This window comes from Chlorobaculum sp. 24CR (assembly GCF_004118635.1).
Classification (GTDB): domain Bacteria; phylum Bacteroidota; class Chlorobiia; order Chlorobiales; family Chlorobiaceae; genus Chlorobaculum.
Map to the genome: position 1 here is coordinate 1 of NZ_SDGU01000066.1, position 56,016 is coordinate 56,016.

A 56,016-nucleotide genomic window follows, 5' to 3' on the forward strand; every position below is an offset into this window, starting at 1 on the left:
AGTCAAGGTCGAGAAATTGAGTATAAAAAGTTGCATTCACAGCAGCTCCAACTCTTCTAAATACCTCGAAGCTCTGCTTCGAGGATCCTTTATTGTCAATTTTATCATTTGATAATTTTCTGTATAGTAGTGATATTGCGTTTCGATATTTATATAGACTTGTTGTTAGTTCTTCAAGTTTTGTTATTCTTAGTTTTTTCCATTCTCGTTGTGACCAGTCTAAATGTGCGATAGATGTTTTGATTTCTTCTTGTGCTTTGGTAGTCGCTTCAATTTGTTTGACGAGATTATTGAGATCGGCCTTGGTTGCAGTTTGTTCCCCTTTTTTTTGAAAAAGTCCGCTGAAAAAGCTAAAGGCTGCTGTCGCAGACAGAGATATAAGAAAAAATATTATATAAAAATTGATATTATATGATATTCTCCCTTGAATTATGTCATTGGCTATATTGTGAGTTAGAGAGTCTGGCATAATATGATTATTAAGCTATATTTGATGCAATATTGTGGCATCTGAGAAAAGCTATAAAGTTTCATGTGCCACATCCTTATCACAAAATGAATGCAGCACAAAATTTATGGCTCGCATTTTCACCCCCTAAACCTCATCCTCAGCGCTTCCCGATAAGCCTCAAGCCTTTCCACAATCTCAGCCATATGATCGCCGCCAAGCTTTTCCAGTAAGGCGTTGGCGATGACGGGGGCGACGACGGCTTCGGCGACCACTCCGGCGGCGGGGACGGCGCAGGCGTCGCTGCGTTCGAAGCGCGACTGGACGGCTTCGAGCGTGGCGAGGTCGAAGGAGCGGAGCGGGGAGACGAGCGATGAGATCGGTTTCATGGCGGCGCGGATGTGGATCGGCTGGCCGCTCGACATGCTGCCTTCAATGCCACCGGCGCGGTTGGTTTCGCGCCTCAACCCATTCTCTCCACCGGCGAAGAGTTCGTCGTGCACCTCTGAGCCGGGTTTGCGTGCATTGTCGAAGGCGGGGCCGATTTCGACGCCCTTGATCGCCTGGATCGACATGATGGCGGCGGCGAGCATCGAGTCGAGGCGACGGTCGTGCTGGACGTAGCTGCCGAGGCCCATCGGGACGCCGGTGATGTAAATCTCGACGATGCCGCCGAGGGTGTCGCCGTCGGCTTTGGCTTTGTCAATCGCAGCGATGGCGGCGGCTTCTGCTTCGGGGTCGAGCATCCGCACCTGCGATTTGTCGGCTTCGGCGGCGAGGCTTTCGGCTCCGGCGTCGAGCAACGCCTGCAACGAGGCGGGCGCAGAGGCTTCGGCGGCGGAGCCAATCGTTGAAATGTAGCTGCCGATCTGGATGCCGAGCTGGCGGAGGAATGCCCGCGCCAGCGAACCGGCGGCGACACGGGCGGTGGTTTCGCGGGCCGAGGAGCGGTCGATGACCGGGCGGATGTCGTCGAAGCCGTATTTGATGCAGCCGGTCAGGTCGGCGTGGCCGGGGCGGGGAATGGTGATTTTCTGCACCTCGGCGGCGTGATCCTCGAACTGCGCCATCGGCGTCGTCCAGTTCTCCCAGTCGCGGTTGCGGATGACGAGGGCAATTGGCGAGCCGATGGTTTTGCCGAACCGGACGCCGGAGAGCACTTCGGCGCGGTCGGTTTCGATCTTCATGCGACCGCCGCGTCCGTAGCCCTGCTGGCGTCGGGCAAGCTGGTCATTGATGTCGGCTTCGACGAGCGCGACGCCTGCGGGAAGTCCTTCAACAATGGCCGAAAGCGCCGGGCCGTGCGATTCGCCTGCGGTGAAATAGCGTATCATATCAGTGCGGGAAAAAGAGGTCGTAAAAGTTGAAATACAAGATATTGGGCTGAAGCCCGGCTTCTTTGTTTGATTCGTGAACCCCGGCTTGAAAGCCGGGGCCATTGATTTGAGTCCTTATTGCCCCGGGCGTCAGTCCGGGGTTATGAAGAAAAAAAACAGAGGGCTTGAGCCCAATAGCTATCAGAGGCAACGTTGGTGTTCAATTATCGCCTGAGAAACGATTGCCCGGCCAATGATAGTGGAACAAGATAACAAAAAAAGCCCGGCGATTTCGCGCCGGGCGTGGTGTCGTGACTACTCAGCCAGCGTTCAGCGGAGCCTTTTGGCGGCTTCCTTGGCGTAGTAGGTGAAGATGATGTCGGCGCCGGCGCGTTTCATGCAGAGGAGCGACTCCATCATGACGCGCTCTTCGTCGATCCAGCCATTGGCGGCGGCAGCCTTGACCATCGCGTATTCGCCCGATACGTGGTAGATCGCGACCGGCACGTCGAAGCGCTCCTTGGTGCGCCAGACGATGTCGAGGTAGGCCAGGCCGGGCTTGACCATGACGATGTCCGCGCCTTCGATGATGTCGAGTTCGACCTCTTTCATCGCCTCTTCGGTGTTGGCCGGGTTCATCTGGTAGGTGGTTTTGTCGCCGAACTGCGGCGCAGAGTGCAGGGCGTCGCGGAACGGGCCGTAGAAGCTCGAAGCGTATTTGGCGGCGTAGGAGAGAATGCCCACGTCGGAGTGATCGGATTCGTCGAGCGCCTCGCGGATTGCGCCGATTCGGCCATCCATCATGTCGCTCGGTGAGACGAAATCAGCGCCAGCCTCGGCGTGCGAAACGGCCATCTTTTGCAACACCTCGACGGTTTCGTCGTTGAGGATGATGCCGTCTCTGACCAGGCCGTCGTGGCCGAAGGGGGTGAAGGGGTCGAGCGCCACGTCGGTCATGATGCACAGCTCCGGCACGGCAGCTTTGATGGCGCGGATGGCCTGCTGCAGGATGCCGTTATCGTTGTAAGCTTCGCTGCCGTCCTCGGTTTTCTGCTCCGGAATGCCGAACAGATCGATGCCCTGGATGCCGAGATCGTACAGCTCTTTGCACTCTTCGACAGCGCGGTCGATGGTGAAGCGGAAGCTGCCAGGCATCGAGGAGACCTCTTCAACGTTGTTGGTGCCGGGCATGACAAAAAGCGGGAACACGAGGTCGTTGACCGTCAACGTGTTTTCCTGAACGAGGTTGCGGAGAGCGGCGGTTCTGCGAAGTCTTCTCGGGCGATGAACAATATTGAGGAGGTCGAGCTGGCTCATGGTTCTGGATGATTTTGTTGGAAAGAAAAACCAAGATAAGAAAATCCGTCAACATCGTGAAGGCGGCCTTGCGTTTTTCAGACCATATCGTCAGGTTCGGCCTCAGTTGATTATCTTACGTCATCGTTGGCAGCATCGACCATCTAACTCGACTTAATACGATATGACTCCTGATCTTCAGCTCGCGCTTGAACTGGCCGAAAAGGCCGGTAAACTGACGCTCGGCTACTTTGGGCGGAAATCACTACAGGTCTTTTCCAAGCGCGACGATTCGCCTGTTACCGAGGCGGATCGCAAGTCGGAGGAGCTGATACGTCAGGGAGTTACGTCGCGTTTTCCCGGCGATGGCGTGTTCGGCGAAGAGTTCGACGAACGCCCCTCCGGCAACGGTCGGCGCTGGATCATCGATCCCATCGACGGCACCCGTTCGTTCATCCACGGCGTACCGCTCTATGGCGTGATGATCGCGCTCGAAGTTGATGGCGCACTCAAGCTCGGCGTCATCAATTTTCCGGCGCTCGGCGAACTCTATCACGCCGAGATCGGCGCTGGAGCGTTCATGAACGGCTCGCCTGTGGAGGTCTCGGCCATTTCGGAGACGGCAGCGGCTACGGTGGTCTTTACCGAAAAGGAGTACCTGCTCGATCCGCCATCGACTCACCCGATCGATCAGCTTCGCATCGACGCAGGGCTGGTGCGTGGATGGGGCGACTGTTACGGTCACATGCTGGTTGCGTCGGGCCGGGCCGAGGTGGCGGTCGATAAGATCATGAGTCCGTGGGATTGCGCGGCGATCATTCCGATCATCACCGAGGCCGGTGGTTGCTGCTTTGATTACGAGGGGCGCACGATCATCGATGGCGTGGGCCTCGTCAGCGCGAACCGGGCGATGGGCGGCGAGCTCATCGAGGCTATCGGTAAAAGGGAGAACGCTGGATGACACTGGTGATTATACTTTTGACGCTCATTGTTCTGCTGCTCGCGACGATCATCGCCATGCTTGTGACCGGGTGGCCAGGCAAGCAGAAAGAGGAGATGGAACGGCTCGGCAACGGTTTGCGCCGGGAGATGGCCGAACAGCGAAGCGACAGTCTTCAGCTCATGAAGGTCATTCGCATCGAAATCGAGGAGGCCGTGCGCGAATCGGTCGAGCGGGAGATAGCGGCCGTTTTATCGAAAGGACGTTCACGGAAAGCCGCGCGCAAGAGGGCGCAAGAGGCCGACGCCGGTTCCGCTCTGGAGGCTGTTGCCGCAGACGGGGGGGCCGAAAACAGCAACTATGAAAAACCCTTGCATGCCGTGCAGATTCCGCTGTTTACGGAAAAGCATCATGCAAAAGCCTCACCGCCTGAGCCGTTGCAGGTTGCGCCCGATATTGCCGGTGAACATGAGCCGGAAGCCGAAACTATCGACATGGGTTACATCGACGACATTCCGGATGTTGAGTAGAAAAGAGTTATAGGTCATATAAGTCCTATAGTTCTATAAGACTTATATGACCTATTCTTTATTAGGCAGTAATTCAGAAAAAGCACCAACTGTTTCAGGCATCGCTTAACTCAGCGCTTCAGCTATCGCTTTGGCAAAGCTGGGGCCGTCGAAGTATTCGGGGATGATGTCCACCTTGATGCCGAGCTTTTCGAGCGCGCCGGAGGTGGTAGTGCCGATAGCCGCAATCCGAACGGATTCGGGCAGCTCTTTCAAGCCGATCGCGTCAAAAAAGTTGATGGCTGTCGAGGGGCTGGTGAAAGAGAGGCAGTCGAGCTTGCCTTCGGCGAGCATCGACTTGATTCGTTGCGTGTCTTCGAGCGATGGCTGCATGTTTTCGTAAACGGTCAGCTCCACGCAGATTCCGCCGCGTTCGGCGATCAGCTCCGGGATGGTGCCGAGCGACAGGCTGCCACGGACGAAGAGGAAGGTCTGGCCTTTGATCGCTTCGGGATCGATGTCGGCCATGAGATTGACCGCATCGGCGATTTTTGGTAGCGGTTCTGTGCTGACGCCATGCTTGCCGAGGTCGCTGGCAGTGGTCTTGCCGACGGCCCACACGCGGGCCTGTTGCAGGTTCGGCAGCTCGGCAGGAGACTCTTCGAGCAAGCGTTCAAGGAAAAACTGAACGCTGTTGGCACTGGTGAAGAAAATGCCGGCGAACCGGGTGAGGTCGGGTACGCTCCAGCCGGCAACCGGCCTGATCTCGATGGTCGGAAAGACCACCGTGCCCAGGCCGTACTGCTCAAGCTCCCTCACAAAAGGCTCGGCCTGATGTTTCGGGCGTGTTACGAGAACGGTTTTCATTAGCGGGTTTTGCGGATGTCTGCGAGGATTTTTTCCGCACCCATCGAAAGCAGGATTTCGGCCAGCTCGATACCGACTGCCTCGGCCTCTTCCGGAGTGTTGACCGGCTTGGTCAGCTCGTTGCGCAGGGCGGTTTTGCCATCGACCGAACCGACGTAGGCAAGCAGTTTCAGCGTCCCGTCGGCATACGATCCGTAGCAGCCGATCGGAATCTGGCAGCCACCCTGCAAGTGGCGCAGCAGCGAACGCTCGGCGCGGCAGCAGATTTCGGTGTTGCTGTCGTTCATGACGCGGACGATCTCTATGGTCTCAGCGTCATCGGTGCGGGTCTCGATGCCGAGCGCGCCCTGGCCGACCGCCGGAAGCATCACGTCGTGTGGCAGGATTTCGGAGATGCGGTCGCTGAACTCGAGGCGGAAAACACCGGCGTAAGCCAGCATCATGGCGTCGAACTCGCCGTCGTCGAACTTTTTGAAGCGGGTGTTGAGGTTGCCCCTGATGTCCATGATCTGCAAGTCGGGCCTCATGCTCAGCAACTGCGACATTCTGCGCAGGGAGCTGGTGGCCATTCGCGCGTTCGGCGGCAGATTCTTGATGCCCTTGCCGGACTTGGAGATGATGACGTCGCGGGTATCTTCACGCTCGGTGAAGGAGGTGATGACGAGGCCTTCGGGCGTACCGGTCGGCACGTCCTTCAGGCTGTGCACGGCCAGGTCGATCTCGCCAGCAATCAGGTGTTTTTCGATGTCCTTGGTGAACAGGCCCATATCTCCGATCTTGGAAAGAGGAGAGTCGAGCAGCACATCACCGGTCGTCTTGACCAGCTTGAGCGTGATGTTCATGTCGGGAAAGCGCCTGGAAAGTTCTGCCTTGGTGAATTCAGCCTGCCACAGGGCAAGGGGGCTGGATCGAGTGCCGATGATAAGCTCTTTTTTCAAAATTCGATGACTGATTGATTTTATTGGAGTGACTGGTTTGGTTCTTCAAGATCGAAGATATTTCTGACGAGGTTGACCTTGCTGGGGATATTGTCGGCGGTATCGACCGGAGCCTTGAGCATTTTGATCGGATGGTGCAGAATCTTTTTCAGAATTCTGTCGGTCAAATGCTCCATGCGTCGCAACTCCTCCTCGCTCACCTTGTAGCGATAGCGTTCGAGCTCCTTCTCCTTGATTTCGATGAACTTCGACTGCAAGTCAACGATGGTCGGACGTACCTTGAGGGTGTTGATCCACTGGCCGAAGCCGACCAGCTCCTCGTCGATAATCGCCTTGACCTTCGGCAGCTCCGCGCGGCGGCGTTCGAGGTTCTTGTCGATGATGTGCTTGAGGGCGTCGATGTCCTTGAGGAACATGTTCTGCAACTTGCCAACTTCCGGGTCGATGTTTCTCGGCAGTCCGAGGTCGAGCATGATGACCGGTTTCAGGCGACGGCGCTGCATGGCCTGCTGCATCTCGGCTTCGTTGAGAATGTACTCCTTGGTGCTGACAGCCGTGATAATAATATCGAATTCGTGCAGGTGTTCCTTGTAGGTCTCGTACGGAAGCACGCGGTTGGTGCCGAGCTCTTCGGCAAGGGCCTCCGCCTTGGACTGCGTCCTGTTGGTGATGACGATATTCCTGGCGTTCTTGGCGTAAATATGCTTGGCTGCAAGCTCTCCGGTTTCGCCGGCGCCGACGAGCAGCACCTTCTTCATGGAGAGGTTGGAGAAAATCTTCTGGGCAAGCTCGACCGCCGCGTAGCTGACCGACACCGCGCCCTCCATGAGCTTGGTCTTGGTTTTGACCTTTTTGGCGACGCTGAATGCGGTGTGACAGAGCCTGGTGAGCAAAATGCCTGCGGTTCCGACCTCGGCTGCGATGCGGTAGGCATCCTTGACCTGGCCGAGAATCTGCCCCTCGCCGAGCACGAGGCTGTCGATGGCGCTGGAGACCTCGAAGATGTGACGGGCGGTGCCGCAGTAGAAGCGGTTGAAGAAGTGTTCGGGACGGACATCCTTGCGGGCGTCTTTGTAGGAGATTATGTAGTCCTTGAGGTAATCACAGTTCACCTCCACCATCGCGGGCACAACGTACAGTTCAGTTCTGTTGCAGGTGGACACGACCATTGCTTCGCTGGCCAGTCCGCTCGATACCAGGTCCGTGACGAATTCCTTGTTCTGAACTTCCGAAAGTGCGATTCTTTCACGGATTTCAATGGGTGCAGTTTTGTGGTTGACACCAACTGAAATGATGTTCATAATAGGAGGGTTTTGATGAGCCGTTCGTAAACCGTTCAAAAGAGCTTGCTAAAGGAATCTCCAAAAGTGTGTTAATATACCGCAATGTGCCGAATTTTCAAATGGAGCTTCGGTTAAATACTCATTCCGTGAAAACTTGGCGTAACCAGGCTCATGATGAACAAGAGCGCCGTGACCAGCACGAACAGGGCGATCAGCAGGACGGCCATGTGCTTGATATCCCAGCCAAACAGCGGCTTGATGAAGAGGCTGATGCCGTAGAGCAGCCAGATGACAAACAAAGAGATGAGCCTCGGTTCGAACAGGTTGATGACCTCTTTCGATGCGTGCTGCTCGAGAACGCCAGCCACGATAGTGACCGAAAGGAAAAAGAAGCCGAATGCCACGGCATGCATGATAAGCATTTCAAGCGTTTCGAGGTTCGGGAGCCGCTGGAAAAGCAGCCCGAACCGGTTGAGCCGTATCTGGCGGAAGAGCACCAGGTACATTCCGCTGTAGAGTCCAGCGATGGCCACCGAGCTGAAGCCGAAAATGGCTGCGATCAGGTGGACGCCGATGCGCAGGCCGCTGAATGCCGGTCCCGAATCGACCGTCTGCGCGCTCAGAATCGACGAAAAGAGCGCCGATCCCGCGGCGAAGGCGATGACGAAAAAGCCGGTCTTGTCGCTTTTCGTGGTGAACTCGATGAACATGTAGGTGATGGCCAGCGTCAAAGCCACCATGCCCATGAGGTTGTAAGCCGAGTAGCTCAGCCGGTATCCCGCCGTCGAGGTAAGCAGGCCGAGATCGGCGACATGGGTGACCACGGTGATGATGAGCGCCGACTGCTTGAGGCTTCCGGCAAGCGGCGTTTCCCGGAAGAAGTGGATGCCGTACAGCGCGGTTGTGACGATGTAAAGCAGCGGCACGATTTGCGTGAGGGCGAACAGCAGGCTGTTTTCAAGAAAAATATTGGCCATACTCTTTTGGTAGAGATCGTTTTTGCGGCAGAGTGATTGTGAAAAATACTTCAGTTCGGTTGGCCTGGCCGGCGTTAGAGTGGTTCAATCTCACAAAACTGAAAAGAAAATATCTTCACTTCCGCCTGATGATAATTTCAATGGAAAAAGTGTATATTCGGCCCGAGTGAAGCCGAGCAATAAAATATACTTATTTATCGCAAAAGATGAGCAGGAAACAGAATATTCGCAATATCGCCATTATCGCGCACGTCGATCATGGCAAGACCACCCTCGTGGACTCCATTTTCAAGCAGACGGGCGCGTTCAGGGAGAACCAGCATGTGGATGTCAGGGTGATGGACTCAAATCCGCAGGAGCGGGAGCGAGGCATCACCATCTTCTCCAAGAACGCCGCTGCGCAGCATAAAGGCTGCAAAATCAACATCGTCGATACCCCCGGTCACGCCGATTTCGGCGGCGAGGTGGAGCGCATCCTGAAAATGGTCGATGGGGTGCTTCTGCTCGTCGATGCTTTCGAAGGGCCAATGCCGCAGACCAAGTTCGTGCTTCGCAAGGCGCTCGAGCTGCACCTGAAGCCGATCGTGGTCATCAACAAGATCGACCGTCCGCAGTCCGATCCGGTCAAGGTGCACGACCAGGTGCTCGACCTGTTCATTGCTCTCGGCGCGGAAGAGGAGCAGCTCGATTTCCCCTACATCTTCACTTCGGCCAAAAACGGCATCGCCAAATATGATATGGAGGACGAGGACGGCGACATGAGCCTGTTGCTCGATATGATCGTCAAGGAGATTCCCGCGCCGGAAGCCGACGACAACGCCGGGTTCCAGATGCTCATCACCAGCCTCGACTATAACGACTACATCGGCAAGATCGCCATTGGCCGCATCCAGCGCGGCAAGGTCGCTTCCGGCAGCCAGCTCACGCTGGTGACTCCGGATGGCGTGGTCGGCAAGGGCACGGTCACCAAGCTCTTCCTGTTCGACCGCACGCAGCGCGTCGAGGTCAAGGAGGCCGAAGCCGGTGATATTGTCGCGCTTGCGGGCATCGCCTCGGCCAACGTTGGCGAAACGCTCGCCTCGCCGGAAGAGCCGGAAGCGCTCGAATCGTTCGACATCAGCAAGCCGACCCTCTCGATGCTTTTTTCGGTGAACGACTCGCCGTTCGCCGGCCTGGAGGGCAAGGAGGTGACCAGCCGCAAAATCCGCGAGCGCCTGATGAAAGAGATCATGACCAACGTTGCGCTCAACGTCGAGGAGACCGACAGCGCCGACACCTTCAGGGTTTCGGGACGCGGCGAGCTTCACCTCTCCGTGCTGATCGAAACCATGCGACGCGAGGGTTACGAACTGGCCATTTCTCGTCCTGAGGTGATTCTCCGCGAGGAGAACGGCGTGACGATGGAGCCGGTCGAGCATGTCACCATCGACGTTCCGGAGGAATATACGGGCGTGGTGATCGAGAAGATGGGCCGCAGAAAAGCCGAGATGACCCACATGGGCACCCTGCGCGGCGGCATGAATCGCCTCGAATTCGAGATTCCGACGCGAGGCCTGATTGGTTATAACCTCGAATTTACCACCGACACCAAGGGCGAGGGGATGATGTCGCACGTGTTCCACAACTACCAGGCATTCAAGGGCAAGCTGCCGTCGCGAGAAACCGGCGCGCTGGTCTCCGCTGAAACCGGCGTGGCCGTGGCCTACGCCCTTTCGAGCCTCGAAGATCGCGGCACCTTTTTCATCGGTCCGAACACGAAGGTTTACGAAGGCATGGTGGTCGGCGAATCGACGCGCGACCTCGACATTACGATGAACATCTGCAAGACCAAGAAGCTCACCAACATGCGAGCATCCGGCTCTGACGACTCGATGCGCCTGACTCCGCCGAAGCGCCTCTCGCTCGAACAGGCGCTGGAGTTCATCAACGACGACGAGCTGCTCGAAGTGACGCCGGAGAACATCAGGATTCGCAAGAAGATTCTCAACGCCGACCTTCGCGCCAAAGCAACCAAGAAAGCCAAGGCGATGGTGTGAAGAGAATTATGAATTATGAATGTTGAATGATGAATTGAAGAAGGCTGCTCCGGGTGGGCGGCCTTTTTTGTTGTGGGGGAATCGCGAAGAATAGGTCTTATAAGTCCTATACGACCTATAAAACTTATAGGATGAATGTGGGAGAATCTAAGAAAGAGGGAGATTCTGCGGAGCTTTTTTTAAAGCCCAAAAAACAGCTTGCGCATCGCTTTGCGGGCGCTGGCGATGTGGGCGTTTACCTCCTCTTCGCCCAGGCCTTTGAGTTCGGCGATCTCTGCGGGTGACTTGCCTTCGACTTCGAGCAGGGTGAACATTTCGCGCTCCGGTTCCGGCAGTTGTTCGATGCACTCCAGGAGGCGCTGGCGTTCGGGGTCGCGGGCTTCGGTTGTGGCGGCGCTCACGGCGTTGCGCCTGAACAGCTCGTCGGCGCTGGCCGGAACCGGCGACTCGTCGCTGACTTCGCCGAAGAGCTTGACGAAATCGCCGAAATCGAGGCCGCTCGCTTCGCACGGGGTGATGGCGTCGGCGAGAATGTCGGTGGCGAGCTTGCGGAACGGTTCACCGACTTCGGGCAGCTTGATGGCGAAGTCGAAGCTGTCGTCCAGGTCACGCGCTTCGATGTTGTAGGGAACCTTCATCAGCACGTTGATGCCCGCCGCTTTCGCGTAGCTTTCGGCCATGCCGCTGCCGTCGTCGCGGTTGACGACCAGGCCGAGCAGGCGCGAGCGACCGCCGATGGTGCGGAAGTAGTTGTTGGCCTGGCAGATGTTGTTCGAGGTAAAGATCGACTGCCGGTCGTTGCTCGTCACCAGAATCACCTCCTCGCTGAGCGAGCGGGCCAGAGGCGTCGCGAAGCCTCCACACACCACGTCGCCGAGAAAGTCCATCAAAATAACGTCGATCCCCCATTCGAAGATGCCGAGCTTTTCGAGCACGTCGAAGCCGGAGATGATGCCGCGCCCTCCGCAGCCGCGCCCCACCTGCGGGCCGCCAAGTTCGATGCCGTAGATCGGCTGCGGAAAGCCGGGAATGTCGCGCCGGAAGACGATGTCGCTGATCTCGACCTGCTCGTTCCTGGCGTTCTTTTCGGCGAAAACTTCAGTCACCGTGGGCAGCGAAATGCCGCCGAACAGCGACGTCGTCGAGTCGTGCTTCGGGTCGCAACCGAGCTGCAGGACGCGCTTGTTCATCAAGGCAAACGTCGCGCTCAGGTTCGTGGTGGTGAAGCTCTTGCCGATGCCGCCCTTACCGTAAATGGCGATGGTTCTTGGCGCCATGACTGCTCAGTGCCCCGTTTTGCAGATTGGAAAGTTCTCGCCCGCCTCGTCGCCATGCTTCCAGTGGATAATCATCTTCAGGCAGTCGGCGTCGCTGAAGGCCTGCATGTAGGCATCCATGAGGTTGTAGTCAAGCGTGCACTGGTGGGTGAAAATCTTTTCGGCGTTGATTTTACCGGCGGCGATCAGCTCGCGCACGCGGCGCAAATCGCCCTTGGCCCACTGGCGGGCGGCGATGAACGACAGCTCCTTGTTGAAGGCCTGCGAGTAGTCGATGTTGATGCGCTGGTAGTAGCCGCCAAAGATCACCTTGCCATGGAACTTCACGAAGCGCAGTCCGGTTTCGATGGCGCTCATGATGCCGGTGCTGTCGATGAGCACGTCGAACTCGTGGCCCGCCAGCGCCGCCGAAACATCCTGCTTTTCGGGGTTGACCTTGATGTCCGCCGTCGAAATGTCGAGCCGGTTCTGGTGCGGTTCGGTGACCGCCACCAGGCTTGCGCCCATGTGCTTTGCCAGCTCGGCGGCGAGGATGCCCACCGCGCCCTGGCCCAGCACCAGCACCTTGCGGCTCTTGACCTCCGCCAGATCGACGATGTGCAGCGCCGTGGCGCCGAGCGGCAGGGCGATGCCGCACTGCGGATTGGCGATGCCGTCGAGCACCGTCAGGCTTTCGACCGGGCAGACGATGAACTGCGACGCGCCGCCGAAAGCCGCGTTCACATCCTCGTAGCCGAACGATCCGGCAACGTAGGCGAACTTGCCGATCAGCCCCTGATTGACATGGTCGCCCGCCTCGACGATTCGCCCCACGGTTTCGTAGCCGGGAATGAACGGAAAGATGAAGGGCGGCGACGGAATCAGGCCGTTCAGGGCCATCTTCTCGGTGCCGGTGCTGATCGACGACCACCAGGTTTCCACCAGTACATCGGTCGAACAGACCGGTTTGAGCGTCACATCCCTCAGCTCGATCTGCCGGACGCCGCTGAAGACGATCGCTTTGGATTTTTTCGCTTCCATGCTTTTTGTCGAAAGGTTAAGGCTCAGGCCACCGAACCGCTGGCCTTGAGTTTTTTCTCGTTATGCTTTTCAAGCAGCAGGCGGATGACGAACTGCGCCGCGTTGATGAGGTAGCTCAAGTAGGCAAGGTAGGCGGTGAGAATGAGAATGTGTTCGGACGGCTTGACCCAGAAGAAGAGGACGAAGTAGGCGAGGTGCACGATCATGGCGATGGCGCTGCCGAAATCCTCCCAGAAAAACTCGTGCGCGAAGGCGAATTTGCCGAACACCTCAAGCTCGAAAAAGCCGCCGGTCACGAAGATCAGCACCAGCATGAAGGTCTTGAGCGCCACGAAGAAGGTCACCCACCAGAAATCGGTGATCCAGATGCCTTGCGAATAGAGGTACGTGACCGTCAGACCGACGAGGAAGATGACGAACTGGATCGGCGCGAGAATGGCCTGCGAGGTCGTCCACTTGGACGCATTTCTTTTTTCAAGCTGTTCCGGAGTATAACGAGGCATGATTGGAGATCGGTTCGGTGATGGAAAGGGCACGCAAGCCGCGCGCCGAAACGACGTTGAATATAGTAAAAGCGGGGGAAATAGTTGAAGGGTGATGGTTGAATGTCTGGGAGTTGGGGAAAGGCGCGTGCGGGTTGTGCGGGAAGTGGCAAGAGGCTTGTCGTAGGGGCGCGGCGGTGTGCGCCCGGTGGCTGGACGGTGCGTCTGTGCTCTACATCGTCTCTTCCGGCAACGAGAAGATGCTCGGCACGGCGAAGAAGATGATCCTCGCCGCGATGATCGGGCTCGCGCTCGGTATCGCCGCCCCCTCCTTCCTCAAGGAGATCGCGACGATCCTCGACTGGGGCGGGACGGGCGAGGAGATCCCGACCGAGGTGCAAGAGGCGCAGACGCTCTCCCAGATCGCCGAGAGACTGCTCAATTTCCTCCTCTCCATGGTCGGTATCCTGAGTATCATGATGATCGTCGTGGGCGGTCTCATGTATTTCGCGGCCGCCGGTGACGAGAAGCGCGCCGATACGGCCAAGAAGATCATCATGTTCTCCGTAGTCGGCGTGGCGGTGGCGCTTGCGGCGCTCATCATTGTCCGGCAGATTGCGAATTTCATCGTGGCGGGATAAGATCGTTTTCCGGAATAAGGAAAAGATGGGAATCGATTTGCGATTCCTGTCTTTTTCATTGTCGGAGTCTTTACTGGGGAATAAGTTCCACCAGTGTTTTTTCTGGAAATTCGATTATTAATTGTTTGCTGGCAATCGCTTGTTGCCGCCAATCTTGAAGATTGAGTACTACTTTTCGCGATTTTTGACGATTCGCGGCGGTTACTTTGATTACGTTTGTTTGTAGGCCTGATTCGGCATCGATTACCATTCCGTATGGTCCGATACCAGTAAATGGAAGACCAGAAGAAGTTCGATCGTTGGAGAACGGAACCACGTGTTTTTGTCCAGATTCTTCTATGAGTGTGAGGGCTCCAGACACCCTTGCCAGATAGCGGCCGTTCGGTACGTTATCGGGGATGACGAAATCCGGCAGGCTGAGCGGGTCGTCGCCGGGAGAATACGTGACCGCTATGGTCGTTGCAGGTATGTCTTTTAGTGTCGGAACGGCCGACGGCGCGTCAGGAACGGCGCTCTTGGTAGTCATGTCGCCGAGCCGTTCTCCTGCTCGGTTCAGAATACCATGCTCATCCCGATTTTGAACTCCTTGGCGGTAGATTTGCTGTTCGCGTGGAGTCAATTCGGAGAGCAATGCGCCGTTTTTAATCTTATTGAGTACGATCCGCAGCGAGTCGGCCATTCGTTCATTTCTGTTTTCCTCATCAATCTTTTCGATCTTGGTGAGCAGCTCATCTTGCGGACGATTCTCAGCCTTTACGAATACCATCGCGTTCACCAGAATAACCACGATTGAAACGACTCGTGCTGCACGTTCGTAGCTGACAAGAGCCAAGCTTCCACCAGAAGTTGCCGCGAAAAAGATCATACTCAGGGCCAGCCATTTATTCAGCGACAATCCGGAGAAGAAATCCGGTGCACTGAACGCAAGCGCTGACATGAGGTTCAGATACAAAACGATGATGCCCAGAAAGATGGAGCGTCCTTTTCCGAATGTGGATCTGACAGTGTTCAGCAATGCACAGAAAAGGGTTGCTCCTATTGCAGCGACTCCAAAAATCAATCCAGCAATGGTTGACCAGCCGAATTGGATTGCAATGATGAGGAGTAAAAACGTTACTGCAATACCAAGGAGAAAAAAGTAAAAGAGAGAAGCGCCCGAGCTGGCTGCATGACTGATTTTTTCTTTCATGCGAGATTGAAGATCAAGGTTGTCCATGTCGTTTAAGCGGCTTGAGTTGGCGTTTTGCCTGCCATTTGAAGGCTCAGATAATTTCGGCTTTATTCGAACATTAATGCAATCGGCGTGATGCGCTGAAGAATGGATTCCTCTTTTTGCGTCGCATCGTAAAGGTCAGCGCGTAGCTGGAGGTTCATCCAGAAATCGGGGGTATTGCCGAAATATTTTGCCAGACGCAGTGCGGTCGAGGTCGTAATGCCGCGCTTGCCGTTGATGATTTCGTTGATTCGCTGGTAGGGCACCTGAATGGCGTCGGCCAGTTGGCGCTGCGTAATGTTCATAGGGGCGAGGAACTCTTCAAGCAGCATCTCTCCGGGATGCGTTGGCTCGCGATCTGTTGGTATGCGTATCATTTTCTGGTTGTTTTGTCAATGATAATCGATGATCTCTACGTCCGTTGGCCCTGATGAAGTCCAGAGAAAACAAATCCGGTATTGCCGGTTAATCCTGATGCTGTACTGACCTGCCCGATCACCGGAAAGCGCTTCGAGATGATTGCCCGGCGGAATTCGTAACTCTTCAAGCATCACGACAGAATCAAGCTGATCAAACTTCCGGTGCGCTGTTTTCCACAGATCAACGGGGCATATTTTCAGAGCGGCCTTTGTCTGTCTGCCGTTGAAAAGCGCTTCGGTCTCGCCGTTTTTGAATGATTGTATCACGATAACACGGCTATCATGTTATTCGTTGCAATATCTGAAAAGATTGTGTAATGAACAAGACTGTGATGGGGGTCTTGACTCTGAAGCGGAAAATGGTTCTGCCATCGGCTCTCCGTAGAGGGCAGCCGCGAGGGCTGCCCCTACACGTCAATCGTCACTTCTCACTCTTCCCCACCTTCCACTCATACATATTCCCAAGCGTCGCCAGCAAGCTTAACCTCACATTCCTGACTCGCTTGTTGAATCCCTCAAGCTCAGAATAATAATACAGGAAGGTTCGCGGTTGCTCTTCGACCAGAATCCGCTGGTACTCTTGCCAGAGCTTTTTCTGTTCGGCTTCTGGTAGCGGGCCGGTCAGTTGCGAGACCACTTTGTCCAGTTGTGCGTTTTGGAAGGCGCTGGAGTTGAAGGGTTTTTTCTCGAAGTCCGATCCCCAGATGACGAGCTGGAAGGGGAGCGTTTCGGCGGCCAGGCCGGAGAGGGCGGCGTCGTAGCGGTACTCGTTCTGGTTTTTGTTGAACATGAGCGCTTCGTCGAACTTCAGTTTGCAGTCGATACCGATTTCGCGGAGGTTCTGCTGAATGATCGTGGCCGCGTAGTTGCGCCTCGGATTGCCGGTTGGCGCGGCCAGCTCGAAGGAGAAACGCAGGCCGTTTTTCTGCAAAATGCCATCCGGCCCCGGCGTCCAGCCCGCCTCCCGGAGCAGCGAGAGCGCTTTGCCGGAGTCGTACGCCCAGGCGGGCAGCGACTGGTCGATGATCGAGGTGTAGGCTGGCGAGAGCGTGGTGTTGACAATCGTGGCGTACTCCGGCCCCATGAAGCCGTCGATGATCGCCTGCCGGTCGATGGCCCGTGTCATCGCCTGCCGCACCCGCGGGTCGCCGAAGAGGCGGTTCGGCTGCACGGCTTTCCGGTTTCGCCACGCCTCGCCGTCGATGTTCAGCCAGACGACGCTGTCGAAATAGCGGTCAGCCACCGGGATGATCGAAATCTCCGGGTTGCTCCGCGCCAGCTCCGAGGCGTCCTTCGGGTTGATGCCGCCCGCCGAGACGAGCGCGTCGATCTGGCCGGACTTGAGCATCGCCAGGCGCGTGGTGTATTCCGGCACGATCATGAAGGTGAGTTTCGGCGAGGCCGCCGGACGGGGCAGCACCGAGGTGGGGCTGGATTCAAGCGTCAGCTTCGACTGCCGCTGCCACTCCTTTACCTTGAACGGCCCCGCGCCCACGATGGGCAACGTGGCCGCACGCTGGCGAATCTCGGCGGGCGGGATGTCTCGGAAAAGGTGTTCGGCCACCGGCATCAGGTCGTTGAAGTGGTCGAGCGCGATGCTTTCGGACATCGGCTTGTTGAAGCGCAGTACCAGCGTTTTGCTGTCGGGCGTCTCCACCGCCCGGTCGAAATCGACCGAACCGTCGGCCTTGAGCAAGAGGTCGTACAGATAGTCCTGTCGGCTGCTGGCCACGTTCGGGTCGGCGTAGAGGCGGTACGAAAAGCTGAAATCCTTCGAGGTGAGCGGCTTGCCATCCTCCCAAAGCGCATCGCGTTTGAGGTGGAAGGTGACGCTCCGCCCGTCCGGCGAGAACTCCCAGCGCTCGGCGGCGTTCGCTTGGTACGAAATCGCGCCGCTCTTCTCGTCGAACGACGGCCTGACCAGCGAGGGATAGATCATCGTGCACACCTCGCGGGCGAGCGACATCTGGATGAGCAGCGGATTGAGGTGGTCGAAATCGGCGGAGACGGCCACGACGATGGTGTCGGGATGCCTGTTTTGCGACGATTTTGGCCCGCAGCCCGCGAACAGCGTCACGAAGAGCAGCAGGGCGGCGATGGCGAGCAGCGATTTGCGCATGGCGATCTTGTCTGTAATTCTGATGATTGAGCGTCGCGCGGTCAACCGCGGACGGGAAAGACGCTGGTGAAGTGGCCGATGCCGAGCGCCGTCGGGAGCAGGAAGCCCTCGCCGTACATCGCGCCGATCTGCTCGCCCAAGGCTCTGGCGCGGGCTTCGAGGCCCGGCAGGAACTCCTTGCGGTTAATCATGGTCTGCGGCTCGTCGCTGTTCTCTTTGCGGTGGAACTGCGTGCCGAACGCTTCGACGCCGCCTCGCGAACGCTCGAAGGTCGCCGAGACGTCCACGATGATCTCCGGTTCGAGCTGCCGGAACTGGATGTAGTAGAGCAGGTGGCGCGGACGGTGCGCGGCTTGCGGCAGATCGCCGTCGAAGGTCTCGATCTTGCGCAACCCGGCGTAGTAGCAGGCGTCGTAAACGAGGCGCGAGGCCTTCATGTGGTCGGGGTGGCGCTCGTCCGGCGGGTTGCAGAAGACCGTTTCGGGCCGGTATTTGCGGATGATGCGGATCACTTCGCGCAGGTTCTCCTTTGTGTTGAACAGCTCCGAGTCGCCGAGATCGAGCTGCTCCCGCGCCGCGTAGCCCATGCGCTCGGTGGCGAGCGCGGCCTCCCGGCGGCGGGTTTCGGCGGTACCGAGCGTACCCATTTCGCCGCCGGTGAGGTCGCAGACGGCCACCCGCTGACCTTCATCCATGATTTTCAGCAGCGTCGCTCCGCAGGAGAGTTCAACATCGTCGGGGTGAGCGCCGAAAGCGAGCGCGTAAACAGGTTCGATGGGTGCGGTCAAGGTCGGGTTTGTTTATATTCGGGTTTTCCGGGAATTCAAACAACGTCAGCAATAATCAATGATTAAAGTAAAAATAGTTCGACTCAATCAAAAGGCGATCCTGCCGGTCTATGCCACCGCGCACGCGGCGGGCATGGACGTCTCCGCCTGCCTCGACGCACCCGTCACCGTTCAGCCCGCCGCGTCGGCGCTCATTCCGACCGGCATCGCCATCGAACTGCCCGAAGGGTACGAGGCGCAGCTCAGGCCGAGGAGCGGGCTGGCGCTTCGCCATCTCATTTCGCTGCCCAATTCGCCCGCAACCATCGATGCCGACTACCGCGGCGAAGTTGGCGTCATTCTCATCAATCACGGTCGCGAGCCTTTCACGGTCAAAGACGGCGACCGCATCGCGCAGATGGTGGTGGCGAAGGTCGATCACGTGGTGTTCGAGGAGGTTGGCGAGCTTTCCGGAACGGCGAGGGGCGAGGGAGGATTCGGCCATACCGGCGTTCAGGCAAAGGGGGTGTGAAAGATCAGCCGGATCAGACAGATCGGGCTGATTCGACGGCTTGGCTAAAAACAACAGGGCGAGGTTGGCGCCTCGCCCTGTTGTGAAATTGCACTCCTGCGATTACGCTTCCGGTTTGTTTTCCGGTTCAGGCGCGAGGGCCGGGGCGGCAGGTTTGGCTGCCTTGTCGGATGAGAGCGTCACCGGAATCTGCTTTACCTGCTTGCGCTTCTCTTCTCCGCCACCGCCCATGCCGCCCATGAAGACCGGCGGCATGCCCTGCTGGAAGATGCTGCCCGCAAGCTGGTTGATGCCTGAGCTGACATTGTCGAACAGATTCTTGACCTGATCGGAGTTGACCGTTGCATTCAGGTTGGAGATCATTCCGGCCCAGAACTTGCCAAGCTCGTTGAACGAGTTCTGAATCTGTTCCGATTTCAGGGTGTTCGTGACGCCCTCGATGAGCTGACCAGAAACCGAGTTGACGTTGTCGATAATACCTTTGACCTGATCGGAGTTGATGGTCGTCGAGACCCCCTCCATAATTTGGCCGGTCGCGGAGCTGACCGTGCTGATGACGCCCTGTACGGACTCGATGGTCGAATCGATGAGAATGCCCATGTTGCCGATCAGATGAGCCATGTCGCCGTTACCGGCATTGGTCTCCGGCGCTCCTCCTGCCGGTTTCGGTGCTCCGGCGGCGGGCTTGTTCGTTTCTTCGTTAGCCATAATTGGTTTGGTTTGAAAAGAATTGCGTAGAAGGTTGTCCTTGCAGAGCGGTGCTCCTGTTGGAATTTTTATGCACTAAATATAGTGATAATAATCGAAAAATCGTTTCGGGAGGGAGCGCGGAGCGATACAGGCGCGAACCGTTTTCCGGTTGCGAGCGAGTTGGTTCAGCCGACCGAATTCCGGTAAAACGTCACCATATCCTCCTGGCTGAAACCGAGGGCGTACATGAGGTGGATCGTGCCGAAGATCGCTTGCAGGCGAACCGTGCCGTTGGTGTGGTATTTCCTGGCCGAGGTGGTGACTGTCGAGTCGAGAATGCGGAATTCGGTGTGCCGTTGGATGCGTTCGATGATCTCGAAGTCCTCCATGATCTGCAAACGCTCGTCGAATCCGCCGATGCGCTCGAACAGCTCTCGCGTGATGAAAAGGGACTGGTCGCCGCCGCGGCAGATGGTGAGCGGAAATTGCGTGAACCAGCCGTAGAGCTGCATCAGCCAGTCGGGATCGTCGAAACTCATGCGGAAGCATCCGGCCTTCTCACCCTGCCCGACGGCGGAGAGAATGTCGTCGCAGAACGATGGTGGCGGGATGGTGTCGGCGTGCAGGAAGTAGAGCGTCGGGCCTGACGCCAGCTTTGCTCCGGCGTTCATCTGCACGGCGCGCCCTTTTTCAGAGCGGCAGACCGTGACCGGAAACGTGCTGGCGATTTCAGCCGTGCGGTCGTCGCCCGAGACGCTGACGATGATTTCGGTGTCGTGTCGCCCCGCCGTCAAAGCGAGCAGCGTAGCGAGCGCGCGGGCGATTCCTGCCTCCTCGTTCCAGGCGGGGATGACGATGCTCAGCGTTATCGCGGAGTCCATAAGCCGCTCGATTTGAGGTCGTCGAAGGTGTCGATGTCGGAGAGCGCCGGGAGCAGATCGTACGATTTCCGGTGCTCGCGCACGATGCGCAGCGAGTCGTTCAGCACCTCCGGCGTGCTCCAGGTCCGGTCGAGGAACAGCTCCGGGAACGGGCGCTTCAGAGCCGAAAGATAAAACCCGCCATCCCGCGCCGGGCCGAGCAGTACGTCACAGGCGTCGAGTTTTTGGAAGGCGAGATCAAGGATGAACGGGCTGATCTCCGGGCAGTCGGTGCCGATGAGCGCGACGCGGCTGAAGCCGACGGAGAAGCCTTTGACGAACGCGCGGTGCATCCGCTCGCCGAGATCGCCGCCTTGCTGGAGCCACGCCTCCGCGCCGCCGGTCAGCAAGAGGTCGGTTTCGGGAATGACGTCGGAGTAGGCGATGGCTTTCGATGCGTCAATGCCCGCCGCCGCATGGCCGGTCAGCTCCCGGAGCTGCTCGTAAATCCGCAGCGCCTCGGCGTCGCCAATCGTGCTGGCGAGCCTGGTCTTGACCCGCCCGGCGACAGGGTTCTTCGAGAAGACGATCAGCAGCTTGTCGGTTTGTGATTTCACGCGATGTTCTCTGCGAGAAGATTTCGATGGCGATTTCAACTGTAGGGACGGGTTTTATGCCCGTCCTTTATGTGGTTATCGATGTTGACGTTGGATTGCGTTGGTGCCGCAATGCGTCCCGAAGGCAGGAAGGCCACAAGAGCCGTCCCTACAGGAAATGCATAATCCCGGATTTTTACCTCCCCAGCCGCTGATGCAGCTTTTCGGCAACCTGCCGTCCGCTGAGCGCCGCGCCCTCCATCGAGGCGAGGTAGTGCTGGTCGGTGTAGTCGCCAGCGAGGAAAAAGTTGCGGATCGGGCTGACCTGGTCGGGACGATACTGATCGACGTCCGGCACAGCCTTGTAAACCGACTGCGGAATCTTGACGATGGTCGATTTGAGCAGCTTCGCGTCGCGCGATTTCGGGAAGCGGTCGTGAATCTCCTTCATCACCATCTCCGTGATGACCTCGTTTGGCAGGTCGAGCAACTGGTGCGCCGGGGCGAGCACCAGGCTCATGACGCTGCCGCCGGTCGCGCTGCCGATGCCCGCCTGGAAGTCCTCCGGGCAGGTGATCGAGACATCGGCGAAGGTGGCGAAGGTGGTGCCCTGCGAGAACATCAGGTTGTCGGTATCGGTGATCTTCTTGTCGAACCAGAGCTGGCAGTTGGCAACCGGGCTGCCGACGAACTGGTGCAGGTTGCGGAAGTAGTCGTGCTCCAGCCACTCGTTCGGCACGATCTTCTTGACGCTGTGCACCGGCAGGGCCGAAATGTAGGCGTCGGCTTCGACGGTGTGGCCGTCGCGCAGGACGGCGCGCTTGATGGTCTGGTCGTCGTTCAGCTCGAAGCGCGACAGGCGCGCGTCGATGAAGATGCGTCCGCCCTTGCTCTGGATGTACTGGCGCATCGGCTCGATCATCGAGTCGCCGGGATTTTTACGGAAGAAGGCGAATTTTGTCGCGGCGTAATCGGTGCCGAAATATTTGAAGATCGTAATCATCGGGCGGGCGCTGATAACGTTCGGCTCGATGAAGTTCATGGCCAGCGCAATGGCCTTCCAGAGCTTCTGGAGCGAGTGCTCCGACGCGCCGTGGAGGCGGTGCCACTCGGAGTAGGTCATGTGATCCTGGCTGCGGAAGTACTCCTCGTTGCCGGCCAGCGCGGGCCAGAGGCCTTTGATGAGCGAGATTTTGTCCCACATCGTCAGGAAGTCCGCCTGCAAGCCGCCGACCACTTCAGCCCACGGGCTGGGCAGGTTGGCCTTTTTGAAGAACGACTGCTTGCCGTCCGATTCGGCGTAGATGAGCGAGTGCTCCTTCCACTCATAGTTGCCGCCCGCGCCGATCTTGTCCAGATACTTCTGGAGCTGGGCGTAACCGCCGAAGACGATGTGCAGACCGGACTCGATCGAATCGCCGTCACTGTCTTTCCAGACCGAAACTTTGCCGCCGAGCACCTTGCGTTTTTCGTACAGCTCGACGGTATGGCCGCGATCCACCAGTTCGATGGCCGCGCTGAGACCGGCGACACCGGCTCCGAATATGGCTACTTTCAACGTTGTGTAAGCTTGGAATTGGAAATGCTGAAAAATAAAGCGGAATATAAGGATTTGACGCGCTTTCCCGAAAGGGCGAGGGGCGTTAGGCTGGGGATTGCCAAAGGCTCACGAAGGGTCGTCCGCCTTCTCTGCTCCCTCTCTGTTTTCCAGCTTCTTTTCTGGCTCGTCCTCCCTGAATTTCTGAAGTACCCGGTCAAATTCGCCGAAGACGCGGGCGCCGAGGCTGAACGACTCTTTCACCACGAAACGCAGGTCCAGACATGCGGGGCGGGAGTCTCTCACCGGCTGCGGGATCAATCGGCCCGAGGAACCCGGGGTATCAGATTCATCAGCGGAGAATTTTCTGGACAACTCTTTCATGACGGCAACTCGGTCGATAAGGGTGACTGGTCTCTGTTCGCTCACTCCGGAAAGGTGCTCTGGCTGCCGCGTTACGCGGAGAAAGCAGTTGAGAGACATAGATTATTAACTTACATTCTTGTTTGCAAATAACAAGAATTTTATTCAGTGGCAGAGCCTCGCTATCAGAGTCAAGCCCTAAAATATTAAGGGAAAATACCGTCTAAAGCTCTCATTATTTAGAATAAGCTTGTTTATTTCTTAGATTTCATTAATTTCCTACAAAATCGAAGATTCTGCTTATGTCCGGACACCTTGACCTCATCGACCTGAAGATTATCGAATCCCTTGGCAACAACGGCCGGATACGGCTGAGCGAGCTTGCCGAGGTTGTCGGCCTTTCAATTCCTTCGGTCAGCGAGCGTCTTGACAAGCTTCAGAAAAACGGCATCATCAAGGGATTCACGATGGAGGTCGATGAGCGCCAGCTCGGTTTCGACATCCAGGCTTTCGTGCGTGTGCGCGTCGATTCCTCGAAGCACTACAAGTCGTTCATGGAGCATGTCATGAAGGAGGAGGAGATCATGGAGTGCTACTCTGTCACCGGCGAGGGTTCGCATATCCTTAAGGTCATGACGCACAACACTGCTTCGCTCGAACGGTTCCTGTCGCGCATCCAGAGCTGGCCGGGAGTGCTGGGCACCAACACGAGTTTCGTTCTTTCGCAGTTGAAAAGAAATAACAGAATGTGCGCCGAGATTGTCCGCAATAATCTTCAGGACAGGCAGGTGCTGATTACGTTTGATGAAAAGAAATCGAGAAAATAGTACCGTATCAATTCGTGTTCAATCAATCACGTTCAAAACAAGTAAAGGAGGAACTCTTGAGTAACGAGAGCAAAAAATCGGTGACGTCCTATTATGGCGCATTGACTTTCGGCAACGAAGCCATGAGCGAAAGACTTCCCAAAGAGGTTTTCAAGGCGTTGCAGGAGACGGTCAAGGCCGGCAAAAAGCTTCCCGCCGACATTGCCGGCGTCGTAGCCCACGGCATGAAAGAGTGGGCGATGGAGCATGGCGCTACCCATTATACCCACTGGTTTCAGCCAATGACCGGCACCACCGCCGAAAAGCATGACGCCTTCCTGACTACCCAGATGGACGGCAGCGTGCTCGAGCGTTTCTCCGGCGAGCAGCTCATCCAGGGCGAGCCTGACGCTTCGAGCTTTCCGTCCGGCGGTATGCGCTCGACCTTCGAGGCTCGCGGTTACACCGCATGGGATCCCTCCAGCCCGGCGTTCCTGATGAAGGGCGGCAAGGGCATGACCCTCTGCATTCCAACCGTTTTCATCTCCTACCACGGCGAGGCGCTCGACGAGAAAACTCCGCTTCTGCGCTCGATGGACGCGGTGAGCAAAGCCTCCATCAGGCTGCTCGACACGCTTGGCATTACCGGCGTGACCAAGGTCAACACCTATGCAGGCCCGGAACAGGAGTATTTTCTGATCGACAAGAAGTTCTATACGCAGCGTCCCGATCTGGTGATGACCGGTCGCACCCTGCTTGGAGCGCTGCCGCCGAAGGGCCAGCAGCTCGAAGATCACTACTTCGGCTCCATCCCGGATCGTGTGCTTGAATTCATGCAGGAGGTCGAAGAGGAGCTGTTCCTGCTCGGCATTCCGGCCAAGACCCGTCACAACGAGGTGGCTCCCCACCAGTTCGAGCTTGCTCCGATCTTCGAGCAGGCTAACCTCGCGTCCGATCACAACCTGCTGGTGATGGAGGTGATGCGCAAAGTGGCAGACAAGAAGGGCTTCTCGCTCTTGCTCTTTGAAAAGCCCTTCGCAGGCATCAACGGTTCGGGCAAGCACAACAACTGGTCGATCGGCATCGATGGCGGTATGAATCTCCTCGATCCCGGTGACACTCCCGAATCCAACATCAGCTTCCTGGTCTTCCTCGTCGCTGTTCTCAAAGGCGTGCTCAAGCGCTCGGCTATTCTCCGCGCTTCGGTCGCCAGCATCGGCAACGACCACCGTCTCGGCGCCAACGAGGCTCCGCCGGCCGTTGTCACCGTTTTCCTTGGCGACCTGCTTGAGCGTGTGCTCGACTCCATCGAGAGCGGCAAGGTCGATCTCAAGACCGAGAAGCAGATTCTCGACCTCGGTCTCAGCCACGTGCCGTTGCTCAACAAAGATTACACCGACCGTAACCGCACCTCGCCGTTCGCCTTCACCGGCAACAAGTTCGAGTTCCGCGCCGTCGGCTCAAGCCAGCCGATCTCGGTGCCGAACACCGTGCTCAACACGCTTATGGCAGAGGCTGTCGATGACCTGAATGCTGAAATTCTCGCAAAGATCGACGGTGGCATGGCCAAAGAGGAGGCCATCCTCACCGCTGTTCGCGAGGGCATCACCGCAACCAGAGCCGTGCGTTACCCTGGCGACAACTACAGCGAAGATCTTCAGAGGGCTGCCGCCGAGCGTGGCCTGCCGAACATGAAGAACACCCCGGAATCGGTTCGCGCCTGGACTGACAAGGACACCATCGCCATGTTCGTCAAGTACGGTGTTTTGACCGCTGAGGAGATCGATTCCCGCTACAACGTCCGCATCGAGCGCTACGTCAAAGGCATCGACATCGAGGCTCGCACACTTCTGCTCATGGTCAGGACCATGGTCATTCCGGATGCTTCCGAGTACCAGGGCGATCTGGCCAGCTCGTTCAACAACCTCGTGGCCGCCGCCGAGTCTATCGGCCTGTCCGACGAGGCTTTCATGAGCCAGGCCGGTCATCTCAGGGTGCTCGCCGAAGACTTGTCGAAGCTCATCGAGCTCACCTCGATTCTCGAAGAGACCATCGAAGAGATGGAGGAGCAGGAGACGGAACTCGACAAAGCCGACTTCTGCTCGGCAAGGCTTCTGCCCTGCATGAACGCTATCCGCGAAGTGGCCGACAAGATCGAGGGTCAGGTGGATCGCAGCCGCTGGCAGCTTCCGACCTACACCGAAATGCTTTTCGAGCACTGAGATTTTGTGTGAAAGAATCAGCAAAAAGGCCTGCGAAAGCGGGCCTTTTTGCGTTGGGGGGAGAATGTAAGATTGTGGATGTTGTGGACTTGGTGGACGGAAGAGGGAGGACTATTCTCCGATGATTTTGATTAAAACCCGTTTGCGGCGTCTGCCGTCGAATTCGCCGTAGAAGATTTGCTCCCAGGGGCCGAGGTGGAGCTGGCCTTTGGTGACGGCTACCACCACTTCGCGGCCCATGATCTGGCGTTTGTGGTGCGCGTCGCCGTTGTCTTCGCCGGTGCGGTTGTGGCGGTAGCGCGACGGGTCGTGCGGCGCGAGGTCTTCGAGCCAATCCTTGTAGTCGGCGTGCAGGCCTGGCTCGTCGTCGTTGATGAAGACCGAGGCGGTGATGTGCATCGCGTTGACCAGGCACAGCCCTTCGCTGATGCCGCTCTCGTCGAGCGCGCGCGAAACGTCACGGGTGATGTTGACGAAATCCATTCTGGCGGGAACCTCCATCCAGAGCTCTTTGTGGTACGATTTCATTGGTCTTCCGGTTCTGGTGATTTTGGAACGGCTCTCTCTGTGTTTATCGCCCGAAAAGCCGTATAATTGTCGTTCAAAGATAACAAGAAACATCTCAAGGTTCGCCCATGACCGATCTGTTCCAGTACCCGATGACGTACCCCGGCTGGTGGCTCAGCAACTACTACTACTTCACCTGGACTCTCGCCATGCTGTTTCTCGCTGGCGGCTGGGCCTTTTTCTACCGCTACGGCAAGTTCAGTTACGGCGTCGATTTCGGCTGTTTCTGGAAAACCGCCCTGCTGGTTATCATGACCACCATCGCGCTTGGCGGGCCGTCGTATTACAACACGAAATTCGTTGCCGAACACGGTAACGACGGCAATTCCGTCGCGCTTTCGCCCGACCGCATCGAGTACCGTTACCGCACCGGAGAGAAGAAGATGTTTCTTCTGAAGGACATCGTCTCGATCTATCAGGAGCCGGTGACCTATAACCCGCCGCCGAAGATTTTCATTGTCGCCAAAAACGCCGGTCTCCGGGATTCGATCACCGTCACCGAGGGCAAGTTCGGCCTGCAGGACGCCGACAAGCTGCTCTCGGCGCTGTCGGCAAAAACCGGCCTGCCGGTCAAACGTCCATAATACCGCATCCGGCGTAGTTCCCATGCAGAGTTTCCGGATCGAGTCGCCCGATGAGTTGACGCGGCTGGTCGTTGACATCGGCAACACCACCACGACGCTGGCGATCTTCGTAGGCGGGGCCGAGCCGCTTGTCGAGTCGGTGCCGAGCGCGTTGTTCGCCGATTCCGGCGCGATGCGCGAAGTGCTCGGCAATCTGTCCTGCAAGCACGGCACTCCGCAGGCCATCGCTATTTGCAGCGTGGTTCCCGCTGCCGCCGCCGCCGGATCGGCGCTGCTCGAATCGCTCTTCTCCGTGCCGGTGCTCACCATCGGCAGCGACCTCCAGCTTCTGTTCCACCTCGAATACGGCAATAAAAACACCTTTGGCGCCGACCGCCTCGCTCTGTGCGCCTGGAGTCGCCATCTCTTTGCAGAAAATCCGGTGATCGCCGTCGATATTGGCACGGCCATCACCTTCGACGTGCTCGACGCGGCGGGCCTCTATCGCGGCGGCCTTATCATGCCAGGCATCGACATGATGGCCGGAGCGCTCCACGCGCGCACCGCGCAACTGCCGCAAGTGCGCATCGAAAGGCCGGAGAGCCTGCTCGGGCGCTCGACGGAGGAGTGCATCAGGAGCGGGATTTTTTGGGGAGCTGTCAGGCAGATCAGCGGTCTCGTAGAAGCTATTCGCAGCGACCTCGTCCGTGACTCCGGCGAGTCAACGGTCGAAGTGATCGTCACCGGCGGCAACAGCCGCATCATCGCCCCGGAACTCGGCCCGGTCAGCCTCATCGACGAACTCGCCGTCCTGCGCGGCAGCGATCTCTTGCTGCGGATGAATATGTGAGCGCGGGCGAAAATTTCGGGTAAGGCGATTTTTTCTTTTGCCGGGATCAGGCGGATCGGTCTGATTCGTCCAATTCCGCAAGGGCGGGCGTGAAACCCGCCCCTACTAAGCCTCAACCTTGAGGCTTACCGATTCTCCGCTCACCCCGGCTTGAAAGCCGGGGCAACAGAAGAGCATGTAAGATCGAATGTCCGCAGGGTTAAAACCCTCCTGAATGCAAGATGTGTTCGCTCTACCTCTTCATCTCAAACCACGCTTTCGCATCATCGATTGACTGGAGCACGTCGGCTTTCGGGATGTCCTTGTCGTGCAAAAAGGCGTGGCCGATGCGGTCGAGGAGGACGAAGCGGAGTTGCCTGTCGATCTTTTTCTTGTCGGAGAGCATACTCTCCACCAGTTCGTCGCGGTCGAGCGAGAGGAAGCGCCGGTTGACCAGGCCACGCGGGAAGCGGAAGCGGGCGAGCAGCGCGAGTCCTTCGCGCAGTTCAGCTTCGGCGAGGAATCCCAGCCGGTGCGACAGGAAGAGGGCGCAGACCATGCCGATCGTCACCGCCTCGCCGTGGCGAAGGTTGCGGTACTCGGCCATCTTTTCGAGGCCGTGCGCGAAGGTGTGGCCGAAGTTCAACGTCGCCCGCAGGCCGGTGGTCTCGCGGAAATCTTTCTCCACCACGTCGGCCTTGATGAAGGCGCTGCGGCTCACCGCTTTGGAGAGCCACGGCTCTTCGAGGCGCACCACCTCGTTCCAGTGCCCGGCGAGCAGGTCAAAGAACTCGCGGTCGGCGATGAAGCCGTATTTCACGACTTCCGACAAGCCGCCGTAAATCTCGCGAGGGGGGAGCGTCCGGAGGTAGGCCGGGTCGATCAGCACCAGTTCCGGCATGTGGAAGAATCCGATGAGGTTTTTGCCGAGCGGGTGGTTGATGGCCACCTTGCCGCCGATGGAGCTGTCGGTCATGGCGAGCAAGGTCGTCGGCAACTGCACCACCGGAATGCCGCGATAGTAACTCGCCGCGATGTAGCCGCCGAGGTCGCCCACCACGCCGCCGCCCGCGCAGACGAGGTTCCAGCTCCGGTCAACGTCCGCCTCGATCATCTGCCCGTACAGCTTCCACGCCGTCGAGACGCTTTTTGAGGTCTCGCGCGCGGGCACCACCAGCTCGACCGTACGGAAGCCCTGGCGCTGCATCGACTCGATGATGCTGTCGCCAAAGAGCTTGCGGGTGTTTTCGTCGAAGAGTAGCACGGTTTTTTTGCCGAGTCCCCGTGTGGCGCAGAGTTCGCCAACGGAGTCGATAACCGGCGTTCTGACAATGATATGGCTGGACGGAGTCTGCATGGATTACTTTTCGTTAGGGTTGTTTTTCGACGCGCGGCGGATGTGCCGCTCGATTTTGCGCGTCAGCTCCTCGACGCTCGTGCCGATCTTTTTCGAGTCGGTGAAGAGCACCAGATCGGCCTTCAGGTAGCGAGGTTCGCGTTTTTTGAGTAGCTCCGTGACGCGCTCCTGAATCTCTTCCCGCGAGAGCTTTTGCCCGTCCGGGCCTTTCATGAGCGGCCGGTCGGTTTTGTGCTGAAGCCTGAGCGTAAGGATTTCCGGGCTGGACTTGAGGTAGATCAGCGTGCCGTGCGAGCGGATCTGCTCGAAGCAGCGGTCGTTTTCAAGCACGCCGCCGCCGAGCGACACCACCAGCTCCTTCTGTTTGCCGATCTTTTCGAGCGTCCGGAGTTCGAGCGCTCGGAAAGCGGCTTCGCCATCCTCGGCGAAAATCCGGTTGATGCTCTTTCCGGCGGCAAGCTCGATTTCGCGGTCGAGGTCGATGAACTCGAAGCCGAGCGAGTTGGCCACCAGCGGGCCGATGGTTGACTTGCCGGATCCGCTGAAGCCGGTCAGAAAGATGAGGGTGTGGTGTTTCATGGCTGATCTCAAAGCGCGACAGTGCTGCTGTTTGGCGGCCAATATACGAAAAAACGGAGCGAGAACCGGCGCGGCGAGATTGTTTCAGGCGGTCAAAGATGATAGCTTTGCGGCAGCACTTTTGATCACTGAAAATCAATCGCCTATGAAAAGCTTGTTTATCATCAAGGCCGGAAGCACCTTCGCCACCGAGGCGGAGCGGCTTGGGGATTTCGAGGCGTGGGTGCGGCGCGGGCTGGGCGACATGCCATGCCCGGTCGCGGTGGCGAACGCCGAGGCGGGCGAGGCGCTGCCCGCGCCGGAGCGGTGCGCGGGGGTGGTCGTCACCGGCTCGCACGCGATGGTGACCGACAATTTGCCGTGGAGCGTGGCCATCGAGCGGTGGATCCGGGAGCTCGTCGCCATCCGCGCGCCGTTCCTCGGCATCTGCTACGGCCACCAGCTTCTCGGTCGCGCCACCGGGGGCCAGGTCGGCTACCATCCGCGAGGGCGGGAGGCGGGCACGGTCTCCATCGAGCTGACCTCCGAAGGCGAGCGCGACGCGCTTTTCGACGGAATTCCGGCGCGGTTCGCGGCCCACGCGACCCATGCGCAGAGCGTGCTGCGGCTGCCGACGGACGCTGTCCATCTTGCCTTCAACGACTACGAGCCGAACCACGCTTTCCGGGTGGGCGAGTCGGCGTGGGGCGTGCAGTTTCATCCCGAGTACACGCGGGAGATCATGGCGGTTTATCTGCGAGAGGGGAGCGCCGGTTCCGGATCACCGGAGGGCGAAAACGGCGTTCCGGGCGAGACGCCCTTCGCCGGAAAGGTGCTTACAAATTTTGCCAGCTTTGTTTCCCTGACTCTTTGAGCCGTTGCACCAGGCCGGTCAGGCGGCGCTTCGATTTGCAGTTTTTGATAGCCAGCGCGAGCGCTTTCGGCTCGGCCACGATCACCACGAGCTTGCGCCCGCGCGTGACCGCCGTATAGACGAGGTTGCGTTCGAGCAGCGTGAAGTGCTGCATGGCGAGCGGAATGACCACCGCTGGGTACTCCGACCCCTGGCTTTTGTGGATGCTTGTCGCGTAGGCGAGCGACAGCTCGTCGAGGTCGCTGAAGTCGTACTCGACGTGGTGGTGATCGAAGCGGGCCGTTAGCGTCTCCGCCTCGGCGTCGATCTGTTCGACCAGGCCGATGTCGCCATTGAACACCTCCTTGTCGTAGTTGTTGACCGTCTGGAGCACCTTGTCGCGCGGCGCGAAGGTCGTCCCGCATCGCGTCACTTTCGGCTTGGAAGCGGGGTTGAGCTTCGCCTGAAGCTCGGCGTTCAGCGCGTGTACGCCGACGCCCCCCTTGTTCATCGGCGTGAGCACCTGCACGTCGCGCACCGCGTCGAGGCCGAAGCGCTTCGGGATGCGCTCCGTGACGAGCTGCATCAGCTTGTCGTGAATCTGTTCCGGCGATCCGGCCTTCACGATGTAGAAGTCCGACAGCTCCTCGCCCTCGGCGGTCAGCGGCATTTCGCCCTGGTTGATGCGGTGCGCATTGACGACGATCATCGACTCGGCGGCCTGCCGGAAGATTTCGGTGAGCCGCACGGTGGGGATCGCCTCCGACGAGATCAGATCGGCGAGCACCGCGCCAGGGCCGACTGACGGGAGCTGATCGACGTCGCCGACGAAGACCACCGCCGCGCGGTCGGGGATCGCCGCCACGAGCTTCTGCATCAGCACGATGTCAACCATCGAGGTTTCGTCCACCACTACGAACGAGGCGTCGAGCGGATTGCCGCGCCCGCGCTTGAAGTCGAACGCCTGCGGGTCGAATTCGAGCAGGCGGTGAATCGTTTTGGCCTCGATGCCGGTCGATTCGGTGAGTCGCTTGGCCGCGCGGCCCGTGGGAGCGCAGAGCGCCACGGAGACCTCTTCGCGCTGGAGCACCGAGAGGATCGCTCGCAAAATGGTGGTTTTGCCGACGCCCGGTCCGCCGGTGATGATCGAGACCTTGCTCGCCAGCACCAGCGTCACGGCGCTGCGCTGCGACGGCGAGAGTTCGAGGCCGGTCTCCGCTTCGATCCACGGCAAGGCGTCGTGCGGGTCGAGCGCATCCCACGGCAGCGGGCCGCGCAAGAGGCGGCCGAGGCCGGAGGCGACGCCCGTTTCAGCGCGATGCAGCGATTCGAGGAAGATGCAGGGCGCGTCGTCGATCGTTTCGCCCACGATGCGGCGGGTCAGCTTTTCGTTCTTCACCGCCTCGGCCACGAGCGGGCGGTCGATCTGGAGCAGGCGCGACGCTTCGTCGATGAGCGTCTCTTCCGGCACGGCGCAGTGGCCGCTTTGCGACATCTCGCCGAGCACGTGGCTAATGCCCGCTTCGGCCCGCATCAGCGAGTTCTTCGCCACGCCGAGGCTTGTGGCGACAGCGTCGGCGGTCTGGAAGCCGATGCCTTCGATGTCGAGCGAGAGGCGGTACGGGTTCTCGGTGATGGTGGCGATGGAGCGCTCGCGGTAGCGGCGGTAGATCTTCCAGGCCCGCGCCGCGCCGACGCCGTGCGATTGCAGAAAAAGCATGATGTCGCGCACCGCCCTCTGCTCGGCCCACGACCCGGTAACCATGTCGAGCCGCTTGCGACCGATGCCGGGGATTTCAAGCAGTCGCTCCGGATCGTTCTCGATCACCTCGAACACCGCGTCGCCGAAGCGCTCGATCAGCTTTTTGGCGTAGAAATTGCCGAGTCCCTTCACCTGCCCGGAGGCCAGGTACCGCTCCTTGCCTTCGAGCGTGGTGGGTTGCACGGGGGTGATCTTCGAGGCCCTGAACTGCAAGCCGTGCGTGCGGTCGTTTTGCCACGCGCCGACGCACTCCATGAACTCGCCCACGCCGGGCGAGGCCGCGAGGCCCACCACCGCCACCGGCTCGCGCTGCCCGGCCACCCGCAAGCGCAGCACCGTGAAGCCCGACTCCTCGCTGTGAAAGGTCACCCGCTCGACCGAGCCGGAGAGGCGCTCTTCGTGGGAGTCGGCGGGTGGTTGCATGGGTTGGGGGGTTGCGGTGGACGTTGTGGACTTTGTGGACAACTTCCAGGGAGGATTGTTGTTATGGCTTTTTGGCGGCGAGCTTTTGGAGCGCCTGGAGGGTGCGGTCGCATTCGGCTTCGGCTTTGCGCTTTTTGCCGAGCGACAGGGCGGCTGTGCTTTTGTTGGTGTTGAGCGTCGAGAGCCGCACGATTTCGGCGTTGACTCGCATGAACTCGCTGAAGTCTGTCGTGGCCTCGCGGATATAGACGCGGCTCTTTTTGCCGGCCATTTTGTCGAGCGCTTTCAGCCCGGCGCTGACTTTGCCCTGTTCGGCCAGCATCAAGGCTTCGAGCTTTTTCTTGTCGGCTTCCGAGGCGTCGTCGATGTGGCGCGTCTGGAGGAGCGCGATGTTTCGGATGGCGAGGCTCGCATCACCGGCGACCTTCTCCATCTGCGCTTTTCGCCACTCCGGCTTGACCCGTGCGGTCAGCTTCGAGAGGTTCTCGTCAATCTTTTGTTGCAGCTCCGCGCCGATGGTGTTCGACAGGTCGAGCGCCTTGACGTTGGTGTTCTGCATGGCCGATTCGAGCAGCCCGGCGTCAATCGCACTGAGCGTTTTCCACGACTCGCCGAACTTGCCGACCAGCTCCTTCTCCTTTTCGGAGCCGCTTTGCGCGACGCTCGCTTCGAGCTTTTTCAAATCACGATCCACATCATTGGCCGCGGCTTTCGACTGTTCGGCGAATCCGGCGGCCTGTTCGTCGCTCGCAGACAAAACGGCGCTCTTCTCCTTTTCGGACGACCGCGCGAGGTTCATCCGCATATCCGCGAGTAGCGCCAGCTTCTGCGATCCGACGGCCCCGCCGCTCATGATCGGGGTATTCTGGAACCAGAACGATGCAAGCAGCGTGACGAGCGCCGTTGCCACCAGACTCGCCGCCCATGCCAATCCGATGCTTTTACCTGCCTCTCTCTCGTCAGCTTTCATCATGAGTGCCGTCCCGATGGTTAGCGAATGTTCGGAAAAGTTTATTTTTTAACGATTCGGGGAATATACAAAAGGGCGTACACGATTTGCCGCAAAAGCTCGCGCCCGATTCAGGAAAATGAAAAAGCGGAGGTCAACCATGATGCAAGTTAAACCGGAACAGGTTTCGATGGTCGATGCGCTGGTCGATCCCTGGCTGCGGGTGATCGGGCGCGACTTCGCGGGCTACCGCAACCACTGCCGTCGGGTGTTCATCTTCGCCTGCGAGCTGGCCGAAGCGGAGGGGGAGAGCCGCCAGAAGATCGCCATCGCCGCGGCATTCCACGACCTCGGCATCTGGGCGGACGCCACCTTCGACTACCTCGAACCCTCCAGACGCCTCGCCCGCGCGTACCTCGATTCGACCAGCAAGGCCGAGTGGGCGGACGAAGTCGTGGCGATGATCGACAACCACCACAAAGTGACCCCGTGGAGTTGCAAGCCCGGCTGGCTCGTTGAACCCTTCCGCCAGGCCGACTGGATCGACGTCACCCTCGGCGCTCGCAATTTCGGCCTCCCGCGCCGCTACATCCTCGAAATCCAGCGCCGTTATCCGAATGCCGGATTCCACGCCACGCTGGCCCGGCTGGCCTTCGAGCGGATGAAGGAGCATCCGAAAGACCCGCTTCCGATGATGAAGTGGTAGGGTAAGCGAAGCGGGAGTCCAGCGATGAATGTGTGGAAATGGATTTTGAAATCGATATGTTGATTTCAATTGCAATATTTATTGTTCAAATACTATGACTGTCACAGCAATTGAAAATAATCCTTGCGCTCTTCGGGCTTGGGCTGAGGGACGGATGATTTTTTTTGAGCTTGCCGACGGACGCATTATCGGCTTTCCCGCGGATCGATTCAGGATCTTGAAAGCGGCATCGGAGGAGGAGCTGAAAAATGTGAGGGTTGATGTCAATGGTTTTGCGCTGCGCTGGGAAGAGCTGGATGAGGACTTGACAGTCGAAGGAATTGTCGCCGGACGTTTTCAGCTTCCGCTACCGGAAGAAGCAGCGTGAGTTATGCTAAGGTTTCATTACTGGGAAAGCGACAAAAGAATATCAGAAAACAAAATATTATGGCTACATCAGTTGACAAATTAACAATACAGGCTATGGCCTTATCCGGGGAAGCGAGGGCGCTTTTGGCTGAGAGGCTGGTTGAAAGTCTGGATAAGGAATCAGTCAGTAAAATCTGGTTGGACGAGGCGAAAAAACGTCGTGATGAGGTGCGAAGTGGCGAGGTTCAGCCGATACCAGGGCTTGCGGTGATGGAAGAGGTTCGAAAGCTTATCGATGATAAATGAGATACTCGTTTCATCCTGAAGCACGCCTTGAGTTCACGGAGGCGACGATGTACTATGTCGAGAAAAGTCCCTCTTTGGGAGCGGCGTTTTATTCTGAAATGGAAGACGCTATCAAAAAGATAGTAGAAAATCCAGAGTTATATCGCATAATCGATGAAGATGTACGGCGATGCCTGACCAAACGTTTCCCATACGCGGTTCTCTATACTATCGAAGACAATTATATCCTGTTACTGGCCATTATGCATTGCAGCCGGAAACCATCGTACTGGAAACACAGGATTACCCCTCGCTCATCCTCCCGAACAACTCATACGCCGTCGAGTCCTCGATGATCACCTGTCGGAATTCTCCTGCCGTCACAGCTTCATCGCCAATTTCGATAATGACGTCGTTATCGACTTCGGGGGCGTCGTATTCGGTTCGGGCGTAGGCGACGTTCTCTTCGATGCGGTCGATGAGCACCCTCAGCGTCTGGCCTTCGAGTTTACGGTTGAGGCTGGCCGAGATGCCTTCCTGTAACACCATCAGTTCGGCGACTCGCTCCTCCTTCTCTTCGTCGCTGACCGTGTCGTCCAGCGCGTAGGCGGGGGCGTGTTCTTCGTGGCGGTAGGGGAAGCAGCCGAGGCGGTCGAAGCGGGTTTCGCGCACGAAGTCGAGCAGCTCGTCGAACTCTTCGCGGGTTTCGCCGGGGTAGCCCGCGATCATGGTGGTGCGGAGGCGGATGTCGGGGTTACGGCTGCGAATCTCGTCGATGAGGCGGATGGTTTCGCTGCGCCCGATGCCGCGCTGCATCGATTTCAGGATGCGGTCGTTGATGTGCTGCAACGGCATGTCAAGGTAATTGCAGACGTTGCGGCGCTCGCGCATGGTATCGATCAGTTCCAGCGGGAAGTTGAGCGGGTAGGCGTAGAGCAGGCGGATCCAGTCGAAGCCCATGTCGGAGAGGCGCAGTGTGAGGTCGTTGAGCGCGGACTTGCCGTAGAGGTCGTAGCCGTAAACGCTGATGTCCTGTGCGATGAGGTTCAGCTCGCGGACGCCTTGTTCTTGGAGCAGCGCGGCTTCGCGCAGGAGCTGCTCGATTGGCTGGCTGAGGTAGGGGCCGCGGATTTTCGGGATGGAGCAGAACGAACAGCGGCGGTTGCACCCTTCGGAAATCTTGAGAAAGGCGTAGTGCGGCGGGGTGAGCAGTTCGCGTCGGTCGTAGAGTTCTTCGCGATACTTCGCGCCGATGGCCGCGAGCACTTCGGGGAGCTGGCGGGTGCCGAACCATCCGTCGATTTCGGGCATTTCGTCGCTCAACTCCCTGCGGTAGAGTTCGACCAGGCAGCCCATCACATAGACCTCGCGCCCGACGCCCTCCTCCTTTTTGCCGATGGCGGCGAGCATTTCGTCGATCGACTCCCGCTTGGCGTCCTCGATGAAGCCGCAGGTGTTGATGAGGATGATGCTTGCCTCGTCAACGTCGTCGGTGAAGGTCAGCCCCGAAGCAACCGCCTGCGCGGTGAGCCGCTCGCTGTCAACCGTGTTCTTCGAGCAGCCGAGGCTGAGCAGGAAGACCGCCGGTTTTCGTTCGTTACTTGTTGCCATTGCTGTTGAACTCCATGAGGAAGGATTCTTTCCAATCGGTGAAGTCGCCTGCCGCGATCTGCTCGCGCGCGGTTCTGGTGAGCCAGAGGTAGAACGAGAGGTTCTGCATCGTGCAGAGCTTGAGGCCGAGAATTTCGCCGACGTTGAGCAGGTGGCGGATGTAGGCGCGGCTGTAGTTGCGGCAGACGTGGTTGTCGAAACCTTCGTCAATCGGGCGGAAGTCGTCGGCGTATTTTGCGGCTCGCAGGTTGATCGCGCCCTTGCGGGTATAGATGCGCCCGTTGCGCCCTTCGCGCGTAGGGATGACGCAGTCGAACATGTCGATGCCGCGCTCGATGGCGTTGAGGATGTTCGATGGAGTGCCGACCCCCATCAGGTAGCGCGGCTTCGATTCGGGCAGAATGGTGTGCGACAGCTCCAGCATCCGGTACATCTGTTCGGCCGGTTCACCGACCGCCATGCCGCCGACCGCGTAGCCGTCGAACTCCATCTTGACCAGCTCCCGGCTCGAATGGGCGCGCAAATCGTCGAAGGTGCCGCCCTGCGTGATGCCGAACTGGAACTGCTCGCAGCCGTAGTGCGGACGGGTCGAGAGGAAGTGCTTGCGCGCCCGATCGGCCCAGCGAAGCGTCAGCTCGCCCGACTTCTGCACGTAGTCGCGCTCGGCGGGCCACGGCGGGCACTCGTCGAGCGGCATCATGATGTCGCTGCCGATAATACGCTGCGTATCGACGACGTTTTCCGGCGTGAAATGCAACTTTGAACCGTCGAGATGCGATTTGAACATCACGCCTTCCTCGCTGATCTTCCGCAAATCTGTGAGCGAATAGACCTGATAGCCGCCGCTGTCGGTCAGGAGCGGCCCGTCCCAGTTCATGAAGCGGTGGACGCCGCCAGCTTTGAAGAGAATATCGTTGCCGGGCTTGAGGAAAAGGTGGTAGGTGTTGGCGAGGATGATTTTCGCATCGAGCGCCTTCAGCTCATCCGGTTCGATCGATTTGACGCTCGCCCGTGTGCCGACCGGCATGAAGATCGGCGTTGGAATGCTTCCATGCGCGGTCGAGAGCACGCCGCAACGCGCCGCCGAGCGGCTGTCTTTCGATGTGACCGAGAATTCCATGGCGCTGGGCAGATGGCAGAAGGTGAATCGAGCGTGACCAGAGACGAGTGAAAGTAGGGAACGTGATGCATAAATAAAAATCAGCGCTGTATTGAACCGGCATGTAAGCAAAAACGAGGAAAAATAACGGCGTGAAATTTTATACGCTGAGAAAAATGTTGTAAGTTCAACATATACCTTCTCTGAGTGGTGATTTATGTATAGCGCGCTGTTTTTTTATATGTAAGCACTTTATAACAAGCATGTTTTGAGCTCAGTGCTCCTTTTAGCGTAATCCTTTTCATGCCAGAAAACAGTACTAACGGAATGCCCGGATTTCCGGATTCTGTCACATCAGGCTCTACCGGTTCTACTCATATTGCAGAGGTGTTGCCTCAGTCCATGTACGTGGTTGACGCCGGTGGGCACATGGTGCGATGGAGTTCCTGGTTTCGTGACCGGATCGCCGGTTTGTCCGATGATGCTATGATGTCGATCCATTTTCTTGATCTCATCCATCCGGAGGACAGGAATCTGGTCGCGCAGAGAATGCACAAGATTCTTGAGCAGGGAGTTCAGGAGACCGCGGAGATCAGAGTTCTGCTCAAGGGCGGCCCGGTCTTTCGCTGGTTTCTTCTTATCGCGAACCGTTATGAGCATGACGGGCACTATTTCATAACAGGCACCGGTATCGATATTACCCGCCTGAAAAAAGTCGGCATGGCCATGATGCTTGGCGAGCAGCGGTACCGCTCGATGTTCGAGCAGGCCGATGCGCCGGTGTTCATTACCGATGCCGATGGCAGGGTTGTCTATGTTTCACCGGCTTATGAAAGGATGACCGGTTACTCTTCGCAGGAGTGCGAGGGCAGGCCGTTCAACCAGTTCTGCGATGAAGCCGAGACGGGATGCACCGCGTTATCGATGTTCAGGGAGGTGATTTCAAATGCGTCGGCCATTCGGGCCAGCGAAATCAAGATACTCAAAAAAGATGGCTCGGCCTGTTTCGTTGAACTGAAGCTTCAGCGTTATCACGACAACCGCACCGAAGGCGCGATCGGTGTTCTCTACGATCTCACGCAGCGTAAACGGCTCGAATCGCTGACGGAATTCCGTCTCGGACTTTTGCAGCAGGCCGAAAAGGCGTCGATAGAGGAGATTTTGCAGAAGACGCTCGATGAAGCTGAAAAGCTGACAGACAGCCGTTTCGGTTTTATCTACTTTCTTTCCGGGGATTCCGGGAGTTTGTCCGGCTGTATCTGGTCAGGCAGCGTTCGTGAGCAGATGGGGGTAATCAGCCACGCTGGCGGGCACCATCCATTCGACGTCATGCCGTTTCTCAAAGCGGCCATCGAAACCGGGCGGGCCAGCATTGTCAACGAATATCCTGATTTGGCCCATGCTGGCTTTCCGCCTGAACATCCCGCCATATCCAACAGCCTCTCCGTACCGATCATCGAGCGCGGCAATGTGGTCGCTGTTCTCATGGTCAGCAACAAGCGCACACCCTATACCGACAATGACGCCCAGTGGGTTGGTACGCTTGCCGATCTGGTCTGGGACATCGTCGTTCGGAAAAGATCGGCTCAATCCGAGATGCGCAATCAGTCGATTCTGCTGCAAATCCAGAAAATGGAGCTGATCGGTCAGCTCGCCGGCGGTATAGCCCATGACTTTAACAACATGCTTGGGGTCATTCTTGGCAATGCCGAACTGGCGCTTTCGAGTGACGATCTGGACCCGATGGTGGCGGAGAACTTGCAGGAGATTTACCAGGCGGCTGAACGGTCGGCTGAAATGACCAGCCAGTTGCTCGCCTTCGCCCGGAAGCAAACGGCCGTGCCCAAGGAGCTGAACCTTGATGATGCGGTCGCGGAGTCGTTGTCTATTCTGCAAAGAGTTGCTGGCGACAAGATCGAGGTTGTCTGGCGTCCGTGCGGCACGGAGTGCAAGGTTCGCATCGATCCGTCGCAGCTCGACCAGATTCTGATGAATCTCTGCCTCAATGCCCGCGACGCCATGAAAGGAGCCGGAACGATCGTTATTGAAGTCCGGCAGATCAGCATCGGCGCTTCACTGGATAACGACGATAATTTCAGATCCGCCGGGGAGTATGCCATGATCTCCGTGATCGATACCGGTCATGGAATAAACGGTGATCACAAACCGCACATCTTCGAGCCGTTTTTTACCACCAAGGCGCTTGGCAAAGGCACCGGTCTCGGACTTTCGTCGATTTACGGCATCGTGAAGCAAAATCGCGGATTTGTCGATTTCGAGAGTGAAGAGGGACGAGGCAGCACCTTCAGAATCTATCTGCCACTGCACAAGAAGCGCGATGTCTCGGCATTCGAGGTCGAGGGCAGGAGCAATGATGGCGGGCAGACGACGATTCTCGTCGTCGAGGACGAGCCTGAAATTCTCAGCCTTTGCCGGATGATGCTCGAAAAGTCCGGCTTTACGGTCTATGCCGCAGCCTGTCCCTCCGAAGCGATGATGCTTGCCGAAAAGAACAGCGGCAAGATTGATCTGCTTCTGACCGACGTGGTTATGCCGGAGATGAATGGCACCGATCTCTCCTCGAAGCTTTCGGCGATCAGTCCCGGCTTCAGGGTGCTCTTCATGTCGGGATACTCGGCGGACGTGGTTGCCGGCTACGGAGTGCGCCATCCATTGGTCAACGTGATCCGCAAACCCTTCACCTTCAAGGCGCTGGCCGAGAAGGTACGGGAGACCCTCGATGTGGCGTGAGTCGCTCCGGATCGACGCCCCGGTTCAACGCCTCAGAAGCGGTTCCGCTGTTGAAGGCCGAGCGCGTCGCTGTCGTGCTCCAGTGAGCTGACCCTGACCGAGACGCCCAGTTTTTCGGCGGATGTACCCTTGTAGGTGCCGCGAACCGGCGGCACGTCGCCGTAATCCCGCCCCGTTCCGATCTTGATGTACCGGTCATCCACAAACAGCGTTTTGTGCGTCGGATCGAACCCCGTCCATCCCGTCTCCGTTCCACACCACACTTCGCACCAGGCGTGGCTTGCCTCGTCCTGCCCCTCCGGGGTGCTTCCGCCGCCATAGAGATAGCCACTGACATAGCGCGCCGGAAGGCCGAGATGACGGCAGGCGGCGAGCATGATGTGGGCGAAATCCTGGCACACGCCGCGTCCGAGAGCCATGACGACGGCGCTGGTGCTGTGCACGTCGGTCGCGCCCGGCTCGTAGAGGAAGGTGTCGTTAATATGGCGGCAGATTTCGGTGGCTTGTCGGCACGGCTCGCCGATCTCCCGGAAACGGGCGGCCAGCGCCTGGATCGCCGGGTCGAAACGGACGTAGTGGCTTTCGGCAAGCAGGTCGAGCAGGAGGATTTCATCCTCGGTGAATTGCCCGGTTTCCGGCTGCGCGGCGGTTTCGACCACCGAGGTGGCGATGATCTGCACCCGCTTGTGGCTTTGCAGGATGTTGAAATGGTGCACCCGGTTGCCGTAATAATCGGTGTAATCGAAGATCGCCGCCGGTGGCGTGATCTGGAGGTTGAAACTGGCGCACTGCTGCGAGCCGACGGCGCTTGCCGGATGCAGGCGCACTTCGGTGGCGGTTTCGTAGATCGGCTCTTCGTATTCGAAAAGCGTCGAATGTTCGACTTTGAGGATCATGCGCTGAAATGGTTCCCGGTTGACAGAGTCGCTAAAACGTTATTGCTGTTGCTGTTGAGACTGGCTCCAGTTGGCCCGCCGTCCGTCGAGGCCGGTGAATGGAAGCGCTTCGGAGATGTCGGCAGGCTCGATTTTTGGCGTATGATAGGCGAAGTAGAGCAGGTGAAGCTGCTCGCCAATCCTGGCCAGCCCCTGCTCGATCTCTTCGAGGAACGGGCGCACCCCTTGCTGAAGAATCTCTTCGACGGTCGCGTAGCTCATCTCCGCCTCCATCTTGCCGATCAGCCGGTCCACGTTGTTGGCGTAGCGGTGAGAAGAGCTGCCGGAGATTCTCCACAACGCCTCCTGCGCGGCGCAGATTGAAAAGGTGATGCTGCGCGGAAAGCTCCGGTCGAGAATCAGGAAGTCGAGGATGTTTTCGGGATCGATTTTCGAGAGATAAACCTTCCGGAACGCTTCCAGAGCGCTGCAACTTTTCAGCACCGCCATCCACTGGATGATGTCCACCGAGCCGCTGACCAGGTCGGAGTGCCTGGCCGGGCTGGTGGTGAGCATATGATATTTTACATCGATGAGGCGCGCGGAGTTGTCGGCGCGTTCGAGGTACTTGCCGATCTGCACGAAGGCCCACCCCTCGTTGTGCGAAAAGGTGTTGTCGGTGATCCCCTGAAAGAGGTGCGAGGCGTTCTTGATCTCCTTGTAAAAGGTGTAGGGATCGCTGTGCACCTGCTGCGGCGAAACGCTTTGCAAAAAGTGGTAGAGATTGTTGAGCTGCTCCCACATTTCGCTCGAAATGCTCTCGATGACGCTCCGGGCGTTTTCGCGCGCCATGCTGATCGAGGAGAGGATCGAGTTACTGTTCCCGCGGTTGAAGACCAGATAGTCCGTCACCGAGTGCGCGTCGTACTCCGGGTAGAGGCTGTTGAAGTGCTCCGGATCGGCCATCACCATGATGAGCGGCTTCCAGTAATTCGGATGATCGACTGGGGTGATGCTGTCGAGGTCAAGCAGCAAATTGAAGTTGACGTCGAGAAAACGCGCGGTGTTTTCGGCGCGTTCAAAGTAGCGGCTCATCCAGAACAGCGATTCGGCGACACGACTCAGCATTGACAATTCGTTCGTTAAAGGTTCAGTTATCGATGACCCAGGTATCCTTGCTTCCTCCGCCCTGCGAGGAGTTGACCACCAGAGAACCGCGCCTGAGCGCCACTCTGGTCAAACCGCCGGGCACGATGGAGATGGACTTGCCATTGAGCACGTAGGGACGCAGGTCGATATGGCACGGCGCGATCTCGGTCTCGTTGAAAAAGCTCGGATGGCGCGAGAGCGAAATGGTCGGCTGGGCGATATAGTTCCGGGGATTCTCCACGATCTTTTCGGCGAAGCGCTCGCGCTGTTCCGGCGTCGATTCAGGCCCGACCAGCATGCCGTATCCGCCCGACTCGTTGGCCGCCTTGACCACCAGCTTGTCGAGGTTTTCGAGAATGTACTTCAGATGCTTCGGATTGCCCGCCAGCCAGGTCTCGACGTTGTCGAGCACCGGATCTTCGCCGAGGTAGTATTTGATGATTTGCGGCACGAAGCTGTAGATCACCTTGTCGTCGGCCACGCCGGTGCCGATGGCGTTGGCCAGCGTCACGTTGCCCTTGCGGTAGGCGTTGATGAGGCCCGCCACGCCGAGCACCGAGTCGGGCCGGAAGACGAGCGGATCGATGAATTCGTCATCGACGCGGCGGTAGATCACATCGACGATTTTCAATCCCCTGGTCGTCCGGGTATAGACCTTGTTGTTGTTGACCACCAGGTCGCGCCCCTCGGTGAGCTGCACGCCCATCTGCCGGGCCAGGAAGCTGTGCTCGAAGTAGGCGGAGTTGTAGATGCCCGGCGTGAGCACCACCACCTTGGGGTCGAGTTTCGGCGTCGGGCTGATCTCCTGAAGCGTTCGGAGCAGTTGCTGCGGGTAGTTTTCGACCGGACGCACGGTGTAGCGGTCGAAGAGCACCGGAAAGGCGCGCTTCATGGCGATGCGGTTCTGCAACATATACGAAACGCCGCTCGGCGTGCGCAGGTTGTCTTCGAGCACGAGGTAGCGCCCCTCTGCATCGCGGATGAGGTCGCTGCCCGTGACGTGGATATAGACGCCGAGCGGCGGGCGCACACCGACGAATTCGCGCCGGAAGTGTTTGCTGCCAAGCACCAGTTCGGCGGGAATGATCTTGTCGCGCAGGATTTTCTGATCCTGATAAAGATCGGCGAGGAAAAGATTTAAGGCGGTGATTCGCTGAATGAGACCGCGCTCGATGCCCTCCCATTCTGAGGCGGGAATGATTCGCGGAATCAGGTCGAACGGAAAGATGCGCTCGATCCCTTCGTCAACGCCATAGACCGTGAAGGTGATGCCCTGGTTGCGGAAAAAGATGTTCACCAACTCTCGCCTCGCCCGGATGTCTGCCGCCGAAAACTGGTTGAACCGCTGCATCATGATGCCGTAATGCGGTCTTGGCGCGCTCTCGTGGCTGATTACCTCGTCGAAAAAGCGGTCGGATTGCGGATGGTATTGATCGAACAGTCGGGTCATGGGCGGTAAAAAAAAGAGAGATTGCAGGCCGGGTCGAGCCGTTCGGACAACGACTTAAATAAATACGGTTATTTAAGATGATTTCCTAAAATAATAATACGGAAATGTAGAGTAAGAGCGGAATGAGCGGCGCTGCTCAGTGGAACGCCAAGCTGTAGCTGCTTCTGCCGCTAACGGTGTCGAGCCGCAACGCGCCGGAGCGCACCAGCGACACCAGGATGCGGCGAGCCTCCTTCATCGGAATGCAGGCGTTGTCGGCGAACTCTTCCGCCGTGATCCGGTCGTGGCGGTTCAACCAGTCGAGCAGGCGGCGTTCGCGGTTGGTGAACGAGACCCTGACCGGCTCGCGCGACGAGAGCATCAACTCGATGCACTCTTCCGAGGCGGCCTTGTTGTGGCTGCCCTCGCGGATGAAGACCCGCCGCTCGACGCCGCGCTTGTCGCTGTCGCGCCGGATGAGGCGTTCGACATGAAAGTGGGGGCGTTCCGGGCTTTGCGGAATATCGACGAAGAGCACCATCCGGCACCTGAACTCCGCGAAGCTCACCCCGATGCGCGGCTTCGGCTCGATGTGGAACCGCATCGCCTCGTCGATCACCTCAAGCGTCTCCTTCTCGCTGTGAATGCCGACGATTCGCCGGTCGTCGTCAACGCCGATCAGAATGACGCCGCCGGAGGTGTTAGCGAACGCCGTGATTGAGCGGGCGATTTTGGGCGCGGAGTGGATGAGGCGCTTGAACTCGATGCGCAAACCCTCGCCCTCGGCAACCAGGTCGAGCAGGTTCGGGACGGAATATTTTTGCTTGTAACCAGTCATGAGGCTTCTCCATCGTGGTTCATGAAGGCCAGAAGCGCTTTGCCGGTGTTTCGGGACGGCGCGCCATTGAACCATACGCACCCGCCGCCGCAAATGCAAGCAGCTTTTTGGAGTTGTGACAATCGAAGCGTCACGCTCGCCGACGCACAATGCCTGACCCCGGTTTTGCGTGACGGGAGCCGCGAACGTATAATCGCCTTTCCGGCTGTTGGTCGCGATGGTCATCGCTTGAGATTTCATTGCCGGTTGGCGTGAGTGTTGAATTTGCCCTCTCAGGCGCGGCCAGTCAAATCTCTGATGGAAACAACCGGCAATGGCGGCACGAATTGAACAGGGTTTTTGTATAAGCAAATAAAGCACTCTTTTTTCAAGAACGACAGCGCTCATTGATGAGGTTATCGGAGTTGTTGCCCTATCTCATGTTCAAACAACAGGAGGCCCGTATGAAAAAGCGAATGATGATGGTATTGGGAGCCGCAGGAATCATTTTCTGGCAAGCGCCAGCCCATGTCCAGGCCGCGCTTCCATTGGCGATGGCGACACGGCATGACCCCGATGTGTCTTTCGATGCAAGGCCTGACTTCATCTATCTGGATGATTATGGCTTTTATGTCGCATGGGGCGTACCGTATGATCTCATCTTTTTTGATGATTACTACTTCCTTTTCCGTGACGGCTACTGGTACCGTTCACGCGGCTATCGAGGGCCGTGGGGCAGAGTGCGGAATGACGACTTGCCGATGACGATCCGTCGGCGCAGTTGGGGGGATATTCGTCAGCGCCGCGACACGGAATATCGTCGGCACGACCGGGGATTCTGGGACAACCGGTTCAGGATGGATCGTGAACGGTGGCGCAGCCGCGACAACCGCAGCACTCCGGAGGGCCGACCGGCTCCCGGTCGCGACCGGGGTTTCGAGGATCGCCGCGAGCAGCGTGGAGCGCCGGGAGGAGAGCATGACTTTGAGCGTCGCGACAGACGATAGGTCTGCAATGTAAAATCCGGATTCCCGCCACGCGCCTCGTTGCGCCGGGTCAGAAATTCAGGATTGAAACAATCGGGCGGAGTTACCGGTCGCCCTGTAACTCCGCCCGATTGTTATATCGCCCGCTGCTTGACAAGTTCGCCGGTGTCCTCGCCGATGAGGTTCATCTGCTTGCGATAATAGGAGAACGCCTCGTCCTGCTTGAGAATGCCGAGCAGCTTTCCCGACTTGTGCTCGACCACCGGTAGCGTCGAGTATTCGGAGATCTCGAAAATCTTGAGCGCCTCGTCGAGCTTGGAGGTGTCGTACAGGACGGTCACATTCTTTTTGACCAGATCATCGGCGATCATGCCGGGAAAGATGCCATCCTTCAGAACGAGACTCATCTCGTCGAGGCCGATGATGCCGATGAACGACCCCTCCGGCGTCGTGATGAAAAAGTGCGAGTCGCGGGTGTTGTGGAACGCATCGATGATGGTTTCGACTTTGGTGACATCAAAGAACTTGACGAATTTGCGCTGCATCACTTCGAGTACGCTGATGTTTCCGGCGATGGTCAGGGCAATGCCGAAGCCGACGCGCACATTCTCCTTTTCGAGCACGTAGGTCTCCATGGTGTACGGATAGGCCAAGCGCGCCACCAGGGCCGAGGTGACCGCCGCGAACATGATGGGCAGCACGATTTCGTACTGGCCGGTAACTTCAAACAAAATAAGGATTACCGTCAGCGGCGCACGCATGATGCCCGCCGTTACCGCGCCCATGCCGACCAGCGCGTAGGCTCCCGATGCGGCGGTGATCGTCGGAAAGAGCGTGTTCACCACCTTGCCGAACATGCCGCCGAGCATCGCGCCCATCTTCATGGTCGGGGCGAACATGCCGCCCGATCCGCCGGAGCCGACCGTCAGCGCCACAACCACCGGCTTGAGCAGATAGACGGCAATCATGTTTGTCCAGCTCTCCTGCCCGGTCAGCGCCCTGTCGATCACCTCGTAGCTGAATCCATACAGCTCCGGCACCCATATGCAGATAAAACCGCACAAAAGGCCGCCAATAGCGGGCATCGACCACGCAGGTATGCGAAAACGCTTTTCGATCTTCTGAATCTGCTCTTCGATGATGTAAAAAGTTCTGATGAACAGTACTGCGGTGAGCCCGGCAAGTACGCCAAGGATGAAGTAGAACACCAGTTCGGTATCCGAGACAAGGCTGTATTTGGAGACCAGAAAAGTGGGATAGCTGCCCAGAAAGCTTCTCGACAGCACGGTCCCCACCACGGCGGCCACCACGATGGGGCTGAATGTCTTGACGCTGAAATCGCCGAGAATCACCTCGACGGCGAACATCACGCCACCAATCGGCGCGTTGAACACGGCGGCAAGCCCCGCTGCAGCGCCGCAACCGAGCAGCGTTCTGGTTCGTCCCGGCGAAAACTTGAGCAACTGCGCGATGGTCGAGCCGATCGAGGCGCCCACCTGGGCGATCGGCGCTTCACGTCCGCCGCCGCCGCCGGTGCCGATGCTGACCACCGAAGTGATGGTTTTGTGAATCCAGTTTTTTCGGGGGATTTTGCCATTTTTCTGCGCGACGGCCTTGATGACCGACGGCAATCCATGCTCTGGCTTTGCCTTGACGACAAACGTGTTGTAGAGCCCGACAATCAGTCCGCCCAGAGCAGGAATCAGCGGAAGCAGGAAAATCCGGAGGTAGTTGTTGAAGGTCGGCAGCCCGAGTGCGGTCGTTCCATAGAAGAGGTAGGAGCTGATGATCTTGATGGCGTCGTGAAAAATAACGGCGACATAGCCGGTGACCAGTCCAACGAAAACGGCAACGAGAAGAAACGGAAGATCCTGATTGAGGTTAAGCTGGGCGAGGAACGAAGCCCAGGTCATGCGGAGAAACTGCTGCGAAGAACCTTTGAAATAACGGCTTTTGCGAAGGATCAGATAGGTCAAGACAATAGCACGCCGCTTGATGCGGCTGTTCTTAAAAAGCCGGCTCATTGAATCGGGTCAGTGGATTGGTAATCATGGCAATACTTGCAATGTATTTTTTCTGTGTGTGGATACCAAACAAACGCTGATTTCGCAAGGCTTTCGATGGCGATTATCTTTTGGGCACAGCTTTTTTTGAGATTGGGCTGAGAGCGCGGCGGAAATGGCCCGCCTCTGGTCAGCCGTGCCACGCAGCATTGGTAGCCAGGGCGAATGCCGAAGCCCGGTTTTGCAGGGAAGTGAGAGATTTTGCCAACAAAAGCGAAGAAAAAAAGCGCACACGTCGTCAAACCGAGTGATGAGTTTTCAGCAACACAAGCAATTAACCAATTATGGAACAAGAAATCATGCGCACCTGGGCCTGGTCAACATCCTCACCGGTGCCGATTATCCTGTTGAACGTTTTTCTCTGGGCCTTTTACTTCGTCCCCTCGCTGCTTGCCTGGACGCGCAAGCACCGGAGCCTGCCCGCCATCATCGCGCTGAACATCCTTCTCGGCTGGACGGGCCTCGGCTGGATCGGCGCCTTCGTCTGGTCGCTCTCCTGGCCAGGCGGCGACAATTCGCAAACGCCGGTTTCAAAGGCAAACTCTCCAGCCGAGCCGGATCAGTACGAGTGAGTCTGATCTGGTATGAAAACGTTCATTTCTTGGTTTTGATGAAGGGCTGACAAATTTGGCGGAGTTTCTCAAAACCGGCGGTTTCGGCGGCTCGATCGGGACTCGCCCGTGAATTTTGTGACTTTCGTGATTTTTCAGGCGCACATAGCTTTTTCAAGGCTATGTGCGCTTTGTATTTATGGTTTGGTTATGCCACGTGTTTTCAGCTATTTTTGTTACTTTTACTTTACGTTTTAGCGTTTTGAATGAACTGGATGAGCGTTATTCTATGATTACCAAAGAGTTGCAGGCGCAGACATTGAGCCTGAATCCTATCGATAAGATTCGTCTGGTCGAGATGCTTCTCGAAAGCCTTGATAAGAGCGATCCGGAAATCGAGGCAACTTGGGTTGCGGAATCTGAACGCAGATATGCTGCTTTCAAGAGGGTGGAAATGCAGGGTTTGACTTTTAAGAAACTCTAAGTCTGTTTTGATATGAGAATACTAAAAAAAATATCTGGTTGGCTGATCTTTATTGTTTTTGGTGTATTTTTAACTCTTTTTATTCCTTCCTTTTTTGTGTTTTTTGTTCGTTTGTTGTACGGTTTTTATGATGGTTGTTTTACGCTAAATGGCGATTTTTGCGGAGCTGTTTCTTTGGTGAAAAGTCGAGTTTTTGATGATCTTTTTAGGGATTTTAGTGGAAATATGTCATCATGGTTTGCTGCGCTTGGAACTATAGCCGCAGTTGTTGTCGCTATTTTTAAGGATTCGTTTGTTAAGTGGTATAAGAGGCCGAAATTAAATGTTTCGATTGATGATAATAAAGGCGATAGTCCTTGCTATAGAAATGTTCCACAATTTTATGCAGGTCGATGTGATAGTATTTGTAATTCTTTCTTTTTAAGAATAAGGGTTAGGAATAGAGGGCTAAGCGTGGCTGAGAATGTTCAGGTTTTTGCAAAGCAAATTAACACTTATTCCTGTGCTGGCATTGAGGAAAAACCAGTAGATTACTTGGCCATGGATATGGTGTGGGCAAATTCAGGGGATGATTTCTTTCCAAGAATATACCCTGATTCGGAGCGTTATTGTGATATTGCATTAATTCTTGATCCTGATATAAGGGGTTTTGATAGTCGTTATTATTGTCATCAGCAATGGTCTGGAAAGTATGAGGAAAAAGAGCCAGCTCTATGCATTCAGGTTCGCTATCCTTTAGGAAGTGGCGATCATATTAAAGGTCCTGGGAGGTATGGCTTACATGTCGTTGTTTCAGGTAAAGATGTGGAACCTATCAATAAAGAAATTATAATTGATACGTGCGATTTTAAATCTTGGCCTGATCGAGATAAGGACGCAAAAGAAGAAGAAAAAGAAATAAGAGGAAAGGTTAAATTTTGTGTTTATCAAAATTGGTGGCATAAAAATGTTAGAAGGGTAAAAGAGCTGATTAGTAAGGCGCCCTTCAAAATGCAGAGTTGTGATTAGATATTTTCTCGGTTCGGATGTTGCTAAACAAAATCAACAAAGCCTCGGCACTTCATCCGCGCCGGGGCTTTTGCATTTCAGTCGATAAATCCGCGTCTCACTCCGGCTTCATGTGGGGGAAGAAGATGACGTCGCGGATGGAGTCTTCGCCGGTGAGGAGCATGACCATGCGGTCGATGCCGATGCCGAGGCCGGCGCAGGGGGGCATGCCGTATTCCAGCGCACGGAGGAAGTCCTCGTCCACGATCATCGCTTCGTCGTCGCCGCGCTGGCGGAGGCGGGCCTGCTCTTCGAGGCGTTCGCGCTGGATGACCGGGTCGTTCAGCTCGGAGAAGGAGTTGCACACCTCCTTGCCGCCGACGATTAGCTCGAAGCGCTCGACGAGGCCCGGTTCCGAGCGGTGCTTCTTGGCGAGCGGCGACATCTCCTCCGGGTAGTCGGTGATGAAGGTCGGCTGGATCAACTTCGGCTCGACAAACTCGCCGAAGATTTCGTCGATGATCTTGCCGCTGCTGATCTTCGGATCGAGTTCGAGGCCGAGGTCTTTGGCGATGTCGCGGAGCTGCGCTTCGGATTTGCCGCGAATCTCCATGCCGGTGAACTCCTTGATCGAGTCGGCGATGGTGAGGCGGCGGAACGGCGGCTTGAGGCTGATCTCGTTGCCGAGAAACATCGTCGAATCCTTGCCGTTCACTTCCAAACACGCCTTGTGCAGTAAATCTTCGACCAGCTCCATCATCCAGACGTAATCCTTGTAGGCGACGTACAGCTCGACCTGGGTGAACTCCGGGTTGTGGAAGCGGTCGATGCCCTCGTTGCGGAAATCCTTGGCGAACTCATACACGCCGTCGAAGCCGCCGACGATCAGGCGCTTGAGGTACAGCTCGTTGGCGATGCGCAGGTACAGCTCCATGTCGAGCGCGTTGTGGTGCGTCGTGAAGGGGCGGGCCGCCGCGCCGCCGTAGATCGGTTGGAGGATCGGCGTTTCCACTTCAAGCCAGCCGTTCGAGGCGAAGTAGTTTCGCATCAGGGCGACGATTTTCGTCCTTTTGATGAAGGTGTCGCGCACTTCGGGGTTGACGATCAGGTCAACGTAGCGCTGGCGGTAGCGCAGCTCGCGGTCGCTGAAGGCGTCGAAAACCACCTTCTGGCCGTCAACTTCTTTCTCCTTGGCGACGGGAATCGGGCGTAGCGACTTGGAGAGCAGCTCGAACTGGCGGGCATGTACCGAGATTTCGCCGGTTTTTGTCCTGAAGGTGAAGCCGCTGACGCCAACGATGTCGCCGATGTCGAGCAGCTTGAAGGTGTTGTACGAAGCCTCGCCGACCTCGTCCTTCTTGAGGTATATCTGGATGCGGCCAACGGAGTCCTGGATGTGCAGGAACGAGGCCTTGCCCATCTTGCGGATCGCCATGATGCGACCGGCAACCGAAACATCCGCGGGATTTTCGTCGCTGAAGCTGTCGATGATTGCTTTCGAGGTGGCGGTGACGTCAAATTTATAGGGATAGGGCTCGATGCCCGATTCGGCGAGGTGCGCGCGCTCCTCGAAGCGGCGCTTCATCTGGTCGTTGAGCGAAACTGCGGGTGATGGATCGTTTGGCTGGCTCTTCTGTTCTGGTGCTGTGGACATGCTGATGGTCTGAAGTGATAAAAATAAAACGGGTTATCTGAATCTCGCGGTTCAGGCCGAGATTCTGGTTTTGAGCCAGATCGATGGCAGGGTGCTCAGTTTCTGGTAAAACGAGCGGTAGGCGCGGCGGGAGAAAACGTCGTAGTTGTTCTCCTCGATGGCTTTGAGGATGTCGCTGTAGTTGCGGCTGCTGATGCCGACGGCCAGGCGGCTGTTCTTTTCGAGCATCGGAATGCCGAGGTCAGCCGATGCGTAATAACCGCGAGCGCGTTCGATCTGGAACTTCATGAGGGCGACGAACCGGTCGTTCATCGTTCGGCTTATGAACTCCTCGCGGCTGTAGTTGAAGCGGCGTAAGTCTTCAAGCGGCAAATAGATACGGTTGCGGTCGATGTCCTCGCCGATGTCGCGCAGGATGTTGGTGAGCTGCATGGCGATGCCGAGGTCGATGGCGTGTTGCAGGGCCTCCTTGTTGCTGTAGCCGAAAATTTCGACCGTCATCAGCCCCACTACCGAGGCGACCTTGTAACAGTAAACGTAGAGTTCGTCGAAGGTCTCGAAGGTCTGGAAATCGATGTCCATCGCCACGCCATCGATCAGGTCGAGCGGCAGGTCGATGGGGATCGAGTAGTGGCGCAGCGTATCCTGCCAGGCCATGAGAATCGGGTCGTTGCTCGGCATCCAGTCGTAACAGGCCCGGAGTCGCACCTTCCAGTCGGCGATGGAGTCGTTGAGTTCCGCGCGCGTCAACTGGCCGTTGCTGAGCTTGTCCTGCGCCAGATCGACCAAGTCATCGACCGTGCGCAACAGGGCGTACATGGCGAAGATCGGGTTCTGCTGGCGTTTTGGCAGGAACCTGGTGGCGAGGTAGAAGGTCTTGGCGTGGTGCCGGGCGATCTGGCGGCAGTAGTCGTAGGCGTTCGGGAGCGACAGCTTTTGGCCTGCGTCGTGAAGTACCGTCTGTCCGTTGTAGCTGTAGTTCATGAAACTCTCGCCGCTGTTTTTTTTGCTGCTCTGTTGTCGGGTGGCCTGTTGCCGTGTTGGGCAATCCAGCCTGATTTTCGTTTCCGCCATCCTGATTTTGTGTGCCGGAGTGGCAAAAATATGTAACTTTCCGTGGCCGGAATATGTTAAGAGGAACGTGACGGCAAAATAAAATAAAGGCGCTAATATAGCAACAGCAATGGCGTTCGCCGTTATCTCCTGTCACTCGACGCTGTTGCGGCAAGAATCTATCCCAGACCATCCATTTGACGACCATTCCATCACCGGAACCCCGTGAGCGAGCCGTGCTCGTCGGCATCACCTCCACGCCCGACACTCCCCGGCACCTTGTCGAAGAGTACCTCGACGAGCTGAAGTTTCTTGCCGATACGGCGGGAGCTGACGTTATCACCACCATCATCCAGGAAAAAAAGCAGCCCGATCCGGCCACCTGCATCGGCAGCGGCAAGGCCGAGGATCTTGCCGGGTTGGTCGAGGCTGACGAAATCGACATCGTGATTTTCGACGACGACCTGACGCCCGTGCAGGCCAGGAACCTCGAACGCATTCTCAAGTGCAAGGTGATCGACCGAACCGGCCTCATACTCCAGATTTTCGCCATCCGCGCCAAATCGTCGCAAGCCAAGATGCAGGTGGAACTCGCGCAGCTCGAATATCTCCTGCCGCGGCTCTCCGGCGCGTGGACGCACCTGTCGAAGCAGAAGGGGGGCATCGGCACCAAAGGCCCCGGCGAAACGCAGATCGAGACCGACCGCCGACTCGTGCGCAACCGCATCGCCTCGCTCAAAAAGAAGCTCCGCGCTGTTTCGCTTCAGCACGACACCCAGACCCGTGGCCGCTCGACCGTGCCGCGCGTGGCGCTGGTGGGCTATACCAACGCGGGCAAATCGACGCTGATGAACGCCCTCTGCCCCGAAGCCGAGGCCTACGCCGAGAACCGCCTTTTCGCGACGCTCGACACCAAGACCCGGCGGCTTGAACTGAAGATCAACAAGCTGGTGCTGCTCTCCGACACGGTCGGCTTCATCCGCAAGCTGCCGCACACGCTGGTTGAGAGCTTCAAATCCACGCTCGACGAAGTGTTGCAAGCGGACTTTTTGCTGCACGTCATTGACGTAAGTCATCCGGCCTTCGAGGAGCAGATGCAGGTGGTGCGCGAGACGCTCAAGGAGATCGGCGTCAAGCACGACCACATGATCGAGGTGTTCAACAAGATCGACGCGCTCGGCGACCCGTCGGTGCTGACCGGCCTGCAAGGCAAGTATCCCGACGCGGTCTTCATCTCCGCCGCGCGCAGCCTGAACCTCACGGCGCTCAAGGAGAGTATCGCCAACCACGTCGCCCGCGACTACAAGACGCGCAAGGTGCGCACGCACGTCTCGAACTACAAGCTGATCGGCTACCTCTACGACCACGCCGAGGTGATCGACAAAAAGCACATCGACGAGGAGGTGCAGCTCACCATCCGCGTGCACCGCAACAACCTCAAGCAGATCGACGCCATGCTCAAGGCGTCGGCATCGAAAAACCATGCCGCTGCAAATCTTTAACACGACGCACCGCACGATTGACGAGGCGCGTCTCGTCGAAGCCGTCCGGCTCGTGGTCAGCGAGGAGGGCGGCGCGGTCGGTGCTATCGAGGCCGTCTATTGCGGCAACAAGCTGATCCGCCGCATCAACCGCGACTTCCTCGGCCACGATTATGCAACCGACACCATCACCTTCGGTTACAACGAAGGTGGGGAGGTCGAAGGCGAATTCTACATCTCCCTCGACGTGATCGACTCCAACGCCAAACGCTTCGGCGTGAGCTTCGACGCCGAACTGCTCCGAGTAACCATCCACTCCGCGCTGCATCTGATGGGCCACGACGACGAAACCGACGAACTCAGAGCGGCGATGAGTCGGCGGGAGGATTGGTATATGGAGCGTTTCAGGCCCTGATTTTCCCTGTCATTCGACACATGATCTTTGCATCGGGGATGGAATTTTTTTACTAAATTATCCCCATCAAATCCCTGCATCGTAGTTCCCTGTGCCGTTCAGCTTTTTGTTGACGGCGAGTGCATGGGGCCTTTGCAAACGAAAAACCACCACCACCACCATGAATCTCATTATCAACGACAAAACAGCCCAGGCCTCCGTCGGTGAAACCGTCGGCAAGGCTGCCAGGCTCAACCACAGCCACGTGGGCTATGTCTGCGGCGGCCACGGCCTTTGCCAGGCTTGCTACGTCACCGTTCAGGAAGGCGCGGAGTGCCTCGCTCCGCTTACCGATGTCGAGAAAGCGTTCCTCTCTCCGCGCCAGATCGCCGCAGGCGGCCGCATGGCCTGCCAGGCCACCATCGCTACCGAGGGCACGGTCAAAGTGCTTTCGCGCCCCGAAGAGGTGCGCCGCATCGTTTTGAGCAATCCGTTTGGCCTCATCGCTTACGCCGCCGATATGGGCAAGGACACCGCGCAGCAGATCGTGCCGGGCGTACAGAATCTCATTGGCCGCATCCAGCGCGGCGAGATGGGCGGCAAGGAGGCTCTCGGCGACATGATGGAGTCCATCCAGGGCGCTGCCGGGCTGGTCGTCGAGGCGATTCAGCAGGGGCCGATGGCGCTTCCGATTCCCTTCAAGGAGCAGATTGCGGACGTGATCAGCAAGCTTCCGCTGCCCGCCATTTCGCTTCCGCAGATTTCACTGCCGTCGTTCTCGCTCCCGCAAATTCAGCTTCCGGCGATTTCTTTGCCGCAGTTACCCTTCTCGCTGCCGCAGCTTCCTTTTTCGCTCCCGTTCCTGCCGCAGCAAACCGAGTCCAGAGAGACGCTCGAAAAGGTGACGATCACCGTGCAGCCTCCGGCCAAAGCCTGAAGCCTGATTGTCTTCCTTTTTTTTACTCCCCCGTCCGTCAAGCCGGGGGAGTTTGTTTTTCTGCCCGGCGTGGGATGTTTCAGCAGTTTGTCTATTATTGAGTTTTGATGGCGGCAGCTATCCTCAATTATCCATTCTATCCAATTCTGTTCATTTCATGAGTCTCAATCTTGGCGAGCGCTGCGGGCTGGTGATGCAGTCCGATATTCGCTCGATGTCGATCGAGTGCGCCCGCATGGGCGGCATCAATCTTTCGCAGGGCGTTTGCGATACGCCGGTGCCGCCGGTAGTTTTGCAGGGAGCGGCGGATGCGCTCATGCAGGGCGGCAACACTTACACCC

Annotated in this window: 57 protein-coding genes (1 of these 57 only partly in view); 23 read left to right on the top strand and 34 right to left on the bottom strand. The window is 57.6% G+C overall.

Going from position 1 to position 56,016, the window contains the following annotated elements; genetic code table 11:
- The 3 genes from EST62_RS11560 to hemB all read right to left on the bottom strand — a co-directional run.
- A partial coding sequence (locus EST62_RS11560) for a hypothetical protein (protein WP_134751631.1) occupies positions 1-469 on the bottom strand: 469 nt, incomplete at its 3' end.
- Positions 470-588: 119 nt separating this feature from the next.
- On the bottom strand, positions 589-1,782 hold the full coding sequence (gene aroC / locus EST62_RS11565; protein WP_129052237.1) for a chorismate synthase: 1,194 nt from the start codon (positions 1,780-1,782) through the stop codon (positions 589-591).
- A gap of 312 nt (positions 1,783-2,094) precedes the next feature.
- On the bottom strand, positions 2,095-3,081 hold the full coding sequence (gene hemB / locus EST62_RS11570; protein WP_129052238.1) for a porphobilinogen synthase: 987 nt from the start codon (positions 3,079-3,081) through the stop codon (positions 2,095-2,097).
- Positions 3,082-3,244: 163 nt separating this feature from the next.
- Between hemB and hisN the strand changes: the two genes are divergently transcribed.
- Positions 3,245-4,021, top strand: a complete 777-nt coding sequence (gene hisN / locus EST62_RS11575) for a histidinol-phosphatase (RefSeq protein ID WP_129052239.1) — start codon at positions 3,245-3,247, stop codon at positions 4,019-4,021.
- Entirely contained in the window at positions 4,018-4,530 is a 513-nt protein-coding gene (locus tag EST62_RS11580; protein WP_129052240.1) for a hypothetical protein, read from the top strand. Before hisN ends, EST62_RS11580 begins: the two co-directional genes overlap by 4 nt.
- Before the next feature lie 105 nt (positions 4,531-4,635).
- Here EST62_RS11580 and EST62_RS11585 read toward each other — a convergent pair whose 3' ends face one another.
- The 4 genes from EST62_RS11585 to EST62_RS11600 form a co-directional block, all read right to left on the bottom strand.
- Positions 4,636-5,376, bottom strand: coding sequence for a uroporphyrinogen-III synthase (locus tag EST62_RS11585; RefSeq protein ID WP_129052241.1), 741 nt, complete (start codon positions 5,374-5,376; stop codon positions 4,636-4,638).
- A complete protein-coding gene (gene hemC / locus EST62_RS11590; protein WP_129052242.1) occupies positions 5,376-6,314 on the bottom strand; it encodes a hydroxymethylbilane synthase in 939 nt (312 codons plus the stop codon). The genes EST62_RS11585 and hemC overlap by 1 nt, the downstream gene beginning before the upstream one ends.
- 20 nt (positions 6,315-6,334) lie before the next feature.
- Positions 6,335-7,615 carry a glutamyl-tRNA reductase gene (hemA, locus tag EST62_RS11595; RefSeq protein ID WP_129052243.1) on the bottom strand — a complete coding sequence of 427 codons (1,281 nt, stop codon included), beginning with the start codon at positions 7,613-7,615 and terminating at the stop codon, positions 6,335-6,337.
- A 113-nt stretch (positions 7,616-7,728) separates the two neighbouring features.
- Positions 7,729-8,574, bottom strand: a complete 846-nt coding sequence (locus EST62_RS11600; protein WP_129052244.1) for an inner membrane protein YpjD — start codon at positions 8,572-8,574, stop codon at positions 7,729-7,731.
- Between the two features lie 206 nt (positions 8,575-8,780).
- On the opposite strand from EST62_RS11600, the gene typA reads away from it, so the two are divergent.
- Positions 8,781-10,610 (top strand): translational GTPase TypA, encoded by a 1,830-nt coding sequence (gene typA / locus EST62_RS11605; RefSeq protein WP_129052245.1) that lies wholly within the window; start codon positions 8,781-8,783, stop codon positions 10,608-10,610.
- Between the two features lie 179 nt (positions 10,611-10,789).
- Here the strand turns inward: typA and EST62_RS11610 are convergent, their stop codons facing one another.
- Genes EST62_RS11610 through bchF form a run of 3 tightly spaced genes read right to left on the bottom strand, consistent with a single transcriptional unit; the run spans position 10,790 to position 13,410 of the window.
- Positions 10,790-11,887 (bottom strand): chlorophyllide a reductase iron protein subunit X, encoded by a 1,098-nt coding sequence (locus EST62_RS11610; protein WP_129052246.1) that lies wholly within the window; start codon positions 11,885-11,887, stop codon positions 10,790-10,792.
- 6 nt (positions 11,888-11,893) lie between these two features.
- Entirely contained in the window at positions 11,894-12,907 is a 1,014-nt protein-coding gene (gene bchC / locus EST62_RS11615; protein ID WP_129052247.1) for a chlorophyll synthesis pathway protein BchC, read from the bottom strand.
- Between the two features lie 23 nt (positions 12,908-12,930).
- Complete coding sequence (bchF, locus tag EST62_RS11620) at positions 12,931-13,410, bottom strand: 2-vinyl bacteriochlorophyllide hydratase (RefSeq protein ID WP_129052248.1); 480 nt, start codon at positions 13,408-13,410, stop codon at positions 12,931-12,933.
- Positions 13,411-13,616: 206 nt separating this feature from the next.
- On the opposite strand from bchF, the gene EST62_RS11625 reads away from it, so the two are divergent.
- A complete protein-coding gene (locus EST62_RS11625; protein ID WP_129052249.1) occupies positions 13,617-14,030 on the top strand; it encodes a hypothetical protein in 414 nt (137 codons plus the stop codon).
- Positions 14,031-14,100: 70 nt separating this feature from the next.
- Here the strand turns inward: EST62_RS11625 and EST62_RS11630 are convergent, their stop codons facing one another.
- The 5 genes from EST62_RS11630 to bshB1 all read right to left on the bottom strand — a co-directional run bounded on the left by EST62_RS11630 (position 14,101) and on the right by bshB1 (position 18,569).
- Positions 14,101-15,246: a hypothetical protein gene (locus EST62_RS11630; RefSeq protein WP_129052250.1), complete on the bottom strand. Its 1,146-nt coding sequence runs from the start codon at positions 15,244-15,246 to the stop codon at positions 14,101-14,103.
- Between the two features lie 62 nt (positions 15,247-15,308).
- Complete coding sequence (locus EST62_RS11635) at positions 15,309-15,620, bottom strand: HigA family addiction module antitoxin (protein ID WP_129052251.1); 312 nt, start codon at positions 15,618-15,620, stop codon at positions 15,309-15,311.
- A 15-nt stretch (positions 15,621-15,635) separates the two neighbouring features.
- A complete protein-coding gene (locus EST62_RS11640; protein ID WP_129052252.1) occupies positions 15,636-15,929 on the bottom strand; it encodes a type II toxin-antitoxin system RelE/ParE family toxin in 294 nt (97 codons plus the stop codon).
- A gap of 154 nt (positions 15,930-16,083) precedes the next feature.
- Positions 16,084-17,781: a peptide-binding protein gene (locus EST62_RS11645; protein WP_167599340.1), complete on the bottom strand. Its 1,698-nt coding sequence runs from the start codon at positions 17,779-17,781 to the stop codon at positions 16,084-16,086.
- 41 nt (positions 17,782-17,822) lie between these two features.
- Positions 17,823-18,569, bottom strand: coding sequence for a bacillithiol biosynthesis deacetylase BshB1 (bshB1, locus tag EST62_RS11650; protein ID WP_129052254.1), 747 nt, complete (start codon positions 18,567-18,569; stop codon positions 17,823-17,825).
- Between the two features lie 58 nt (positions 18,570-18,627).
- On the opposite strand from bshB1, the gene dut reads away from it, so the two are divergent.
- Positions 18,628-19,080, top strand: coding sequence for a dUTP diphosphatase (gene dut / locus EST62_RS11655; protein ID WP_129052255.1), 453 nt, complete (start codon positions 18,628-18,630; stop codon positions 19,078-19,080).
- Between the two features lie 102 nt (positions 19,081-19,182).
- Here dut and csmH read toward each other — a convergent pair whose 3' ends face one another.
- From csmH to EST62_RS11680, 5 genes are all read right to left on the bottom strand, one after another.
- On the bottom strand, positions 19,183-19,788 hold the full coding sequence (csmH, locus tag EST62_RS11660; protein WP_129052256.1) for a chlorosome envelope protein H: 606 nt from the start codon (positions 19,786-19,788) through the stop codon (positions 19,183-19,185).
- A gap of 167 nt (positions 19,789-19,955) precedes the next feature.
- Positions 19,956-20,651 carry a TIGR04283 family arsenosugar biosynthesis glycosyltransferase gene (locus EST62_RS11665; protein WP_129052257.1) on the bottom strand — a complete coding sequence of 232 codons (696 nt, stop codon included), beginning with the start codon at positions 20,649-20,651 and terminating at the stop codon, positions 19,956-19,958.
- Positions 20,636-21,247: a TIGR04282 family arsenosugar biosynthesis glycosyltransferase gene (locus EST62_RS11670; protein ID WP_129052258.1), complete on the bottom strand. Its 612-nt coding sequence runs from the start codon at positions 21,245-21,247 to the stop codon at positions 20,636-20,638. Before EST62_RS11670 ends, EST62_RS11665 begins: the two co-directional genes overlap by 16 nt.
- A gap of 175 nt (positions 21,248-21,422) precedes the next feature.
- Positions 21,423-22,784 (bottom strand): FAD-dependent oxidoreductase, encoded by a 1,362-nt coding sequence (locus EST62_RS11675; RefSeq protein ID WP_129052259.1) that lies wholly within the window; start codon positions 22,782-22,784, stop codon positions 21,423-21,425.
- Between the two features lie 108 nt (positions 22,785-22,892).
- Positions 22,893-23,147, bottom strand: a complete 255-nt coding sequence (locus tag EST62_RS11680; RefSeq protein ID WP_129052260.1) for a hypothetical protein — start codon at positions 23,145-23,147, stop codon at positions 22,893-22,895.
- 281 nt (positions 23,148-23,428) lie between these two features.
- Here EST62_RS11680 and EST62_RS11685 point away from each other — a divergent pair, with 281 nt between their 5' ends.
- Entirely contained in the window at positions 23,429-23,953 is a 525-nt protein-coding gene (locus EST62_RS11685; protein ID WP_129052261.1) for an Lrp/AsnC family transcriptional regulator, read from the top strand.
- A gap of 56 nt (positions 23,954-24,009) precedes the next feature.
- Complete coding sequence (locus EST62_RS11690; RefSeq protein ID WP_129052262.1) at positions 24,010-26,154, top strand: glutamine synthetase III; 2,145 nt, start codon at positions 24,010-24,012, stop codon at positions 26,152-26,154.
- Positions 26,155-26,265: 111 nt separating this feature from the next.
- On the opposite strand, the gene EST62_RS11695 is transcribed toward EST62_RS11690, so the two are convergent.
- Entirely contained in the window at positions 26,266-26,682 is a 417-nt protein-coding gene (locus EST62_RS11695; protein ID WP_129052263.1) for a secondary thiamine-phosphate synthase enzyme YjbQ, read from the bottom strand.
- Between the two features lie 107 nt (positions 26,683-26,789).
- Between EST62_RS11695 and EST62_RS11700 the strand changes: the two genes are divergently transcribed.
- On the top strand, positions 26,790-27,305 hold the full coding sequence (locus EST62_RS11700) for a hypothetical protein (RefSeq protein ID WP_129052264.1): 516 nt from the start codon (positions 26,790-26,792) through the stop codon (positions 27,303-27,305).
- A gap of 22 nt (positions 27,306-27,327) precedes the next feature.
- Positions 27,328-28,134: a type III pantothenate kinase gene (locus tag EST62_RS11705; RefSeq protein ID WP_129052265.1), complete on the top strand. Its 807-nt coding sequence runs from the start codon at positions 27,328-27,330 to the stop codon at positions 28,132-28,134.
- A gap of 232 nt (positions 28,135-28,366) precedes the next feature.
- Here EST62_RS11705 and aroB read toward each other — a convergent pair whose 3' ends face one another.
- Positions 28,367-29,470, bottom strand: coding sequence for a 3-dehydroquinate synthase (aroB, locus tag EST62_RS11710; RefSeq protein ID WP_129052266.1), 1,104 nt, complete (start codon positions 29,468-29,470; stop codon positions 28,367-28,369).
- Between the two features lie 3 nt (positions 29,471-29,473).
- The gene (locus EST62_RS11715) at positions 29,474-30,049 is read right to left on the bottom strand and encodes a shikimate kinase (RefSeq protein WP_129052267.1); all 576 of its coding nucleotides are present in this window, start codon (positions 30,047-30,049) and stop codon (positions 29,474-29,476) included.
- Positions 30,050-30,194: 145 nt separating this feature from the next.
- On the opposite strand from EST62_RS11715, the gene EST62_RS11720 reads away from it, so the two are divergent.
- Positions 30,195-30,902: a glutamine amidotransferase gene (locus EST62_RS11720; protein ID WP_129052268.1), complete on the top strand. Its 708-nt coding sequence runs from the start codon at positions 30,195-30,197 to the stop codon at positions 30,900-30,902.
- Here the strand turns inward: EST62_RS11720 and EST62_RS11725 are convergent.
- Positions 30,865-33,066 (bottom strand): ATP-dependent RecD-like DNA helicase, encoded by a 2,202-nt coding sequence (locus EST62_RS11725; protein WP_129052269.1) that lies wholly within the window; start codon positions 33,064-33,066, stop codon positions 30,865-30,867. The two genes, EST62_RS11720 and EST62_RS11725, sit on opposite strands and share 38 nt — an antisense overlap.
- 61 nt (positions 33,067-33,127) lie before the next feature.
- On the bottom strand, positions 33,128-34,039 hold the full coding sequence (locus EST62_RS11730; protein WP_129052270.1) for an MCP four helix bundle domain-containing protein: 912 nt from the start codon (positions 34,037-34,039) through the stop codon (positions 33,128-33,130).
- Between the two features lie 136 nt (positions 34,040-34,175).
- Between EST62_RS11730 and EST62_RS11735 the strand changes: the two genes are divergently transcribed.
- The 4 genes from EST62_RS11735 (at position 34,176) to EST62_RS14015 (ending at position 35,710) form a co-directional block, all read left to right on the top strand.
- Positions 34,176-34,721: an HD domain-containing protein gene (locus EST62_RS11735; RefSeq protein WP_245153621.1), complete on the top strand. Its 546-nt coding sequence runs from the start codon at positions 34,176-34,178 to the stop codon at positions 34,719-34,721.
- Between the two features lie 94 nt (positions 34,722-34,815).
- On the top strand, positions 34,816-35,088 hold the full coding sequence (locus tag EST62_RS11740) for a DUF2442 domain-containing protein (protein ID WP_209019439.1): 273 nt from the start codon (positions 34,816-34,818) through the stop codon (positions 35,086-35,088).
- The gene (locus EST62_RS11745; RefSeq protein ID WP_209019440.1) at positions 35,085-35,375 is read left to right on the top strand and encodes an addiction module protein; all 291 of its coding nucleotides are present in this window, start codon (positions 35,085-35,087) and stop codon (positions 35,373-35,375) included. The genes EST62_RS11740 and EST62_RS11745 overlap by 4 nt, the downstream gene beginning before the upstream one ends.
- Positions 35,372-35,710, top strand: a complete 339-nt coding sequence (locus EST62_RS14015) for a type II toxin-antitoxin system RelE/ParE family toxin (RefSeq protein WP_129052271.1) — start codon at positions 35,372-35,374, stop codon at positions 35,708-35,710. Before EST62_RS11745 ends, EST62_RS14015 begins: the two co-directional genes overlap by 4 nt.
- Here EST62_RS14015 and rimO read toward each other — a convergent pair.
- Entirely contained in the window at positions 35,658-36,965 is a 1,308-nt protein-coding gene (gene rimO / locus EST62_RS11755; RefSeq protein WP_129052272.1) for a 30S ribosomal protein S12 methylthiotransferase RimO, read from the bottom strand. The two genes, EST62_RS14015 and rimO, sit on opposite strands and share 53 nt — an antisense overlap.
- Entirely contained in the window at positions 36,952-38,085 is a 1,134-nt protein-coding gene (gene tgt / locus EST62_RS11760; RefSeq protein ID WP_129052273.1) for a tRNA guanosine(34) transglycosylase Tgt, read from the bottom strand. The genes rimO and tgt overlap by 14 nt, the downstream gene beginning before the upstream one ends.
- Before the next feature lie 306 nt (positions 38,086-38,391).
- On the opposite strand from tgt, the gene EST62_RS11765 reads away from it, so the two are divergent.
- On the top strand, positions 38,392-40,815 hold the full coding sequence (locus tag EST62_RS11765) for a PAS domain S-box protein (RefSeq protein ID WP_129052274.1): 2,424 nt from the start codon (positions 38,392-38,394) through the stop codon (positions 40,813-40,815).
- 32 nt (positions 40,816-40,847) lie between these two features.
- Here EST62_RS11765 and EST62_RS11770 read toward each other — a convergent pair whose 3' ends face one another.
- The 4 genes from EST62_RS11770 to EST62_RS11785 form a co-directional block, all read right to left on the bottom strand.
- Entirely contained in the window at positions 40,848-41,711 is an 864-nt protein-coding gene (locus EST62_RS11770; protein ID WP_129052275.1) for a transglutaminase family protein, read from the bottom strand.
- Positions 41,712-41,750: 39 nt separating this feature from the next.
- A complete protein-coding gene (locus EST62_RS11775; protein WP_129052276.1) occupies positions 41,751-42,818 on the bottom strand; it encodes an alpha-E domain-containing protein in 1,068 nt (355 codons plus the stop codon).
- Positions 42,819-42,840: 22 nt separating this feature from the next.
- A complete protein-coding gene (locus EST62_RS11780) occupies positions 42,841-44,289 on the bottom strand; it encodes a circularly permuted type 2 ATP-grasp protein (protein WP_129052277.1) in 1,449 nt (482 codons plus the stop codon).
- A 136-nt stretch (positions 44,290-44,425) separates the two neighbouring features.
- Positions 44,426-45,106, bottom strand: coding sequence for a helix-turn-helix domain-containing protein (locus EST62_RS11785; RefSeq protein WP_129052278.1), 681 nt, complete (start codon positions 45,104-45,106; stop codon positions 44,426-44,428).
- Positions 45,107-45,549: 443 nt separating this feature from the next.
- Between EST62_RS11785 and EST62_RS11790 the strand changes: the two genes are divergently transcribed.
- A complete protein-coding gene (locus EST62_RS11790; protein ID WP_129052279.1) occupies positions 45,550-46,092 on the top strand; it encodes a hypothetical protein in 543 nt (180 codons plus the stop codon).
- A 113-nt stretch (positions 46,093-46,205) separates the two neighbouring features.
- Here the strand turns inward: EST62_RS11790 and EST62_RS11795 are convergent, their stop codons facing one another.
- The gene (locus tag EST62_RS11795) at positions 46,206-48,095 is read right to left on the bottom strand and encodes a chloride channel protein (RefSeq protein WP_129052280.1); all 1,890 of its coding nucleotides are present in this window, start codon (positions 48,093-48,095) and stop codon (positions 46,206-46,208) included.
- A gap of 323 nt (positions 48,096-48,418) precedes the next feature.
- Between EST62_RS11795 and EST62_RS11805 the strand changes: the two genes are divergently transcribed.
- The 3 genes from EST62_RS11805 to EST62_RS11815 all read left to right on the top strand — a co-directional run bounded on the left by EST62_RS11805 (position 48,419) and on the right by EST62_RS11815 (position 50,177).
- Positions 48,419-48,706 carry a superinfection immunity protein gene (locus EST62_RS11805; RefSeq protein ID WP_129052281.1) on the top strand — a complete coding sequence of 96 codons (288 nt, stop codon included), beginning with the start codon at positions 48,419-48,421 and terminating at the stop codon, positions 48,704-48,706.
- A gap of 163 nt (positions 48,707-48,869) precedes the next feature.
- The gene (locus EST62_RS11810) at positions 48,870-49,169 is read left to right on the top strand and encodes an addiction module protein (RefSeq protein ID WP_209019441.1); all 300 of its coding nucleotides are present in this window, start codon (positions 48,870-48,872) and stop codon (positions 49,167-49,169) included.
- Positions 49,170-49,181: 12 nt separating this feature from the next.
- Complete coding sequence (locus tag EST62_RS11815) at positions 49,182-50,177, top strand: hypothetical protein (protein ID WP_129052282.1); 996 nt, start codon at positions 49,182-49,184, stop codon at positions 50,175-50,177.
- A 97-nt stretch (positions 50,178-50,274) separates the two neighbouring features.
- Here EST62_RS11815 and lysS read toward each other — a convergent pair whose 3' ends face one another.
- A complete protein-coding gene (gene lysS / locus EST62_RS11820; RefSeq protein WP_129052283.1) occupies positions 50,275-51,810 on the bottom strand; it encodes a lysine--tRNA ligase in 1,536 nt (511 codons plus the stop codon).
- A gap of 51 nt (positions 51,811-51,861) precedes the next feature.
- Entirely contained in the window at positions 51,862-52,794 is a 933-nt protein-coding gene (locus EST62_RS11825) for a phytoene/squalene synthase family protein (RefSeq protein WP_129052284.1), read from the bottom strand.
- A 266-nt stretch (positions 52,795-53,060) separates the two neighbouring features.
- Here EST62_RS11825 and hflX point away from each other — a divergent pair, with 266 nt between their 5' ends.
- The 4 genes from hflX to EST62_RS11845 all read left to right on the top strand — a co-directional run.
- On the top strand, positions 53,061-54,365 hold the full coding sequence (gene hflX, locus EST62_RS11830) for a GTPase HflX (protein ID WP_129052285.1): 1,305 nt from the start codon (positions 53,061-53,063) through the stop codon (positions 54,363-54,365).
- Entirely contained in the window at positions 54,346-54,759 is a 414-nt protein-coding gene (gene ybeY, locus EST62_RS11835) for an rRNA maturation RNase YbeY (protein ID WP_129052286.1), read from the top strand. Before hflX ends, ybeY begins: the two co-directional genes overlap by 20 nt.
- A 160-nt stretch (positions 54,760-54,919) precedes the next feature.
- Positions 54,920-55,675 carry a 2Fe-2S iron-sulfur cluster-binding protein gene (locus EST62_RS11840; protein ID WP_129052287.1) on the top strand — a complete coding sequence of 252 codons (756 nt, stop codon included), beginning with the start codon at positions 54,920-54,922 and terminating at the stop codon, positions 55,673-55,675.
- Between the two features lie 157 nt (positions 55,676-55,832).
- Positions 55,833-56,016 carry the 5' end (the start) of a pyridoxal phosphate-dependent aminotransferase gene (locus EST62_RS11845; RefSeq protein ID WP_129052288.1) on the top strand. Its footprint extends 983 nt past the window's final position, so 184 of the gene's 1,167 nt are visible here — the first part of the coding sequence; the start codon lies at positions 55,833-55,835; its stop codon lies beyond the right edge, outside the window.

Coding starts and splice junctions, on each gene's coding strand:
- aroC (WP_129052237.1), bottom strand. CDS start 1,782: ATGATACGCTATTTCACCGCAGGCGAATCGCACGGCCCGGCGCTTTCG.
- hemB (WP_129052238.1), bottom strand. CDS start 3,081: ATGAGCCAGCTCGACCTCCTCAATATTGTTCATCGCCCGAGAAGACTT.
- hisN (WP_129052239.1), top strand. CDS start 3,245: ATGACTCCTGATCTTCAGCTCGCGCTTGAACTGGCCGAAAAGGCCGGT.
- EST62_RS11580 (WP_129052240.1), top strand. CDS start 4,018: ATGACACTGGTGATTATACTTTTGACGCTCATTGTTCTGCTGCTCGCG.
- EST62_RS11585 (WP_129052241.1), bottom strand. CDS start 5,376: ATGAAAACCGTTCTCGTAACACGCCCGAAACATCAGGCCGAGCCTTTT.
- hemA (WP_129052243.1), bottom strand. CDS start 7,615: ATGAACATCATTTCAGTTGGTGTCAACCACAAAACTGCACCCATTGAA.
- EST62_RS11600 (WP_129052244.1), bottom strand. CDS start 8,574: ATGGCCAATATTTTTCTTGAAAACAGCCTGCTGTTCGCCCTCACGCAA.
- typA (WP_129052245.1), top strand. CDS start 8,781: ATGAGCAGGAAACAGAATATTCGCAATATCGCCATTATCGCGCACGTC.
- EST62_RS11610 (WP_129052246.1), bottom strand. CDS start 11,887: ATGGCGCCAAGAACCATCGCCATTTACGGTAAGGGCGGCATCGGCAAG.
- bchC (WP_129052247.1), bottom strand. CDS start 12,907: ATGGAAGCGAAAAAATCCAAAGCGATCGTCTTCAGCGGCGTCCGGCAG.
- bchF (WP_129052248.1), bottom strand. CDS start 13,410: ATGCCTCGTTATACTCCGGAACAGCTTGAAAAAAGAAATGCGTCCAAG.
- EST62_RS11630 (WP_129052250.1), bottom strand. CDS start 15,246: ATGGACAACCTTGATCTTCAATCTCGCATGAAAGAAAAAATCAGTCAT.
- EST62_RS11635 (WP_129052251.1), bottom strand. CDS start 15,620: ATGATACGCATACCAACAGATCGCGAGCCAACGCATCCCGGAGAGATG.
- EST62_RS11645 (WP_167599340.1), bottom strand. CDS start 17,781: ATGCGCAAATCGCTGCTCGCCATCGCCGCCCTGCTGCTCTTCGTGACG.
- dut (WP_129052255.1), top strand. CDS start 18,628: ATGATTAAAGTAAAAATAGTTCGACTCAATCAAAAGGCGATCCTGCCG.
- csmH (WP_129052256.1), bottom strand. CDS start 19,788: ATGGCTAACGAAGAAACGAACAAGCCCGCCGCCGGAGCACCGAAACCG.
- EST62_RS11665 (WP_129052257.1), bottom strand. CDS start 20,651: ATGGACTCCGCGATAACGCTGAGCATCGTCATCCCCGCCTGGAACGAG.
- EST62_RS11680 (WP_129052260.1), bottom strand. CDS start 23,147: ATGAAAGAGTTGTCCAGAAAATTCTCCGCTGATGAATCTGATACCCCG.
- EST62_RS11685 (WP_129052261.1), top strand. CDS start 23,429: ATGTCCGGACACCTTGACCTCATCGACCTGAAGATTATCGAATCCCTT.
- EST62_RS11695 (WP_129052263.1), bottom strand. CDS start 26,682: ATGAAATCGTACCACAAAGAGCTCTGGATGGAGGTTCCCGCCAGAATG.
- EST62_RS11700 (WP_129052264.1), top strand. CDS start 26,790: ATGACCGATCTGTTCCAGTACCCGATGACGTACCCCGGCTGGTGGCTC.
- EST62_RS11705 (WP_129052265.1), top strand. CDS start 27,328: ATGCAGAGTTTCCGGATCGAGTCGCCCGATGAGTTGACGCGGCTGGTC.
- aroB (WP_129052266.1), bottom strand. CDS start 29,470: ATGCAGACTCCGTCCAGCCATATCATTGTCAGAACGCCGGTTATCGAC.
- EST62_RS11715 (WP_129052267.1), bottom strand. CDS start 30,049: ATGAAACACCACACCCTCATCTTTCTGACCGGCTTCAGCGGATCCGGC.
- EST62_RS11720 (WP_129052268.1), top strand. CDS start 30,195: ATGAAAAGCTTGTTTATCATCAAGGCCGGAAGCACCTTCGCCACCGAG.
- EST62_RS11725 (WP_129052269.1), bottom strand. CDS start 33,066: ATGCAACCACCCGCCGACTCCCACGAAGAGCGCCTCTCCGGCTCGGTC.
- EST62_RS11730 (WP_129052270.1), bottom strand. CDS start 34,039: ATGATGAAAGCTGACGAGAGAGAGGCAGGTAAAAGCATCGGATTGGCA.
- EST62_RS11735 (WP_245153621.1), top strand. CDS start 34,176: ATGATGCAAGTTAAACCGGAACAGGTTTCGATGGTCGATGCGCTGGTC.
- EST62_RS11740 (WP_209019439.1), top strand. CDS start 34,816: ATGACTGTCACAGCAATTGAAAATAATCCTTGCGCTCTTCGGGCTTGG.
- EST62_RS14015 (WP_129052271.1), top strand. CDS start 35,372: ATGAGATACTCGTTTCATCCTGAAGCACGCCTTGAGTTCACGGAGGCG.
- rimO (WP_129052272.1), bottom strand. CDS start 36,965: ATGGCAACAAGTAACGAACGAAAACCGGCGGTCTTCCTGCTCAGCCTC.
- tgt (WP_129052273.1), bottom strand. CDS start 38,085: ATGGAATTCTCGGTCACATCGAAAGACAGCCGCTCGGCGGCGCGTTGC.
- EST62_RS11765 (WP_129052274.1), top strand. CDS start 38,392: ATGCCCGGATTTCCGGATTCTGTCACATCAGGCTCTACCGGTTCTACT.
- EST62_RS11770 (WP_129052275.1), bottom strand. CDS start 41,711: ATGATCCTCAAAGTCGAACATTCGACGCTTTTCGAATACGAAGAGCCG.
- EST62_RS11775 (WP_129052276.1), bottom strand. CDS start 42,818: ATGCTGAGTCGTGTCGCCGAATCGCTGTTCTGGATGAGCCGCTACTTT.
- EST62_RS11780 (WP_129052277.1), bottom strand. CDS start 44,289: ATGACCCGACTGTTCGATCAATACCATCCGCAATCCGACCGCTTTTTC.
- EST62_RS11785 (WP_129052278.1), bottom strand. CDS start 45,106: ATGACTGGTTACAAGCAAAAATATTCCGTCCCGAACCTGCTCGACCTG.
- EST62_RS11790 (WP_129052279.1), top strand. CDS start 45,550: ATGAAAAAGCGAATGATGATGGTATTGGGAGCCGCAGGAATCATTTTC.
- EST62_RS11795 (WP_129052280.1), bottom strand. CDS start 48,095: ATGAGCCGGCTTTTTAAGAACAGCCGCATCAAGCGGCGTGCTATTGTC.
- EST62_RS11805 (WP_129052281.1), top strand. CDS start 48,419: ATGGAACAAGAAATCATGCGCACCTGGGCCTGGTCAACATCCTCACCG.
- EST62_RS11815 (WP_129052282.1), top strand. CDS start 49,182: ATGAGAATACTAAAAAAAATATCTGGTTGGCTGATCTTTATTGTTTTT.
- lysS (WP_129052283.1), bottom strand. CDS start 51,810: ATGTCCACAGCACCAGAACAGAAGAGCCAGCCAAACGATCCATCACCC.
- EST62_RS11825 (WP_129052284.1), bottom strand. CDS start 52,794: ATGAACTACAGCTACAACGGACAGACGGTACTTCACGACGCAGGCCAA.
- ybeY (WP_129052286.1), top strand. CDS start 54,346: ATGCCGCTGCAAATCTTTAACACGACGCACCGCACGATTGACGAGGCG.
- EST62_RS11840 (WP_129052287.1), top strand. CDS start 54,920: ATGAATCTCATTATCAACGACAAAACAGCCCAGGCCTCCGTCGGTGAA.